This window comes from Planococcus beigongshangi (genome assembly GCF_016820495.1).
Classification (GTDB): domain Bacteria; phylum Bacillota; class Bacilli; order Bacillales_A; family Planococcaceae; genus Planococcus; species Planococcus beigongshangi.
Window position 1 is genome coordinate 1 of the sequence record NZ_JADHDU010000012.1, and the last position, 41,678, is coordinate 41,678.

General features: G+C 47.5%; 42 protein-coding genes and 1 tRNA gene. 41 read left to right on the plus strand and 2 right to left on the minus strand.

The window, feature by feature from the left end; translation table 11 throughout:
• Positions 1-164: 164 nt before the first annotated feature.
• The 9 genes from IQ294_RS15490 to rsmI all read left to right on the plus strand — a co-directional run bounded on the left by IQ294_RS15490 (position 165) and on the right by rsmI (position 6,829).
• Positions 165-1,604, plus strand: coding sequence for an aminotransferase class I/II-fold pyridoxal phosphate-dependent enzyme (locus IQ294_RS15490; RefSeq protein ID WP_203334956.1), 1,440 nt, complete (start codon positions 165-167; stop codon positions 1,602-1,604).
• Positions 1,597-2,241, plus strand: coding sequence for a dTMP kinase (gene tmk, locus IQ294_RS15495; RefSeq protein ID WP_203334957.1), 645 nt, complete (start codon positions 1,597-1,599; stop codon positions 2,239-2,241). The genes IQ294_RS15490 and tmk overlap by 8 nt, the downstream gene beginning before the upstream one ends.
• Before the next feature lie 56 nt (positions 2,242-2,297).
• Positions 2,298-2,627 (plus strand): cyclic di-AMP receptor DarA, encoded by a 330-nt coding sequence (gene darA / locus IQ294_RS15500; RefSeq protein ID WP_203334958.1) that lies wholly within the window; start codon positions 2,298-2,300, stop codon positions 2,625-2,627.
• A gap of 84 nt (positions 2,628-2,711) precedes the next feature.
• Positions 2,712-3,698: a DNA polymerase III subunit delta' gene (holB, locus tag IQ294_RS15505; protein ID WP_238942879.1), complete on the plus strand. Its 987-nt coding sequence runs from the start codon at positions 2,712-2,714 to the stop codon at positions 3,696-3,698.
• A gap of 3 nt (positions 3,699-3,701) precedes the next feature.
• Positions 3,702-4,514: a PSP1 domain-containing protein gene (locus IQ294_RS15510; RefSeq protein WP_203334960.1), complete on the plus strand. Its 813-nt coding sequence runs from the start codon at positions 3,702-3,704 to the stop codon at positions 4,512-4,514.
• Positions 4,515-4,524: 10 nt separating this feature from the next.
• Positions 4,525-4,887: a DNA replication initiation control protein YabA gene (yabA, locus tag IQ294_RS15515; RefSeq protein WP_203334961.1), complete on the plus strand. Its 363-nt coding sequence runs from the start codon at positions 4,525-4,527 to the stop codon at positions 4,885-4,887.
• A 73-nt stretch (positions 4,888-4,960) separates the two neighbouring features.
• On the plus strand, positions 4,961-5,698 hold the full coding sequence (locus IQ294_RS15520) for a tRNA1(Val) (adenine(37)-N6)-methyltransferase (RefSeq protein WP_432419968.1): 738 nt from the start codon (positions 4,961-4,963) through the stop codon (positions 5,696-5,698).
• Positions 5,685-5,951 (plus strand): GIY-YIG nuclease family protein, encoded by a 267-nt coding sequence (locus IQ294_RS15525; protein ID WP_203334963.1) that lies wholly within the window; start codon positions 5,685-5,687, stop codon positions 5,949-5,951. The genes IQ294_RS15520 and IQ294_RS15525 overlap by 14 nt, the downstream gene beginning before the upstream one ends.
• The gene (gene rsmI, locus IQ294_RS15530; RefSeq protein WP_203334964.1) at positions 5,951-6,829 is read left to right on the plus strand and encodes a 16S rRNA (cytidine(1402)-2'-O)-methyltransferase; all 879 of its coding nucleotides are present in this window, start codon (positions 5,951-5,953) and stop codon (positions 6,827-6,829) included. Before IQ294_RS15525 ends, rsmI begins: the two co-directional genes overlap by 1 nt.
• 39 nt (positions 6,830-6,868) lie before the next feature.
• Here the strand turns inward: rsmI and abrB are convergent, their stop codons facing one another.
• Entirely contained in the window at positions 6,869-7,147 is a 279-nt protein-coding gene (gene abrB, locus IQ294_RS15535; RefSeq protein ID WP_084242246.1) for a transition state genes transcriptional regulator AbrB, read from the minus strand.
• A gap of 329 nt (positions 7,148-7,476) precedes the next feature.
• On the opposite strand from abrB, the gene metG reads away from it, so the two are divergent.
• From metG to IQ294_RS15640, 21 genes are all read left to right on the plus strand, one after another.
• The gene (metG, locus tag IQ294_RS15540) at positions 7,477-9,432 is read left to right on the plus strand and encodes a methionine--tRNA ligase (protein ID WP_203334965.1); all 1,956 of its coding nucleotides are present in this window, start codon (positions 7,477-7,479) and stop codon (positions 9,430-9,432) included.
• A gap of 192 nt (positions 9,433-9,624) precedes the next feature.
• A complete protein-coding gene (locus IQ294_RS15545; RefSeq protein WP_203334966.1) occupies positions 9,625-10,401 on the plus strand; it encodes a TatD family hydrolase in 777 nt (258 codons plus the stop codon).
• Positions 10,402-10,478: 77 nt separating this feature from the next.
• Positions 10,479-11,762, plus strand: coding sequence for a G5 and 3D domain-containing protein (locus IQ294_RS15550; protein ID WP_238942877.1), 1,284 nt, complete (start codon positions 10,479-10,481; stop codon positions 11,760-11,762).
• A 592-nt stretch (positions 11,763-12,354) separates the two neighbouring features.
• Positions 12,355-12,912, plus strand: a complete 558-nt coding sequence (gene rnmV, locus IQ294_RS15555) for a ribonuclease M5 (RefSeq protein WP_203334967.1) — start codon at positions 12,355-12,357, stop codon at positions 12,910-12,912.
• Positions 12,913-13,791 carry a 16S rRNA (adenine(1518)-N(6)/adenine(1519)-N(6))-dimethyltransferase RsmA gene (rsmA, locus tag IQ294_RS15560; RefSeq protein WP_238942878.1) on the plus strand — a complete coding sequence of 293 codons (879 nt, stop codon included), beginning with the start codon at positions 12,913-12,915 and terminating at the stop codon, positions 13,789-13,791.
• A 151-nt stretch (positions 13,792-13,942) separates the two neighbouring features.
• Complete coding sequence (gene veg, locus IQ294_RS15565) at positions 13,943-14,206, plus strand: biofilm formation stimulator Veg (RefSeq protein WP_071152415.1); 264 nt, start codon at positions 13,943-13,945, stop codon at positions 14,204-14,206.
• Between the two features lie 174 nt (positions 14,207-14,380).
• Positions 14,381-15,244 (plus strand): 4-(cytidine 5'-diphospho)-2-C-methyl-D-erythritol kinase, encoded by an 864-nt coding sequence (gene ispE / locus IQ294_RS15570; RefSeq protein ID WP_203334968.1) that lies wholly within the window; start codon positions 14,381-14,383, stop codon positions 15,242-15,244.
• Positions 15,245-15,300: 56 nt separating this feature from the next.
• Positions 15,301-16,128 carry a pur operon repressor gene (gene purR, locus IQ294_RS15575; RefSeq protein WP_203334969.1) on the plus strand — a complete coding sequence of 276 codons (828 nt, stop codon included), beginning with the start codon at positions 15,301-15,303 and terminating at the stop codon, positions 16,126-16,128.
• A gap of 1 nt (position 16,129) precedes the next feature.
• On the plus strand, positions 16,130-16,504 hold the full coding sequence (locus IQ294_RS15580) for a RidA family protein (RefSeq protein ID WP_203334970.1): 375 nt from the start codon (positions 16,130-16,132) through the stop codon (positions 16,502-16,504).
• Between the two features lie 254 nt (positions 16,505-16,758).
• A complete protein-coding gene (gene spoVG, locus IQ294_RS15585) occupies positions 16,759-17,043 on the plus strand; it encodes a septation regulator SpoVG (protein ID WP_203334971.1) in 285 nt (94 codons plus the stop codon).
• 327 nt (positions 17,044-17,370) lie between these two features.
• Positions 17,371-18,744 (plus strand): bifunctional UDP-N-acetylglucosamine diphosphorylase/glucosamine-1-phosphate N-acetyltransferase GlmU, encoded by a 1,374-nt coding sequence (glmU, locus tag IQ294_RS15590; RefSeq protein ID WP_203334972.1) that lies wholly within the window; start codon positions 17,371-17,373, stop codon positions 18,742-18,744.
• A 13-nt stretch (positions 18,745-18,757) separates the two neighbouring features.
• Entirely contained in the window at positions 18,758-19,720 is a 963-nt protein-coding gene (locus tag IQ294_RS15595) for a ribose-phosphate diphosphokinase (protein WP_203334973.1), read from the plus strand.
• 94 nt (positions 19,721-19,814) lie between these two features.
• Entirely contained in the window at positions 19,815-20,456 is a 642-nt protein-coding gene (locus IQ294_RS15600) for a 50S ribosomal protein L25/general stress protein Ctc (protein ID WP_203334974.1), read from the plus strand.
• Positions 20,457-20,571: 115 nt separating this feature from the next.
• Positions 20,572-21,135: an aminoacyl-tRNA hydrolase gene (gene pth / locus IQ294_RS15605; protein ID WP_203334975.1), complete on the plus strand. Its 564-nt coding sequence runs from the start codon at positions 20,572-20,574 to the stop codon at positions 21,133-21,135.
• A gap of 63 nt (positions 21,136-21,198) precedes the next feature.
• A complete protein-coding gene (gene mfd, locus IQ294_RS15610; RefSeq protein WP_203334976.1) occupies positions 21,199-24,732 on the plus strand; it encodes a transcription-repair coupling factor in 3,534 nt (1,177 codons plus the stop codon).
• Between the two features lie 27 nt (positions 24,733-24,759).
• Positions 24,760-26,364: a putative polysaccharide biosynthesis protein gene (locus IQ294_RS15615; protein ID WP_349291378.1), complete on the plus strand. Its 1,605-nt coding sequence runs from the start codon at positions 24,760-24,762 to the stop codon at positions 26,362-26,364.
• The gene (gene yabN / locus IQ294_RS15620; protein ID WP_203334977.1) at positions 26,361-27,824 is read left to right on the plus strand and encodes a bifunctional methyltransferase/pyrophosphohydrolase YabN; all 1,464 of its coding nucleotides are present in this window, start codon (positions 26,361-26,363) and stop codon (positions 27,822-27,824) included. The genes IQ294_RS15615 and yabN overlap by 4 nt, the downstream gene beginning before the upstream one ends.
• Before the next feature lie 2 nt (positions 27,825-27,826).
• Positions 27,827-28,117: an RNA-binding S4 domain-containing protein gene (locus IQ294_RS15625; RefSeq protein ID WP_203334978.1), complete on the plus strand. Its 291-nt coding sequence runs from the start codon at positions 27,827-27,829 to the stop codon at positions 28,115-28,117.
• Between the two features lie 105 nt (positions 28,118-28,222).
• Positions 28,223-28,609, plus strand: coding sequence for an FtsB family cell division protein (locus IQ294_RS15630; RefSeq protein WP_203334979.1), 387 nt, complete (start codon positions 28,223-28,225; stop codon positions 28,607-28,609).
• Positions 28,610-28,749: 140 nt separating this feature from the next.
• The gene (locus tag IQ294_RS15635; RefSeq protein ID WP_203334980.1) at positions 28,750-29,178 is read left to right on the plus strand and encodes a S1 domain-containing RNA-binding protein; all 429 of its coding nucleotides are present in this window, start codon (positions 28,750-28,752) and stop codon (positions 29,176-29,178) included.
• Between the two features lie 122 nt (positions 29,179-29,300).
• On the plus strand, positions 29,301-29,771 hold the full coding sequence (locus tag IQ294_RS15640) for a DinB family protein (protein ID WP_203334981.1): 471 nt from the start codon (positions 29,301-29,303) through the stop codon (positions 29,769-29,771).
• Between the two features lie 49 nt (positions 29,772-29,820).
• On the opposite strand, the gene IQ294_RS15645 is transcribed toward IQ294_RS15640, so the two are convergent.
• Positions 29,821-29,894 (minus strand) — tRNA-Met (locus IQ294_RS15645).
• A gap of 239 nt (positions 29,895-30,133) precedes the next feature.
• Here IQ294_RS15645 and tilS point away from each other — a divergent pair.
• The 11 genes from tilS (at position 30,134) to lysS (ending at position 41,443) form a co-directional block, all read left to right on the plus strand.
• Entirely contained in the window at positions 30,134-31,534 is a 1,401-nt protein-coding gene (gene tilS / locus IQ294_RS15650) for a tRNA lysidine(34) synthetase TilS (RefSeq protein ID WP_349291379.1), read from the plus strand.
• Between the two features lie 23 nt (positions 31,535-31,557).
• Positions 31,558-32,109, plus strand: coding sequence for a hypoxanthine phosphoribosyltransferase (gene hpt, locus IQ294_RS15655; protein ID WP_203334983.1), 552 nt, complete (start codon positions 31,558-31,560; stop codon positions 32,107-32,109).
• Between the two features lie 120 nt (positions 32,110-32,229).
• Positions 32,230-34,245, plus strand: a complete 2,016-nt coding sequence (gene ftsH / locus IQ294_RS15660) for an ATP-dependent zinc metalloprotease FtsH (RefSeq protein WP_203334984.1) — start codon at positions 32,230-32,232, stop codon at positions 34,243-34,245.
• Between the two features lie 115 nt (positions 34,246-34,360).
• The gene (locus IQ294_RS15665; protein ID WP_203334985.1) at positions 34,361-35,128 is read left to right on the plus strand and encodes a type III pantothenate kinase; all 768 of its coding nucleotides are present in this window, start codon (positions 34,361-34,363) and stop codon (positions 35,126-35,128) included.
• Between the two features lie 18 nt (positions 35,129-35,146).
• Entirely contained in the window at positions 35,147-36,028 is an 882-nt protein-coding gene (gene hslO / locus IQ294_RS15670; protein WP_203334986.1) for an Hsp33 family molecular chaperone HslO, read from the plus strand.
• On the plus strand, positions 36,012-36,956 hold the full coding sequence (locus IQ294_RS15675) for a peptidylprolyl isomerase (protein ID WP_203334987.1): 945 nt from the start codon (positions 36,012-36,014) through the stop codon (positions 36,954-36,956). The genes hslO and IQ294_RS15675 overlap by 17 nt, the downstream gene beginning before the upstream one ends.
• Positions 36,957-37,056: 100 nt before the next feature.
• Entirely contained in the window at positions 37,057-37,989 is a 933-nt protein-coding gene (cysK, locus tag IQ294_RS15680; RefSeq protein ID WP_203334988.1) for a cysteine synthase A, read from the plus strand.
• A 137-nt stretch (positions 37,990-38,126) separates the two neighbouring features.
• Entirely contained in the window at positions 38,127-38,933 is an 807-nt protein-coding gene (gene folP, locus IQ294_RS15685; RefSeq protein ID WP_203334995.1) for a dihydropteroate synthase, read from the plus strand.
• Positions 38,933-39,298 carry a dihydroneopterin aldolase gene (gene folB, locus IQ294_RS15690; RefSeq protein WP_203334989.1) on the plus strand — a complete coding sequence of 122 codons (366 nt, stop codon included), beginning with the start codon at positions 38,933-38,935 and terminating at the stop codon, positions 39,296-39,298. The genes folP and folB overlap by 1 nt, the downstream gene beginning before the upstream one ends.
• Entirely contained in the window at positions 39,295-39,780 is a 486-nt protein-coding gene (folK, locus tag IQ294_RS15695) for a 2-amino-4-hydroxy-6-hydroxymethyldihydropteridine diphosphokinase (RefSeq protein WP_203334990.1), read from the plus strand. Before folB ends, folK begins: the two co-directional genes overlap by 4 nt.
• Positions 39,781-39,958: 178 nt before the next feature.
• Positions 39,959-41,443 carry a lysine--tRNA ligase gene (lysS, locus tag IQ294_RS15700; protein WP_203334991.1) on the plus strand — a complete coding sequence of 495 codons (1,485 nt, stop codon included), beginning with the start codon at positions 39,959-39,961 and terminating at the stop codon, positions 41,441-41,443.
• Positions 41,444-41,678 lie beyond the last annotated feature (235 nt).

The window sequence follows — 41,678 nt, forward strand, 5'->3', positions numbered from 1 at the left end:
AGTGGTGATGGCCTTTTTTGTCATTTCAATGATTTTATTGAAATGAAGGGTTTTAATAAGAGCAGAAGTTCCGAAGAAACGATTGATTTCAAAGACTGCTTTTTCACTTCGGTGCCGAAGTTCGTTATAATAGAAGGAATCAGAAATAGGTGAGGGTGAATAAGATGACGCACCGACGCCCTTTAGTGGAAGCGTTAAATGATTTTCAGCAGCAGCGGCCCGTTTCTTTCCATGTACCGGGCCATAAACACGGAGAGCTGTCAGGTCTGCAGGACGGCATTCGGTCTGCTTTGCGATATGATCAAACTGAATTAACCGGTTTGGATGATTTGCATTATCCGGAAGCTGCGATCAAGGAAGCCCAGGAATTATTGGCTCAGGCATACGGCGCTGATCAAAGCTTCTTTTTGGTGAACGGTACGACCAGTGGTAATTTGGCGATGATCCATGCCGTCTGCAGAGAAGGCGATCAAGTATTGGTCCAGCGAAATTCCCATAAGTCGATTTTTCATGCACTGGAATTAGCTAAGTTAAAATCGGTTTATCTGGCACCTGAATGGGGTGAAGCTTCTCAAAGTGCGGAAGGTGTTACGTTGGAAACTGTGCAGGAAGCCATTCGTCAATATCCGGAGGCAAAAGCACTGATTTTGACTTATCCCAATTATTACGGCATGGCTGGCACTGAGATAGAAGATATTATAAGTCTCTGCCATCAATTCGGTCTGCCGGTATTAGTGGATGAAGCCCACGGAGCCCATTTCCTTGCAGGCCCGCCTTTTCCGCAATCCGCCTTGGCATACGGGGCTGATGTAGTTGTGCAATCGGCACACAAGACGTTGCCGGCTATGACAATGGGTTCTTATCTTCATATACAGGGAAACCGGGTTGATTCGGAGAAAATCCGCAAATACCTGCGAATGTTCCAATCAAGCAGTCCGTCTTATTTGATCATGGCTTCATTGGATGATGCCCGGGCCTATATACAGACGTATACAGGTCCTGACAGGCAGATTTTTGAGGATAAGCGCCGATTTTTCATCGATAGTCTCGAAACGATTTCAGGACTGGACGTTTTTACAGCAGATGATCCACTGAAAATCATGCTGAGGGTACGCGGTTATAATGGTTTCAGGTTACAGAGAAAATTGGAAAATCTGAATCTGTATTCCGAAATGGCGGATATGCGCCAAGTGGTGCTGATATTACCGTTATTGAAGCAAAGTCATACATATCCGTTTGCGGAAATCAGAAGCCGTATCCGGGAAGCCGTTCAAAAACTGCGGAAAGAGCAAAGGGATGAGATTTATCCGATGCCGATGCAGCATCCGGCTGCAATCAGTGAACCGGAGATTTCATTTGAGGCGATCGATCTGGCTGATAAGGAATGGATTTCATATACGAAAGCGATGGGACGCCATTCCGCAGCGATGGTGACCCCGTATCCGCCGGGAGTGCCGCTTGTATTGCCGGGAGAACGCTGGACCCATTCAAAATTGGAGCAATTAATGGATCATCTGGCAGCCGGAGCGATGATTCAGGGAGAACATAATTTGGCTGAAAAACAACTTTCTGTCATTCAGCATGGAGGCAACAAAAATGAATAAACGAGGATATTTTATTACTGTTGAAGGGCCTGAAGGCGCTGGGAAGACGACTGCGATCGAACACTTAATGAAGGAACTCGAATCGCTTGGCATCGAAGCCGTGTTAACACGGGAACCAGGCGGCATTGAAATCGCTGAAAAGATCCGGGAAGTGATTCTGAATAAAAATCACACAGCAATGGATGGCCGGACGGAAGCACTTCTTTATGCTGCGGCCCGCCGCCAGCATCTGGCGGAAAAAGTACTGCCTGCTCTACGTGAAGGAAAAGTGGTGCTGTGCGATCGTTTTATCGACAGCTCACTTGCTTATCAGGGACACGCAAGAGGTCTTGGCATAGATGAAGTTCTATCCATCAATGAATTTGCCATCCAGGATACGTGGCCGGATTTGACCTTATTGTTCGATGTGGCGCCGGAAATCGGCCTGCAGCGGATTGCGGCAAACAGCGGGAGAGAGCAGAACAGGCTGGATATGGAGAAGTTGTCGTTCCATGAAAAGGTGTATGAGGGCTATCAGGAAGTGATGCGCAGATACCCTGACCGCATCGTAAAGATTGATGCCGCAAAAGAACCTGAAGAAATTGTGGCAGATGCATTGGCAGCGATAAAAAAAGGCTTGGAAAGTTATACAACGTAATTAATTGTTCGTGTTATACTTATAATAGAAGGAAAACAAAAAAGGAGTGAGTGCTGATGAAACTCGTCGTTGCAGTTGTACAGGATCAAGACAGTAACCGTTTATCCAATGCGTTGACAAAAAATGATTTCCGGGCTACCAAGCTTGCCAGTACAGGAGGGTTTTTGCGCTCAGGAAATACGACTTTTTTAATCGGGGTGGAAGATAACCTCGTTCCTAAATTAATGGATTTGATCCGAGAGAATTGCCGTTCCCGTGAACAGATGGTAGCACCTGTATCACCGATGGGCGGAAATGCGGATTCCTATATTCCGTACCCAGTGGAAGTTGAAGTAGGCGGAGCCACGATTTTTGTGCTGCCAATCGAGCAATTCCATCATTTCTAAGCAGCATAGTCCTACCAATACATGACCCCGTGCTCCTTTGGAACACGGGATTTTTTTAAAAGGCGGAAGGTGAAAGATGTGCAGATGACAATCGAAGAATTCGGGCAAATGCAGCCGGTGGTGATGAAAAGGCTGCAGGGGGCTTTTGAAAAAGAGCGTTTGGCACATGCCTACCTTTTTGAAGGACCTGCCGGTTCCGGTATAACAGAAGTGACGCATTTTTTTGTAAAGCTATTGCTATGTGAAAATCCGCAGCAAAATGTTCCATGTGGAACATGCAGAAGCTGCCAAATATATGATTCAGGGAATCATCCGAATATCGTTTTTATTGAACCGGATGGCCAAAACATTAAAATCGACCAGATTCGTGAACTGATCTACCGGATGAATAAAACAGGGCTGAACACAGGGCGTAAGATTTACGTCATCCAGGATGCTGATCGCATGAATAACGCTTCCGCCAATGCGTTGCTGAAATTCCTTGAAGAGCCGGAATTCAATGTCATCGCCATTCTACAGACAGAACGGTTGAATGCGATTATGAGTACGATCCGTTCACGCTGCCAGCTGGTGTCGTTTCAACCTTTGTCCCGACCGGTGCTGATGGAGAAACTGATTGCCCGCGGGATGACGGCATCTATGGCTGCGACTGTGAGCATGCTTACGCAAAGCGAAGAGGAGGCGTTCGCTTTAAGTGCAGATGAACAATTCCCGCAGGAAAGAAAAACAGTTTTGAAGATCGTGGAAGTGGTCAGCAACAATGTACACGAGGCTCTTTTAATGCTGCAGTCAGACTGGTTTCCGTTGTTTAAGGAAAAAGAAGATACCGAAAGAGGCCTGGACATGTTATTATTTGCTTATCGGGACATTGCCTCGGTAAAGGCAGGACTCGAGACAGCAAGAACGTATCCAGACATGGAAGAAACTTGGAAGCAGATGGCTCTTCAGCGTTCTTTTACTGTGTTGTCAACACAGCTGCAGGCCATTTTACAGGCCAAACAGCAATTGCCTCGCAATATGAACCGAACGCTGCTGATGGAGCAATTAATGCTGAATCTGCAGGAGGGGTAAAAATTGTATAATGTCATAGGTGTCCGCTTCAAAAAAGCGGGTAAAATATATTATTTCGATCCAGGCGAATTCGCCATCGAAAAAGATGATTATGTCATCGTAGAAACTGCACGCGGAGTAGAGTACGGGAAAGTGGTAGTGCCGGTCAAGACTGTCGGAGAAAATGATGTCGTGCTGCCACTGAAACAAGTTGTGCGTGTTGCCAGTGACCGTGACCGCGAACAAGTGGAAGAGAACCGTGAGGAAGCGCAGCGGGCGTTTGAAACAGGCACAGGCAAGATTGAAGAACATCGGTTGGATATGAAGCTGGTGGACGTTGAATATACATTCGACCGCAATAAAGTGATTTTTTATTTTACAGCGGAAGGGCGCGTCGATTTCCGGAACCTCGTTAAGGATCTGGCGTCAATATTCCGTACTCGCATTGAACTTCGCCAGATTGGTGTAAGAGATGAAGCGAAGATGCTGGGTGGTATCGGGCCATGCGGACGCATGCTCTGCTGTTCAACATTCCTTGGCGATTTTGAACCGGTTTCGATCAAGATGGCGAAAGATCAGAATCTGTCATTGAATCCTTCGAAAATTTCAGGATTATGCGGACGTTTGATGTGCTGCCTGAAATATGAGAACGATGAATACGAGCAGGCGAAAAAAGAAATGCCGGATGTCGGCATGCGCGTTGCGACTCCGGACGGTGAAGGACGCGTTGTCGGGATGAATATTCTGGAACGGGTGTTAAAAATCCGTCTTTCTGAGCAGGAACAGACACTTGAATATGCATTAAGTGAGATAATGGACCAAGGAACGAGAGCGTGAGGTGGTTGGTGTGAAAGATAAGAACTTTTTGGACACGGTCATGGATTTCGAGCAGCAACTCGAATCGATGCAGCAGCAATTCCGCGAATTGAAAGCAGTTGTAGCGCATACAATGGAAGAACATCATGCACTGCAGCTTGAAAATCATCATCTGCGTGCGCGGCTTGATGAGCTTCACGAATCGGTTCCGGAAGCGGCGGCAGCTGTCGACCCTGTAAAACTTGAAAGAGCGGTCATGGATATCGGTGAAGGTTATGATAATCTGGCCCGCCTTTATCATGAAGGCTACCATGTCTGCCATGTCCATTTCGGCAGTTCACGAAAAGGCGATGATTGCCTGTTCTGCCTATCGTTTTTAAACAAGCAGAATTGATGGTGAAATCCACAAAAGCTGCCGTCACTTTGCGTGACGGCAGCTTTTTGTTTTTATAAAGGAGTTGAAAGTGATGCTGTTGGATGATGAACGGCTGGATTATTTATTGGCGGAGGATTTGCGGATTATCCAAAGTCCTTCCGTGTTTTCGTTTTCGCTGGATGCGGTTTTATTGGCACGATTTGCCTATCTGCCCCTGAAGCGCGGTAAAATTGTGGATCTGTGCACCGGAAACGGCGCAATTCCGTTATTTTTAAGTGCACGGACCGAGTCAGAGATCATCGGCGTCGAACTGCAGGAGCGCCTTGTCCATATGGCTCGGCGCAGTGTGGCTTATAATGAGCTCGAAGCGCAGATCCGTATAATGGAGGGCGACGTAAAGTCGATTCCCGAAACGCTGGGATTTGAGAAATACGATGTAGTGACATGCAACCCGCCTTATTTTCCGGCGCATGAAATGAGCGATAAGAATATCAGTGAGCATATGGCGATTGCACGCCACGAGCTGCACCTGACTTTGGATGAAGCGGTGCGTTCTGCAAGCCAATTATTGAAACAGGGTGGTAAAGCGGCGTTTGTGCACCGCTCAGGACGGCTGATCGACCTGATCACTGCGATGCGCGCCAACCGGCTGGAGCCGAAACGCGTCCGCCTGGTCTATCCGAAAGCCGGCAAGGAAGCGAATACGCTTTTGATCGAAGGCACGAAAGACGGCAAGCCGGATCTGAAAATCCTGCCGCCGCTGATTGTCTACGGAGATGACGGTGAATATACGGAAGAAGTGCGGGAAATGCTCTATGGAGACAATTAGCCATTACTTCTATGTATTGGAATGCGCGGACAGCTCCTATTACGCCGGCTATACAAATGATCTGCAAAAAAGGCTGGATGCCCACAATTCCGGAAAAGGGGCTAAATATACACGGGCGAGAGGCCCCGTTCGGATGATCCATTTTGAAGAATTCGAAACGAAGCCCGAAGCGATGAAGGCGGAATATGCCTTCAAGCAATTAACGAAAGCGAAGAAAATCCGTTATATTGCTGAAGGGAAGGAGCAAAGCTGATGAAATCCCAGAAAAGTTTTCAACATGAGACGGCCACGTTATATTTGGTGGCCACGCCGATCGGCAACCTCGAGGACATGACGGTCCGTGCGCTGCGCATTTTAAAGGAAGCCGATGTTATCGCGGCGGAAGATACGAGGAATACGAAAAAATTGTGCAATTACTTTGATATCCAGACGAAACTCGTCAGTTACCATGAGCATAATCAGGAAAGCGGCGGTTACAAGATCCTTTCCTATATGGAAGAAGGCAAATCGGTGGCACTTGTCAGCGATGCGGGGATGCCGTGCATTTCCGATCCCGGTGAAGATATCGTGAAACGCGTCATTGAAGCCGGTTTTCCGGTCGTGCCGATTCCAGGCGCCAATGCAGCACTGAGCGCGTTGATCGCCTCAGGAATCGCGCCGCAGCCGTTTCAATTCTACGGTTTTCTGTCCCGCAGCAAAAAAGAGCGGCAGGCAGAACTGGAGCGCTTGAGCCAGAACCGCGAAACGCTGGTCTTTTACGAAGCACCCCACCGGTTGAAGGAATGCCTGAAGAGCATCCATAAGAGTTTTGGCGGCGAACGGAGGATTGTGCTGGCACGTGAAGTGACGAAAAAGTTTGAGGAATTTCTGAGAGGCACAGTGGAGCAGGCAGTGGAATGGGCGGACGCCAATGAAGCGCGGGGAGAGTTTTGTCTGGTCATCGAAGGCAATGCTGCACCGGATCCGGTTGATGCATCGACCTGGTGGGAACAATTATCCATTGCAGAACACGTGGCAGCGGTGATGGAACGCGACGGCCTTTCTTCAAAAGAAGCGATCAAGCAAGTGTCGATTGAACGAAGCCTGTCGAAACGTGAGGTTTACCAGGCTTACCATGAATTAGATCAATAAAAAAACCGGAACGCCTGCAGCGTCCGGTTTTTACTGGTCTTACTTCTTCAAATTGCCTTGAATTTCTTTCATCAGCATTTCTGCGCCTTCAGAACTCAAGACCAATTTACCGCCGACAAGTTTCATGTTGTCGTCTGATACTTCACCAGTTACGGCGCAAGTCATGTTCGGCATGTATTTTTTCAGAATGATCTTGTCGTCATCAACATAGATCTCCAATGCATCTTTTTCTGCAATGCCTAATGTGCGGCGCAATTCGATTGGAATAACGACACGGCCCAGTTCATCAACTTTACGTACAATACCTGTTGATTTCATCAAATTCGTCCCCCTTAAAGTTTATGGATGCTTTCGCCAAAATTCGACAATTACCACTTCCTGTCATAAAGCATACCAAGTCCCATCAAGAAGGTCAATAAAAACTATCTATTTTATAATGAAATTTCATAATTTCTGACATTTTTTTAAGATAATAAATCTGCAAACTTCATGAAGAAAGAAAATTTAAAGTATTGTAAATATTAGACAAAAATAAAAGAATAGTATTTTTACAGATAATCCCTTACGAAGCCACAGTTTGAAACATTGTACAAAATTGCGGACTTCGTTAAAATAAATCTTATACACATGAACTGGAGGAATTTTTCGTGACTGCAAACAAAGAAACATTCTATTTAACGACTCCGATTTATTATCCAAGCGGAAAATTCCACATCGGCACCGCTTATACTACGGTCGCTTCCGATGCGATGGCACGCTATAAGCGACTGCGCGGCTTTGATGTCCGTTTTTTGACGGGCATGGATGAGCACGGCCAAAAGATTGAAGAGAAGGCTCAGGAAGCCGGGCTTGCGCCGCAGGAATTTGTCGATGGAATGGCAGATGCTGCGAAAAGCGTCTGGCAGACGATGGATATCAGCTATGACGATTTTATCCGTACAACGGAAAATCGCCACAAAGAAGGCGTCGAAAAGATTTTCCAGAAATTCCTGGACAACGGGGATATCTATAAAGGCCATTACGAAGGCTGGTATTGCACGCCTTGTGAATCATTCTATACGGAAAGCCAGCTGGAAAACGGCAATTGCCCGGATTGCGGCAGACCTGTCCATAAAGTGAAGGAAGAATCGTATTTCTTCAATATGAAGAAATATGCAGCACGCCTTCTCGAGTATTACGAGAATAATGTTGAATTCATCGAGCCGGAATCCCGCAAAAACGAAATGATCAATAATTTCATCAAGCCGGGCCTCGAGGACCTTTCCGTTTCCCGTACATCATTCGACTGGGGAATTCCGGTTCCTGGAGATCCGAAACACGTCATCTATGTGTGGGTGGATGCCCTGTCGAATTACATCACGTCACTCGGCTATGGTTCCGATGACGAATCATTATTCAATAGATACTGGCCGGCGGATGTCCATGTAGTCGGTAAGGATATCGTCCGTTTCCATACGATCTACTGGCCGATTTTCCTGATGGCGCTTGATCTTCCGCTGCCGAAGAAAGTTTTCGCACACGGCTTCATCATGATGAAAGACGGCAAAATGTCAAAATCCAAAGGCAACGTCGTCTATCCGGAAATGCTGGTTGAACGGTATGGCTTGGACGCCACGCGTTATTTCCTGCTGCGTGAGCTGCCATTCGGTTCTGATGGCGTCTTTTCTCCGGAAGCGTTTATCGAACGCACGAATTACGATCTTGCCAATGACCTCGGGAATTTATTGAATCGGACGGTTTCCATGATCAATAAATACTTTGACGGCAACGTGCCGCAGATTGACGGTGAAAAAACGGAATTTGATGCAACCCTTCAGCAGGTTGCGAAACAGACAGTCGAAGTCTACGAGAAGCATATGGAGAAAATGCAGTTCAGCATGGTATTGAGTGAAGTGTGGACGCTGATTTCCAGAACGAATAAATACATCGATGAGACACAGCCTTGGGTGCTGGCAAAAGACGAAGCGCTGAAAGATCAGCTGGCGTCTGTCATGGCTCATCTGGCGGAAAGTCTGCGTATGACTGCGGTTATGCTGCAGCCGTTCCTGCCGAATGCACCGAAACAGATCATTGAGCAGCTCGGTCTGAGTGAAGAGTATCTGACTTGGGAAACACTTGATGGATTCGGCAAAATTCCAGCTGGCGCAACAGTAGCGGCAAAAGGCACGCCGATTTTCCCGCGTCTTGAAATCGAACCGGAAGTGGCCTATATCCGTGACCAGATGCGCGGAGGCGCGGCAGCACCCGAAGAGGAAATTGTGGAAGAAGTGCCGGACGTGCCGGAAATCACGATTGACGATTTCATGAAAGTGGATCTTCGTGCAGCGACAGTCATCGCCTGTGAGCCTGTTCCGAAAACATCCAAACTGCTGAAATTGCAGTTGGACTTGGGTTACGAACAGCGGCAGGTGGTATCAGGAATTGCCGAGCACTATAAACCGGAAGAATTGGTCGGCAAGAAAGTGGTCGTTGTGGCCAATCTGAAACCTGTCAAATTACGCGGTGAATTATCACAGGGCATGATTCTGGCAGGAGAAAAAGACGGTTACCTGACAATGGCCTCCATTGCGGAAAAATTGCCGAATGGCGCAAAAATTAAATAAAATTACGATTGAAGATGGTCCGCTTGACTGAGCGGACCATCTTTATTATGGTGATATTTGTGTGTTTTTAAGAAGGCTAACCGGTAAAAATGATACACAAATAAGATGTTTTGTTATACAAATGTAATATTGTTGTGAAGAAAGAAATCAAAATTACAGCTAGAATAAGTCTTAGCGTAAGGAGAGTGCTCTATGTTTATTGATACTCACGTACATTTAAATGCAGACCAATATGATGACGATCTTCAGGAAGTCATCGACCGCGCATTGGAAAACAATGTTACAAAAATGATTGTCATCGGATTCGATCGGAAAACGATTGAGCGCGCGATGGCCTTGATAGAACAATATGACTTCATTTATGCCGTCATCGGCTGGCATCCGGTTGATGCGGTGGATTGCACGGATGAAGATCTGGACTGGATCGAAGAGCTTTCCGCGCACCCGAAAGTGGTGGGCATCGGCGAAACAGGCTTGGATTACCACTGGGACAAATCGCCGAAAGGTGTGCAGCAGGAAGTTTTCCGCAAGCAGATACGCCTCGCGAAAAAGCTGGAACTTCCGATCATCATCCATAACCGTGATGCGACCGGGGACGTTTTGAACATCCTGAAAGAAGAAAACGCAGCCGAAGTCGGCGGTATCATGCATTGTTTCGGCGGCAGTGTCGAAACGGCACAGGAAAGCATCGATATGAACTTCATGATCTCACTTGGAGGTCCGGTGACGTTCAAAAATGCCAAGAAACCGAAAGAAGTGGCAGCGGAGATTCCGCTTGAACATCTGCTGATCGAGACGGATGCACCGTATCTTGCGCCTCACCCTTACCGCGGAAAACGCAATGAGCCTTCCTACGTTCCATTAGTAGCCGAAGAAATTGCCCGTCTGAAAGGGATCACGGTGGAAGAAGTGGCAAAAGCCACCACGCAGAATGCTGAAATGTTCTTCAAATTAAATGATAAAAACTGAATCGCTGTTAACCGTTTGATTTGACAGGTTCAAAATGAGTCTATATAATCACTCAGGTGAATGAGGAGGAGTTAAGTTTGACGAAAGAAGAAGAAGATAATAATTATTCAACGATAAAAACATCAAAGAGGAAATCGGTCATTATTACAATGGCGACGGTGCTTATGTTCGCAGCCGTTATGGTTTTCGCAATTTATGAAGGTACAAAAAACACAGTTACAATGGTTTCCAACGGTAATGAAGAAGAAGTGAAAACGCATGCTGAAACAGTAGGTGCATTTCTTGAAGAACAGGAAATCAGAGTAGGCCAGGATGACTATTTGAGCCATACAGCCGATGCTTCGATCGATAACGACATCGTCATCGAATGGACAGAAGCGGATCAATTTACAATCACAGTGGACGGCAAGCCGACATCGGCCTGGACCACTTTGAATACAGTGGAAGATATATTGGCAAAAGCAAATATCGAAATTACTGAGCACGATAAAGTAACCCCTGCCCTTGATGCGGAAGTGGATCCGGAAACAGCCATCTCTGTTGAAAAGGCATATGAAGTTACCGTTCATGATGGACTCGAAGAAAAGAAAGTATGGTCCACTTCGACTACGGTCGCTGACTTTTTGAAACAACATAAAATCACTTTGAACGATCTTGACCGTGTGGAAAAAAATATGGATGAACTAGTCCTTCCCGGATCTGAAGTTAAAGTTGTTCGTGTAGAAAAGGTCACCGATGTAGTGGAAGATTCAGTGAAATTTGCAAAAGAGACGAAAAAAGATTCCTCTCTATTGAAAGGATCTGAAAAAGTCGTACAAAACGGCGAAGAAGGTCTTGTAGAGAAAACTTATGAAGTCGTAAAAGAAAACGGCAAAGAAGTAAAACGTGAACTTAAAGGCGAGAAAATCATCAAAGAACCGAAAAAGCACGTAGTGGCAGTCGGAACAAAAACGGTCGTAGCCAGCATTTCCCGCGGCGCTGACAAAAAAGCGGCAGCTCCTGCTCCGAAACAGGCAGCTGCAGCAACGACTAAAACTGCAGCACCGGCACAAAGCAGCGAACCGGCAAGCGGCCGTGAATTCTATGTATCGGCAACAGCCTACACCGCTTCATGTGCTGGATGCTCGGGCATCACAGCAACTGGCATCAACCTGAAAGCGAATCCGCATCTGAAAGTGATCGCAGTTGATCCTTCCGTTATTCCGCTCGGCTCAAAAGTATGGGTTGAAGGATACGGCCATGCAATCGCTGGTGATACAGGCGGCGCGATCAAAGGCAACAAGATCGACATCTTTGTAGCAGACCGTTCGACAGCATTGGCATTCGGACGCAAACAGGTGAAAATCAAAGTATTGGATTAATAAATCGTAGGCAAAGCTTTCCCGGGGTACCGGGAAAGCTTTTTACATGTCCGGTTGAAACAGGGTACACTGAACATATTGATATTACTTCTATATAAATTGAACTAAAGAAATACCAGATATTTCGCTTCGGCGCTATGGGCAGTGCGAAGATTATGCTTCTTCGCTTAGGTCCACTTCTAGAGTTGGAGTGAAGCAACAAATACTCCCTGCAGTTTCAGCGCAGCGCCCAGCACCCACTCGGGCGGGGTTCCGAGTTCGCTTGTGGAAACTACCTCAGCTCGAGAAGGATTTCTTAGATATGGAGTAAAACAGCAAAGACTCCAGCGGCTTAGCGACACGACCGATACACCGCAGGGAAGGTCTGGCCGAACTTCATTCGGCCAAACCTTTGCGACGAAGCTAGCGCAGCGATGCAGGGACAGAGACAGGAGCATGGGTTCCGGAAAGCGAAGCTGTTTTGCGAAATATCGATTATTAAAGATTATTAAAGATTATTAAATATTATTAGTTCAACTTATATAGCACTGAAGCGGTATATAAAGCTATTCAACTCACTAAAACAAATAGTTTTGAAACGAGGAACAAATAGATGAAGATAAAAGAAGTGATTGTGGTGGAAGGCAAAGACGATACGGTCGCGATCAAACGCGCAGTCGAAGCCGACACCATCGAAACGAACGGCTCGGCGATTTCTGAGGAGACCTTACAGAAAATAGCGCATGCCGCAGCGAAACGCGGCGTCATCGTGTTTACCGATCCTGATTATCCAGGCAGGCGGATCCGTGCTATTATTGAGGAATATGTACCGACAGCGAAGCATGCATTTTTGGCGAAAGAAAAGACCATTGCGAAAAACGGCAAAGGCCTGGGAATTGAACATGCAAAAGATGAAGATATCCGGGAAGCGCTGGCTGCCGTCCATACATTGTGGAACAACGAAGAGCCTGCTGTGATCACAATGGAGGATCTGATCCTCGCACAGCTTGTGGCACATCCACAGGCCCGTCAGCGGCGTACAGAACTTGGCAACAGGCTGCAGATCGGTTATACAAATGGCAAACAGCTTGCCAAGCGGCTGCATATGTTCGGCATAACGAAACAGCAATTCATCGAAGCGGTGCAGGCGCTGAACCAGGAGGAACATTAAATGATAAAAGATATCGCAACACCCATACGCACACAGGAAATCATGGCGAAACATGGTTTGACCGTTAAAAAGAGCCTAGGGCAGAACTTCTTGATCGACCCGAATATTTTACGCAAAATCGTAGGCCAGGCAGATTTGACGAAACAATCCGCGGCTATCGAAATCGGGCCGGGGATCGGCGCTTTGACAGAGCATCTCGCACGTTCAGCCGGTAAAGTATTGGCATTTGAAATCGACCAGCGGCTATTGCCTGTTTTGGACGATACCCTGTCGCCGTACGATAATATCTCGATCATCCATTCAGATATTCTGAAAGCGGACGTGGCGGCTGCCATTGCGAAGGAACTGGAAGGCTACGACGATATCATGGTGGTCGCTAACTTGCCGTATTATGTGACGACTCCGATCATCATGAAGCTTCTGCTTGAGAAGCTGCCGATCCGGGGGCTCGTGGTCATGCTGCAAAAAGAAGTGGCAGAGCGGATTACGGCGAAACCCGGAACTAAAGCCTATGGTTCCTTGTCCATCGCCATCCAGTATTACACAGAAGCGGAAATGGCTTTGACGGTGCCGAAGAGCGTCTTTATGCCCCAGCCGAATGTCGACTCGGCGGTGATCCGCATGACGAAGCGCACGACGCCGCAAGTGGAAGTCATCGATGAGGACTTTTTCTTCAAAGTGACACGCGGTTCATTCGTGCAGCGCCGCAAGACGATCCTTAATAATCTCCAGGCGGCAATGCCGGACGGCAAAGAAAAGAAAGAGCTGATCCTGAAGGCGCTTGAAGACGCGGGAATCGATCCGACCAGACGCGGTGAAACGCTGAGCATCAAAGAATTCGGTGGGCTAGCGGACGAGCTTTACAAGCATTTCGGTTAATCTGTTGAAAAAACGGCACAACTAAAAATAAAAAAAGGTATTTCGAATAAATAAATATTGACACAGAGCGGATTCAGGGATAAAATTAAAAATTTATTTGACAATTTGGGCATTTTGTAGTAAAGTTTGTTTATAGTGAGGTGTAGACAAAATGCCCAAAACTTTGGCGGATATCAAGAAGTCGTTGGATTTGCATTTAGGGAAACGATTGCTGTTGAAAGCAAACGGAGGTCGCAAGAAAACGGTCGAACGTGCCGGAATCCTGCGCGAAACATATCACTCCGTGTTCGTAATTGAGTTAGATCAAGATGAACATGCATTTGAAAGAGTGTCCTACAGCTACGCGGACATCCTGACGGAAGCAGTGGAAATCACTGTATACGAAGGAACAGAAGACGCTTTAGTCGTTAAATAATTGAACTATATTCATATTTTTTTGAGACCCATGCGGTGCCGGTTCGGCGCTGTGTGGGTTTTTTGTTGGTGATTTCAGCTTAACGGGCGGCGTCGCTTTTCTTTGTCCAAAAACGCCTCATTTCATTCGCATGTGTTAAAATAGTCTTCATCAGAATATAAAGGAGACAGTGGAATGCTCTACGTAAAAGCGCCCGCCAAAATCAATTTAACACTGGATGTCTTACATAAAAGACCCGACAATTACCATGAAGTCGAAATGATCATGACCACTGTAGACCTTGCAGACCGTATCGGACTGAAGAAAACAGAACGCGGTATCCATATCGAATCAGCAGATCGGTTTGTGCCGAATGATTCCCGGAACCTCGCCTACCAGGCAGCAAAATTATTGAAAGATACGTATAACATCAAATCCGGTGTCATCATCAAGCTGGATAAACAGATTCCGGTGGCTGCCGGACTTGCCGGCGGATCAAGTGATGCAGCTGCAACGCTGAAAGGCTTGAACAAATTATGGAAGTTGAATCTGTCGCTGGATGAGCTTGCCGAACTCGGCACGAAAATCGGCTCGGATGTCGCTTTCTGCGTCTACGGCGGAACCGCACTGGCAAAAGGCCGCGGAGAAATCATTCAACAGCTGCCATCACCGCCAAACTGCTGGGTCATTCTGGCGAAGCCGACAATTGGCGTGTCCACCGCAGAAGTATACGGTGCATTTGACGTCAATCGGGCGGATCATCCGAATACGCAGGAAATGATCCGTGCCATTGAAAATAAAGATTATGACGCCGTCTGTGAGAACCTGGGCAATGCCCTGGAAAGTGTGACTTTGTCATTGTATCCGGAAGTGGCACAGATCAAAGATCAGATGAAGAAGTTCGGTGCGGATGCTGTTTTGATGAGCGGCAGCGGCCCGACTGTTTTCGGATTGGTACAGCAGGAAGCGCGTGTGGCGCGTATTTATAACGGATTACGCGGCTTCTGTGATGAAGTGTATGCGGTCCGATTGGTCGGCGAACGGGAGCCACTTGCTTAAAGACGGATAATTATGGTAAGTTTTCATTAAATCATTCGTGTTTAGGAGAGTGGAAAATGAAGTGGAAGCGCAGTGAACGTTTAGTGGACATGACACATTATTTATTGGATCATCCGCATAAATTGATTCCGTTGACGTATTTTGCTGATTTGTATGGATCGGCCAAATCATCGATCAGTGAAGATCTCGGAATCGTCAAAGAAACGTTTGAACAAAAAGGCATCGGTTTATTGGCTACGGTGCCTGGAGCGGCTGGTGGAGTGAAATATATCCCCAAAATGCAAAAATCGGAAATTCACGGCATCATGCAGGAGCTTATCAGCGAATTAAGCCATTCCGACCGGCTGCTGCCGGGTGGTTATCTCTATATGACGGATATTCTGGGCAATCCGGATATGATGAACCGGGTCGGAAAAGTCTTCGCTTCTGCTTTTGCCGATCAGAAAATCGATGTCATCATGACAGTGGCGACAAAAGGCATCCCGATTGCCCATGCCATTGCGCGTCACCTGAACGTACCGGTTGTCATCGTCCGCCGCGACAGCAAAGTGACAGAAGGATCAACCGTCAGCATCAATTATGTCTCCGGTTCATCGCGCCGCATCCAGACGATGGTGCTGTCGAAACGCAGCATGAAGAGCGGCCAGCGTGTGCTGATCACCGACGATTTCATGAAAGTCGGCGGCACCATGAACGGGATGAAGAATCTTCTTGAAGAATTCGAATGCACGCTTGCGGGCGTGGCGGTGCTGGTAGAAGCGGAACATAAAGATGAACAGCTGGTCGAGAAATACTTATCACTTGTCAAATTGCGCGAAGTCAGTGAAAAAGAACGTAAAATCGAATTGCAAGCAGGAAATTATTTTGCAGATGGAGGTTTTTGATATGAAATTTGTAGCAACTGATAAGGCAGCCGCAGCAATCGGACCGTATTCACAAGGTGTCGTAACCGGCAAGATGTTCTATAGTTCAGGACAGATTCCGTTGACGCCTGCGGGTGAAATTGCAGGACACTCAATCGGAGATCAGACCCATCAGGTTTTCGCCAATCTGAAAGCGGTGCTGGCTGAAGCGGGCTCGTCATTGGAACAAGTTGTGAAAACGACGGTGTTCATCAAGGACATGAATGATTTTGCGGAGCTGAATGAAATCTATGCTTCTTATTTCGGGGACCACAAACCGGCACGCTCGACTGTCGAAGTGGCACGTTTGCCGAAAGATGTAAAAGTGGAAATCGAAGTCATCGCCGAAGTTAATTGATGTGAGGAAAGCTGCCTGTAAAGGGCGGCTTTTTTTATTGTCCGGATTCCAGCTGCGCGGCAAAGAGCGCCACTCCGCCGATCCGTCTTCTGCCTGTCGAGGCTGAGCGGGCGCTGTCGCTTTTCTTATCATAAAAACAAAATATTCTAATAAATTTTGTAATTTTTGAAGGAGATTAGTCCTGAGTAGCGAATAACATAAAATAGCTCCAAAAATAAGCTCCAAAACTACATCTTAGGGGAGAGGTGATGAGAATGGAAGTAACTGATGTGAGGTTGAGACGTGTTCAAACGGAGGGCCGGATGAGAGCAATCGCTTCCATCACCCTGGACAACGAATTTGTTGTACATGATATTCGGGTGATCGATGGAAATGATGGGCTCTTTGTGGCAATGCCGAGCAAAAGAACACCGGATGGCGAATTTAGAGATATAGCGCATCCAATCAATTCAGGAACACGCAACAAACTTCAGGAAGCTGTACTGGCTGCCTATGAACAAAGTGAGAGTGATCCCGTTTTTGAAGAAGCGGGTGTATAAGCAGAAGAGACAAAAGAGCCTGACGCAGCATCCGGGCTCTTTTTTGATTTGAACAGAATTCGATAAATGCTGAACAGCCGTTTCCGCTTTTCGTTTTCGTCACCGTATTGTAATGCCCCCGAACCTTGAAAAATCAGGCTTTTTCCGATATAGTTAAGAAGGCTGAAACAGCTCAACAGTTCCTGGAGCCGATCCGGAAACAGGAAACTGAAGCTTATATAGAGAGAAAAGCAAATGCCGCAATGGCTTTTTTTTGCGCTCATACGCAGAAGCGTTGCGGTTAAGAATACATTTCACTAAAAAATTGACGGATGGAGGGATCGGTATATGACAAGTACATATGCGGTAATACTAGCGGCCGGACAAGGCACGCGCATGAAATCGAAATTGTATAAAGTGCTGCATCCTGTCTGCGGCATGCCGATGGTTGAGCATGTGACAAACAATGTCACACAGCTCGGCGTGGAGAAAATCGTGACGATTGTCGGACACGGAGCAGAAAAAGTAAGAGAGCAGCTTGGTGACAGCAGTGAATATGCGCTGCAGGAAGAGCAGCTCGGAACGGCGCATGCGGTTCAGCAGGCGTCCTCGCTGATTGAAGGCAAGCCGGGCACGACATTGGTGGTCTGCGGAGATACGCCGCTGATCCGTCCGGAGACGATGCAGGCGCTTCTTGACCACCATAAAGCGACGGCTGCGAAAGCGACAATCCTTACAGCTTTGGCTGACAACCCGACAGGCTACGGGCGCATCATCCGCGACGATAGCGGCCAGGTAGCCAAGATCGTCGAGCAAAAAGATGCATCGGCAGAAGAGCAGCAAGTCAAAGAGATCAACACAGGTACATATTGTTTTGACAATGAAGCCTTGTTTGACGCATTGAAGCTGGTATCGAATGACAACGTACAGGGTGAATATTATTTGCCGGATGTCATTGAAATCCTTCAGAAACAAAATGAAACCGTGGCAGCACACGCGACAGACAGCTTTGAAGAAACGCTTGGCGTCAATGACCGTGTAGCTTTGAGCCAGGCGGAAAGCATCATGCGTGCCCGCATCGCTGAAAAACATATGCGGAACGGCGTGTCGATCATCGATCCGTCATCCACATATATCAGCGCGGAAGCCCAAATCGGAGCAGATACAGTGCTGTATCCGAACGTCATGATCGAAGGTCCTGCAATAATCGGCGAAGATTGCTTTATTTCTTCGAACAGCCGCATTGTATCGAGCACGATCGGTGACCGCACGGAAATTCGTTCTTCCGAAGTCTACGATAGCGTGATCGGCACAGATACGAACATCGGGCCTTTCGCTCACGTCCGTCCGGACAGCAACCTCGGCGACAAAGTGAAAATCGGTAACTTCGTCGAAGTGAAAAAAGCGGTGCTTGGCAACGGCAGTAAAGTTTCGCACCTCAGCTATATCGGAGATGCGGAAGTGGGCTCAAACGTCAACATCGGCTGCGGCACGATTACGGTCAATTACGACGGTAAAAATAAACATCTTACGAAAATCGAAGATGACTCCTTTATCGGCTGCAACTCGAACCTCATTGCTCCGGTTACCATCGGCAAAGGGTCTTACGTAGCGGCAGGCTCGACAATTTCCAAGGATGTTCCTAATGACGCCCTCGCAATTGCGCGTGCGCGTCAGGAAAATAAAGATGGCTATGCGTCAAAACTAAACGTAAAAAAATAGGAGGTATACCTTAATGGGGTATCAAAATGCAGACAGCAAACTGAAAATCTTTTCATTGAATTCAAACAGGGAATTGGCAGAGGAAATTTCAACGCACGTTGGAATTCCACTCGGAAAGAGTTCAGTTACACACTTTAGCGATGGAGAGATCCAGATCAATATCGAAGAGAGTATTCGCGGATACGATGTTTTCATCGTTCAATCCACTTCTCAGCCAGTCAACGAGAACCTGATGGAATTGCTGATTATGATCGATGCGGTCAAACGCGCTTCAGCACGTACAGTCAATGTGGTCATCCCATATTATGGCTATGCCCGCCAGGACCGTAAAGCACGTTCGCGTGAACCGATCACGGCGAAACTGGTGGCGAATCTTTTGGAGACAGCTGGAGCTACTCGTGTAGTTGTACTGGATCTGCATGCACCTCAAATTCAAGGCTTCTTTGATATTTTGATCGACCATTTAGTGGCAGTACCATTACTGTCGGAATACTTCCTGAACGAAAGCGGCATCGACCTTGAAAATGTCATCGTCGTATCACCTGACCACGGCGGTGTGACACGCGCACGTAAAATGGCAGATCGCCTGAAAGCACCGATTGCCATCATCGATAAACGCCGTCCGCGCCCGAACGTTGCTGAAGTGATGAATATCGTCGGTAATGTAGAAGGCAAAACAGCCATCATCATCGATGACATCATTGATACAGCAGGCACGATTTCAATCGCTGCCAGTGCATTGATCGAAAGTGGGGCAAAAGAAGTGTACGCTTGCTGTACGCATCCGGTCCTGTCCGGGCCTGCCGTTCAGCGCATCAACGATTCCGTCATCAAGGAATTGATCATCACGAATTCCATCGCGTTGCCGGAAGAGAAAAAATCACCGAAGATCAAGCAATTATCTGTAGCGAAATTATTGGCGGAAACCATCGTTCGTGTGCACGAACAAAAATCAGTCAGCACGTTGTTTGATTGATTCTTTAATCCCCCGCCCTCTAAAGTTTAGGGTTTGACTGTAACGGGTATACACTGATTATGGACATTTACAAAACTTGGAGGATGAAATAACTATGGCTATTAAGATGAAAGCACTGAAAAGAGAAAGCGGAACACCGCATTCGGCATTGACAGAACTTCGCACGAAAGGTGACGTTCCAGGAGTCGTTTACGGCTACCAGGCTGAAACGACACCACTTACCGTATCGGAAAAAGATCTGATCAAAACTTTGCGTGAGTCAGGACGCAATGGTGTTATCAGCCTTGAACTGGATGGCACGAATTTGAATGTGGTTTTAAATGATTATCAAATGGATGCGTTAAAAGGCAATTTCAAGCACGTCGACTTTTTAGCGATCAACATGAGTGATGAGCTTGAAGTAGCGGCGACTGTCCACCTGATCGGTGAATCACCGGGTGAAAAAGAGGGCGGCGTTGTGAACCAGCCGAACCGTGAAGTGAACATCAAAGTCAAGCCTTCGGATATTCCGGATGCGCTTGAAGTGGATGTAAGCAAACTTGAAATCGGCGATACACTTACTGTAGGCGATATTCGCGGCACTGTTTCCTATGAGCTTCTTGATGAAGATGATTTCATCCTGGTATCTGTTACAGCACCACGTACACAGGAAGAAATGGATGAGCTTGAAGAAGTTCCTGAAACAGAAGGCGCTGAGCCGGAAGTTGTCGGTGGCGACGAAGCCGATAAAGAGTAATTCGTTCGAAATGACAATAAAAGAAACGGGGGCTGTCTGCAGACAGCCCCCATTTTTTCATTACCAGGCGCATATGGTAAAATAGAGAGCAGTGAACAGCAAAGGACGAGTTGCGATGAAATTGATAATAGGCCTGGGGAATCCAGGAAAAGCTTATGAACAAACACGGCACAACATCGGTTTTCATGTCATCGATCATTTGGCAGCAAAATGGAATGCGCCGCTTACACAGGCGAAATTCAAAGGGATGTATTCTGTCATCCACCGGCCGGAAGGCAAAGTGATGCTGTTGAAACCGTTGACGTATATGAATTTATCCGGCGAAAGTGTCAGTGCCATAATGGATTATTACGATATCGGGATAGAGGACATCACGGTGATCTACGATGACCTGGATCTTCCGACCGGACAATTGAGGCTGCGCCAAAAAGGCAGCGCCGGCGGGCACAATGGCATCAAATCATTGATCCAGCACTTAGGGACGCAAAATTTCAACCGGATTCGGATCGGCATCAGCCGCCCGCCTGCCGGGATGAAAGTTCCTGATTATGTATTGTCCCGATTTTCAAAAGAGGAAAGTGCAGATATGGCGGATGCAGTCCAAAAATCTGCAGATGCTTGCGAATTTTGGCTTTCTAAACCGTTTATCGAAGTAATGACTAAATTTAATGGAGCATAGATCTGCTTTGGCGCACAACGGCGTCCAGAGCTTTTTTCTGTTTCCCGGGAAGGAGGAATCTTCATGAATCATATATTGCAGGCGTTTTCAGAGGATTCACATGTTCAAAAGTTAATTGCCGATTTGAAGAAAGGGCAGGACCAACAGCTGGTTTCAGGTTTATCCGGCAGCGGACGCACTGTATTCTACCGCACCCTTTACGCACAGCTAGACGAACCGATGCTGATTGTCACGCCAAATTTACTGCATGCTCAGCGGGTTTACGATGATTTGGTGAAATTAATGGGGGAAGAGCTTGTTCATTTATATCCGGCTGAAGAATTGATTGCGGCGGATGTTTCGTTTTCAGGGCCTGAACTCCGTTCTCACCGGATTGATACCCTCGATCATATGGCAGGTACCGGCAAAGGCATCTATATCACACCTGTAGCAGGTATGCGGAAATTATTGCCTTCACGTGAACAATGGGAAGCATCGACTTTGCGAGTGAACGACGGAGATGAGCTGGATGCGGAGAAATGGCTGCTGAAATTAGTGGCGATGGGTTATTCGCGCACGACCATGGTGACGGCACCGGGGGAATTTGCCCTGCGTGGCGGCATCCTCGATATTTATCCATTGAATTTTGAACATCCGGTGCGCATTGAGTTATTTGATACTGAAGTCGATTCGATCAGGCTTTTCAATGCGGAAGATCAACGTTCGTTGAAGAAAATCACGTCACTGTGCATTCTGCCTGCCAACGAACTGGTTCTCGACCGGTCGCAGCGAGCGGTACTTGCAGACCGTATTGCAGACCAATTGGCCATTACACTAAAGAAAACAAAGGCTGACGATACGAAAGAGTTACTGCTTCAAACAATCCAGCACGATATCGATATCCTGCGCCAGGGCGATATGCCGGATCAGGCAGCAAAGTATGCTTCACTGGTTCCGACACAAACAGCTTCTTTGAGTGATTATTTCCCGGGAAATGGTTTTATTTTCTTTGATGAATTGGGCCGTATTCAGGAAATGACAGAAACATTGGAACGGGAGGAAGGCGAATGGATCGTTTCCTTGCTTGAAGAAGGGAAGTTTCTTCAGGGAGTCAGTCTGTCTTATACATTCCGGGAAGTGATCAGCCGGGCCACGCAGAAGACCACGTACCTTTCTTTATTTGTCCGGACTTTCCCAATGGTTTCCATTAAGAAGTCGGTTGCCTTCTCCAGTAAGCCGATGCAGTCTTTCCATGGTCAGATGAATTTATTGAAAGCGGAAATGGAACGCTGGGTGTTAGGGAAATTCCGTGTTTTCGTCATCGCGGACGGAGAAGAGCGCTTGCGGAAAGTACGATCGGTTCTGGAAGATTATGGTATAGAAGCGGAGATTCTAATGGACACAACTTCCGTGCAACCCGGTAAGGTCTATTTGGCGAACGGCGATCTCGGCAACGGTTTTGAAATGTCGCTGCAGCGTTTCGCAGTCATCACCGACTCCGAATTATTCAAACAGCAGCCGAAGAAAAAGACGCGGGCACAGAAACTGACGAATGCCGAGCGCATCAAGAGCTATTCAGAAATAAAACCGGGCGACTATATCGTCCATGTCCACCACGGGATCGGGCGTTATGTCGGCATTGAGACGCTTGAAGTAAAAGGCGTCCATAAAGATTACCTTCATATCGTCTATAAAGCGGACGATAAATTATTCGTGCCGGTCGATCAGATCGACCTGATCCAGAAATATATCGCATCGGAAGAAAAAGAACCGAAACTCCATAAAATGGGCGGCGCTGAGTGGAAGAAGACGCGGGCGAAAGTGTCGAAAGCGGTTCAGGACATTGCCGATGACCTGATCAAACTGTATGCCGAACGGGAAGCGCTGAAAGGCTATGCGTTTTCAAAAGAGCAGGATATGCAGCGGCAGTTTGAAGCGGAATTTCCGTACGATGAAACGGTGGATCAGCTTCGTTCCATCAATGAAGTGAAAAAAGATATGGAAAAAGAACGCCCGATGGACCGGCTGATCTGCGGCGATGTCGGCTACGGCAAAACGGAAGTCGCCATCCGTGCCGCTTTCAAAGCGGTACTTGACGGCAAACAGGTGGCATTCCTTGTGCCGACGACGATTCTTGCGCAGCAGCATTTCGAAACGATGAGTGAACGTTTCAAGGATTATCCGATCGAAGTCGGCCTCATGAGCCGTTTCCGTTCGAAAAAACAGCAGACGGAAACCGTCAAAGGCCTGAAAAACGGCTCGGTTGATGTGGTTGTCGGGACGCACCGCATCCTGTCGAAAGATATGCATTATAAAGATCTCGGTTTATTGATCATCGACGAAGAACAGCGTTTCGGGGTGACCCATAAAGAAAAGATCAAGCAGATGAAGACGAATGTCGACGTCCTGACGCTGACGGCGACGCCGATTCCGCGTACCCTTCATATGTCGATGATCGGCGTACGGGACCTGTCCGTCATCGAGACGCCGCCGGCAAACCGTTTCCCTGTGCAGAGTTATGTCATGGAACAGAACGGTGCGCTCGTGCGTGAAGCGATTGAGCGTGAAATGGCGCGCGGCGGCCAGGTGTTCTATCTCTATAATCGTGTACAGGACATGACGAGAAAAGTGGAAGAGCTTCAGCAATTGGTGCCGGAAGCACGCATCGGCTACGCACACGGACAAATGTCCGAAACGGAACTGGAATCGATCATCCTCAGTTTCCTGGACGGCGATTACGATGTGCTGGTGACGACCACCATTATTGAAACGGGCATCGACATCCCGAACGTCAACACGCTGATCGTCGAAAACGCCGATCGCATGGGCTTGTCCCAGCTGTATCAATTGCGGGGGCGCGTCGGGCGTTCCAGCCGCGTCGCATATGCCTATTTCATGTATCAGCGCGATAAAGTGCTGACGGATGTAGCGGAAAAACGCCTCATGGCCATCAAAGAATTCACGGAACTCGGATCCGGTTTTAAAATCGCCATGCGCGATTTGACCATCCGCGGCGCTGGAAATCTGCTCGGTTCCCAGCAGCACGGCTTTATTGACTCCGTCGGTTTCGATCTTTACTCGCAAATGCTGGAAGAAGCGATTGCAGAACGTCAGACCGGCGTCAAAAAAGAGCCGGTGCAGGAAATCGAAATTTCGCTCGATATCGATGCTTATATTCCGGATTCCTATATCAATGACGGTTACCAAAAGATTCAAATGTATAAACGCGTTAAGGGCATCGATGAAGTGGAAGAAGTGTCGGAGCTGCAGGATGAACTGATCGACCGTTTCGGCGATCTGCCGCTTGAAGCGGACCGTCTGCTCCGCATTGCGCTCATGAAAGTGTGGGGACGCCAGGTGGGTGTCGAATCGATCAAACAAAATGGCAAAATCATCACCATCCGGCTCAGCGAAAAAGGTACAGCCGCTGTCAATGGCGGCAAACTGGTCGAAGAATCTGCCGCCTTCGGACGCGCAGTCGGCTTCTCCATGTCCGGCCAGCAGCTCGTCATGACAATCGATGAAAATAAAACCGCTAAACACCATCCTTTCGATGTACTGGAAGGCATGATGAAATTATTGCCGGAATCGCTCCGGGAAACAGAAGCGGCAAATTAAAGAGATAGATGAAATGGGTGAATCCGGTTGAACACAGAAGGTGCGATGAAATCATTTATGAAAGGCGCTGTCCTTTTGACGCTCGCCGGGCTGATCGTAAAAATACTCAGTGCCGTTTACCGCGTGCCGTTCCAGAATATGGTCGGGGACCAGGGCTTTTATATTTACCAGCAGGTCTATCCGTTTATCGCGGTGTTCGGTGTCTGGACTTCCTATGGCTTTGCCGTTGCCGTCTCCAAAATGCTGGCGGATTCCCAAAAGGGGGAACATCGGGCGATTTTCCGGATCGCTTTCTGGACAATCGCCATCCTTTCGCTGCTTATTTTCGGCCTGCTTTTTGCCGGGGCGGATTTATTGGCAGCATGGATGGGGGATGCCCGGTTGAGTGCCTTGCTGAAAGTCGGTTCATTTGCGGTGCTGCTGATGGCGCCGCTCGCAGTGATGAAAGGATCTTTTCAGGCGGGCAGCTTCATGCAGCCGGTAGCCTATGCCCAGGTGATGGAGCAGGCGGTCCGGGTGACCATTATCTTAGTCGGCACCTGGATCGTGGTGACGCAAGGATTTTCATTGTATACGGCAGGCCAGACCGCCATGCTCGGGGCAGTCGCAGGCGAACTTGCTGCGGTCGGGCTGCTGATTTATTATGTCAATAAACATGTAAGCAATGTTCCGGAGCCGGTGGCGCTTCCTGTATGGCCGACTGTCAAAAAGATGCTGGCCATCAGTTTGAGCGTCAGCATGAGTTCGCTGATCCTGCTCATTTTCCAGATGGCTGATTCGTTTACGATTTTTCGTTTGTTGGAAGATAGCGGGATCGGCACAATGGAAGCCATGGAAAAAAAGGGCATCTATGACCGGGGCCAGCCTCTCGCGCAATTCGGCTTGCTTGTAGCGACTTCGCTCGCGCTGTCGATTGTGCCGCTGGTTGCGCAGATGCAGCGGAAAAGAAATGGCCGTTCAGCAGAACTGTATGCAAAACTCGCTTACCGGATTTCATTGCTGTTCGCTGTAGCCGCAGCCGCCGGATTGACGTTCGTCATGCCTTATGTCAATGAAATGCTGTTTCAGACACGGGATGAATCTGCAGCGCTGGTCGTTTTCAGCTGGCAGATTGTCTGGATGTCGCTGCTGCTCATTTTGACGGCGCTGCTTCACGGCATCGGTAAAGTGAAGGTGCCTGCGCTTCTGATGGCAGGCGGCCTCTTCGTGAAAATAATGGGCAACTGGCTGCTGATTCCGCTCTATGGTGTCATGGGCGCCGCGTTGGCAGGGAATCTGGGCCTTGCATTTATTGTTGGGGGCCTGCTTCTTTACTTCAAGAAAATCTGGCCTCTGCGATTTGCACCTGCTCAATTTTACGCCTGGCTGGCATTGGCATCGGCCTCGATGGGAGCAGTGGTGGTCATCTGGGCCGTCGCTGCGGACACCGTCGTATTCGCTGCATTGCCGGGCCGTTTCGGCTCAGCGCTGACAGCTTTGACAGCGGTGCCGCTCGGTGCGGCAGTATTTCTCGCACTTATTGCCAAAAGCCGCATCATTACAGAAAGACAATGGTATGTCATGCCGTTCGGCCGGAAAATGGCCAAACTGCAATTGATCCTCAATTCAAAGAAAAAAGGTGATGGACGATGAAGAAGATTCACATCATCGGTCTCGGTGCTGGAGATCTCGACCAGCTGCCGCTCGGTGTCTATAGAAAATTAAAAAATGCGGAGCGGCTATACGTCCGTACCGCTGACCACCCTGTTCTCGCTGAATTGGCGAAAGAAGGGCTTACTTATGAAAGTTTTGATGCTGTTTACGAAAAGCATGACGATTTCGCTCCCGTGTACCGCGAAATTGCAGATACGCTGATTCAATTGTCGGAAGAAGGCACCGTCACGTATGCGGTGCCGGGCCATCCCCTTGTAGCAGAGCAGACCGTCCAGCATTTGATCGAAGCTGAGAAATCCGGCCGCTGCAGTCTGATGATAGAAGGCGGCAGCAGTTTCCTGGATTCGATTTTCGGTGCTCTCCGCATTGATCCGATCGACGGTTTTCAATTGGTCGATGGGATGACAATGAAAAGCGATTATTTGAATATGACGCAGCATATCCTGATTGCCCAAATTTACGATACGTTCACCGCATCGGAAGCGAAATTGACATTGATGGAAAAATATCCGGATGATTATCCCGTCACGATTGTCACCGCAGCGGGCTCAGCTCAGGAGCAATTGCGGACTGTGCCGCTCCATGAACTGGACCGCGCGGCTGAAATCGACAACCTGACGACCGTGTATGTGCCACCGGCAATGGATGCGCAACAGCGCTTGAAGGAATGGCAGACATTCCGCGAAGTCATTGCGACGCTTCGCAGCCCGGACGGCTGCCCGTGGGACCGCGAACAGACGCATGAAAGCCTGATGCCATATCTATTGGAAGAAGCGCATGAATTGCTGCAGGCGATTGAGGAGCAGGATGACGAGGCCATTGCGGAAGAGCTGGGCGATGTTTTATTGCAAGTGTTTTTGCACACGCAAATCGGCCAGGACAATGGATATTTCCAACTTGAAGATGTGCTCGAATCGATCAGCGCGAAAATGATCCGGCGCCATCCGCACGTTTTCGGAGACGCGAAAGTCGAGGGTTCGGACGATGTGGTCAGCAATTGGCAAGCGATTAAAGCACAGGAAAAACCGGTGGGTAATTCGCTGCTGGACGGTCAGGACCGTTTCAGTTCGTCCTTGACGACCTCTTATAACTACCAGAAAAAAGCCGCAAAAGTCGGGTTCACATGGCATGATGCAGAAGGCGCCTGGCAGAAATTCGAAGAAGAACTGCAGGAATTCAAGGTTGAGCTGGCGAATGGTTCCAAAGAAGAGCAGCTCGATGAACTGGGCGATTTGCTGTTCACGCTTGTCAATATCGCCCGGTTCCATGATTTATCGCCGGAGCAGGCGATGGTCCAGGCAAACCGCAAATTCCGCGGCCGTTTCGGATTCGTAGAAAAGAAAGTGAAAGAAGGAACCGGCAGCTTCATCGATTATACACTGGACCAGCTGGATGGTTTTTGGAATGAAGCCAAGCGATTGGCAAGAAAGGGAGAGTAATTATGCGCCTCGATAAATTTTTGAAAGTTTCCCGGCTGATCAAACGCCGGACATTGGCAAAAGAAGTGGCCGACCAGGGCCGTATCACCGTAAATGGCAATAAAGCAAAAGCCAGTTCAGTCATCAAGGAAAATGATGAACTGCAGATCCGTTTCGGCCAGAAAGTGGTCACCGTACGGGTGGATATGCTGAAAGAAAACGCACGTAAAGAAGAGACGGCCAATATGTATACGATCTTGAAAGAGGAAAAGCTTGAAAAGATCGAACCTGAATTCATCGATGACGAAACGTAAGAGTTGCGTCATCAGGTTTATTTTTGAAGAATTGCAAAAACCTCTTATATAAGTAAGGGTTTTCAGGTATAATGGCATCAACGTAAGCGAAGGGGGAAACAAGTCATGAGTTTGAAGAGAGAAAAGTCCACCGCCGCTCCGGAAGTCGCTTCAATACAAAATGACTATGTCCGCTCGGTGGAACGCAAGGAAAAAAGACAGATGGCGCATAAAGTCCGCCTGTTCAGAAGGCTGGCTGTTTTCGGGCTCGTGGTGATGCTCGCAACCATCTGGATCGGGACAACGATTTATGCGCAGTCGCAGACATTGACTGAAAAAGAGCAATTGCGTGAAGAAGCGCAGCTTGCCCTGAAAGACGTCAAGAAAGAGCAAGTGAAATTACAGGAGCAGATTATTCTGCTGAATGATGATGAATACCTGGCGAAACTGGCGAAGAAGGAACTGTTCGTTTCGGAAAACGGGGAAATCATTTTTACCTTGCCTGAAAAGTGAAGAAAAAAAGGGTTAAAAAGAGTAGTCAGTTGACACTCTTTTTTTCATGGTTATAATTAAAAGTGTGACGGCAAACCGTTACCATAACTTAATGGCTTGATAACAGGCCATCTTAATTTTTAAGGAGGAGCATTTTTTTTATGTCGATTGAAGTAGGCAGCAAGTTAGAAGGTAAAGTTACAGGTATTACAAATTTTGGAGCGTTCGTTCAGCTTCCAACTGGTGCTACAGGCCTCGTGCATATTAGTGAAGTCGCCGACAACTATGTAAAAGACATCAACGATCATTTAAAAGTTGGGGAAATGGTTGAAGTGAAAGTGATGAATGTGGAAGCTGACGGCAAAATCGGCCTTTCCATTCGCAAAGCAAAACCACAGCCGGAAGGCGCACCACAACGTCCAGATCGCCCACAACGTCCACGTCCAAGCAATCGTTCGTTTGACCGCGCACCAAAAGAGAACTTTGAAACAAAAATGGCGAAGTTCCTGAAGGACAGCGAAGAAAACATGACGACTTTGAAGCGTGCTACAGAATCCAAGCGTGGCGGCCGAGGTGCAAAAAGAGGCTAACTTGCTAGCTGTTTTAATGGCATGGAAAAATGCTTCAGCTCAGCTGAAACATATTTGATAATGGAACGCTTCTCAACTCGGGAAGCGTTTTTTTATAATAAAATTCCTGCTGGAGAGTGATGATGAGGATGGAAAAAGAACAATTGCTGGAAGCTTTTACGGAATACGAAGTTTATTTGGCTTCATTGAATACGCGCATTGAAACTGATCAAGCGGCGCATGAACCGATAGCGGAAGGAAAATGGTCAGTTTCGGAAATCATCGCACATCTCGGGGCTTGGGACCGGTTCATGAGGGAGGAACGTCTTCCGTTCATGACAGAAGGCGCGGAAATCCCATCGATGCCGGATGTGGATGCGTTCAATCGGCAGGCTGTCGAGAATGTCAAAGATGGAGAATTTCCTCCGATCCTTGCGAACGCTCAAAAACAGCGTGCTTTATTGGCCAAAGCGATTGAAGAAATGGATGCGGGCGCTTATAAAGCTCCATTTACAGTCGAGAGACATCAGACAAATGCAGCCGAATATTTTGAAGGGCTCCTGTCGCACGACGCCCATCACCGCCGGCAGATTGATACTTTTTTAGAGAAATAAGGCATAAAAAATAAGCGTCCCCGCGAAAGGGACGCTTATTTCTATAAGATGGCGGCAGAGGGGATCGAACCCCCGACCTCACGGGTATGAACCGTACGCTCTAGCCAGCTGAGCTACGCCGCCTTGTTGAAACGGACATTTCATATCATACTATAGGATGTGAAAGAAAGTCAATTACCAATTTGAAAAAAATCGGCAACCTTTTTAGAAGAAAACCCGCCACGGTAATGGAGGAGGAACAAGNTGTTGAAACGGACATTTCATATCATACTATAGGATGTGAAAGAAAGTCAATTACCAATTTGAAAAAAATCGGCAACCTTTTTAGAAGAAAACCCGCCACGGTAATGGAGGAGGAACAAGTGAAGAATTTCCATGAACAGATAGCCGATTACCAAACCAGACATAAACTCCTGGAACCTGGAGACCGTGTGCTGATCGGCTGCTCGGGAGGGATCGATTCGATGGTGCTGCTGCATTACCTCAAATCCCAGGAAAAGGAATTGTCAATTACAGTGGAAGCGGTCCATGTCAATCATATGCTGCGGGGCGATGAATCGGCCGAGGACCGGCTTTTCACGGAACGCATGTGCAGCGAATGGGGCGTTACCTGCCACAGCCGCGATATTCCGATTCCCGCAATCCTTGAAGCCGGGGGCGGCAATAAACAGCAGATCTGCCGACAGGAAAGGTATCAATTTTTTGGAGAAATGATGTCAGCCACCGGGGCTTCGAAATTTGCGACTGCCCATCATGCTGATGATCAGCTCGAGACCATCCTGCTGTCGGGGCTGCGGGGCACGCTGCAATCCGGTTCATTCGGCATGCCGTCCAGCCGTCCTTTCGAAGGCGGCATGCTGATCCGGCCGCTTCTGGCGGTCACCAAGCAGGAGATTGCTGCGTATGCAGAGGCCAACCGCATCCCGTTCCGGGAAGACCCAAGCAATGCAGAGAATACCTATACACGGAACCGCATCCGTAAAAATGTCGTACCCGAATTAAAAAAAGAAAACGCTGACGTATCGAAACAGTTTGTGGAATTATCTGAAAGCCTGCAGGAAGATCAAAAATTTCTTATGGAGCTGGCACAGGAAAAATTGGATCACCTCATTTCTTCCGAGGGGCCCGAATTTTCATTGTCAGCCGAAAGCTTCAGATCCCATGCATCCGCTTTACAAAAAAGAATGGTTCTACTACTATTAAACTATCTATATGGCAGGGAGCAAGTAATTGTCACAAGACAGCTTGCCGAACAAATGCAGGAGATGATGCAAAGTTCATCGGGCACTGTTTTCCTGCATTTGCCGCAGCATTATAGAATGGTCCGGCAATATGATCGTGTGTTATTCAGCCGCCGCAATTTACTGGCCGCCCCTGAAGGATTCCCTTTGCAGATTTCGGAGGACTGGTCGGCGGCAGTGAATAATTTTCGTTACAGGCTGGTGCCGATCCATCAGTTCAAAGAACAGGAAGGTGCCAGTGCATGGTATTTTTCTGAATCAGCCGAACCCCTGCTGCAGATCCGCAGCAGGCTGCCGGGGGATCGGATTCACTTGCCCGGGATGATCGGTTCCAAAAAAGTGGCGCGGCTCATGATTGATGAAAAAGTGCCTGCGCCGCTCCGCAAAGATTGGCCCGTCATTACTGACGGCAAGGGGGAAATTTTGCTGGTGCCGGGTTTACGCCCGTCCCTGCATATCAGCCGCTCCCCCCGCCCGCAGGATAATTGGGTGCTGGCAGAACAAAATTGTGAAAATCGCTAAAGCGAAATATAGGAGGTCCACTTATGTTGCAGAAAGACATCGAAGAAATATTAATCTCTGAAGAACGGCTTCAGGAGAAAGCCCGTGAACTGGGAGAAATCCTGACGAACGACTATAAGGATAAGTATCCGTTGGCCATTGGCGTATTAAAAGGTGCGATGCCATTTATGGGAGACTTGATGAAACGCTTTGACGGCTATGTCGAAATGGATTTCATGGATGTTTCCAGCTACGGCAACGCCACTGTTTCTTCAGGGGAAGTTAAAATCATCAAAGACCTGAACGCCAGCGTAGAAGGACGCGACCTGTTAATCATCGAAGATATCATCGACAGCGGACTGACGCTCAGCTATCTGGTGGACCTCTTCAAATACCGCAAAGCGAATTCGATAAAAATTGTCACGCTCTTGGATAAGCCGAGCGGCCGGAAAGTGGATTTGAAAGCAGATTATATCGGCTTTGAAGTGCCGGATGCTTTCGTAGTCGGATACGGTCTTGACTTCGCGGAAAAATACCGTAATCTGCCGTACATCGGCGTTCTCAAGCCTGAAGTTTACAGCGACGACACAGAATAAGCATATATAATTCACGAATATTCGATTTAACTCGTTGGACGAGTGCTTATCGTTGTGTGCTTAAATGTTCCTATGTTAGTATTTAGTATAGTTTTGGGAAACTTTTTGAGGAGGCTTGGGATGAATCGGATATTTCGATACACCATATTTTATTTACTGATTTTCCTAGTTATTATCGGTATTCTGGGGACATTTAATAATAGTGGACAACCTACTGAAGATATAGGATATAACGAATTTTTACAGGCACTGGAATCCGGACAGATCAAAGAAGTGACCATTCAGCCGACGTCCATGGTTTATCAGGTGACTGGGTCATTGGATAATTACGATGAGGATCAATCGTTCGTAACGAACATTCCTCTGGAAAACGAAGCGTTGATGAACCAGATCGATGAAGTCGCAAGAGCTGATGGTGCTGAGATCAACTATCTCGAAGCGCCGCAGACGAGCGGTTGGGTTTCATTCTTCACTGGCATCATTCCCTTCATCATCATCTTCATCCTTTTCTTCTTCTTGCTGAATCAGTCACAAGGCGGCGGAGGCGGCCGTGTGATGAACTTCGGCAAAAGTAAAGCGAAGCTGTATGACGATCAGAAGCAGAAAGTGCGCTTTGATGATGTAGCTGGAGCGGATGAAGAGAAACAGGAACTTGTTGAAGTTGTTGATTTCCTGAAAGATCCGCGCAGATTCGCTGACATCGGTGCACGCATACCAAAAGGGATCTTGCTTGTCGGACCTCCGGGTACCGGTAAAACATTGCTTGCCCGTGCGGTTGCTGGAGAAGCGGGTACGCCGTTCTTCTCAATCAGTGGTTCAGATTTCGTGGAAATGTTCGTAGGGGTCGGGGCATCACGTGTCCGTGACCTGTTCGAAAACGCCAAGAAAAATGCACCATGTATCATTTTCATCGATGAAATCGATGCAGTTGGACGTCAGCGTGGCGCAGGCCTCGGCGGCGGACACGACGAACGTGAACAGACATTGAACCAATTATTGGTTGAAATGGACGGGTTCGGCGCCAACGAAGGTATCATCATTATTGCAGCGACAAACCGTCCGGATATCCTGGACCCGGCACTTCTGCGCCCTGGCCGTTTCGACCGTCAGATCACAGTTGGCCGCCCGGATGTAAAAGGACGCGAAGAAGTATTGAAAGTGCATGCACGCAATAAACCGCTTGACGAATCTGTGGATATGAAAGCTATCGCTCAGCGTACTCCAGGATTCTCGGGTGCAGATTTAGAGAACTTGCTGAACGAGGCGGCACTTGTTGCAGCCCGCCGCAATAAACTCAAAATTGATATGTCCGATATCGACGAAGCAACGGATCGTGTAATTGCCGGTCCTGCCAAAAAGAATCGTGTCATTTCGAAAAAAGAACGAAATATCGTCGCTTACCACGAATCAGGCCACACAGTCATCGGTCTGGTTCTGGATGATGCCGATATCGTTCATAAAGTAACAATCGTTCCTCGCGGACAAGCTGGCGGATATGCGGTCATGCTTCCAAGAGAAGACCGTTACTTTATGACGAAACCTGAATTGCTTGATAAGATTGCCGGATTGCTCGGCGGCCGTGTTGCCGAAGATTTGACTTTCGGGGAAGTTTCAACCGGCGCCCATAACGACTTCCAGCGTGCAACGGCTATCGCCCGCAGCATGGTGACGGAATATGGGATGAGCGATAAGATCGGACCGATCCAATTCGGTCAGGCACAAGGCGGAAATGTTTTCCTTGGCCGCGATTTCAACTCAGAGCAAAATTATTCAGACGCCATCGCTTTTGAAATCGATCAGGAAATCCAGCGCATCATCAAAGAGCAATACATCCGCACAAAAGAGATTCTTACCGAGAACAAGGATCTTCTCGAATTGCTTGCGCAGACATTGCTTGAAGTTGAAACACTGGATGCCGCTCAAATCCAGCATTTGAAAGAGCACGGCACACTGCCGGAGCGTTCATATGAAGCATTGAACGGCGATTTCGAAAATGAAAATAAAGAAGTCAATCTGGAAAAAGAACCGGAAACTCCTGATGTAACAGGAGCTCCGAATGACCCTTCAGCTGGAGACCTTCCGAGTGAAGACTCATCAACGGAAGTTAAAGGTCCTATCCAGGAAGATCGCAAATAATAGATTGAAAGCTGACTGCCCGGTTCCTAAAAGGAAAAGGCAGTCAGCTTTTTTTCTTTCACTTGAAACTATGGTATGATATTTTGGAAAATTGCAGATAAATGGGGAACGCAAAATGATTCTTGCAATGGATATCGGAAACAGCAATATTATGATGGGAATTTACAATCAGGGCGACTTGACCCATCATTGGCGGATGGAAACAGACCGTCATAAAACAGAAGACGAATATGGCATGCAGGTCAAAGCTTTTCTGGCTGACGCTGGATTACAGTTTTCTGAAGTCACGGGCATCATCATGTCGTCTGTCGTACCGCCAATCATGTTTGCACTTGAACGGATGGCGTTAAAGTATTTCGGATTGAAACCGCTCGTTGTCGGTCCAGGACTGAAAACTGGATTGAACATCAAATACGATAACCCGCGGGAAGTCGGCGCTGACCGGATCGTCAATGCCGTAGCAGCTATCCATGAATACGGCGGTCCGCTGATCATTGCCGATTTCGGCACGGCGACCACTTATTGTTACATCAATGAAGCACATCAGTATATGGGTGGTGCCATTGCTCCCGGCATTGGCATTTCCACAGAAGCGCTTTACAGCCGTGCCGCAAAATTGCCGCGCATTGAAATTGCCCGGCCGGACAGCATCATCGGCAAAAATACGGTTTCCGCTATGCAGGCTGGCATCGTCTACGGTTTTGTCGGACAGGCGGAAGGCATCATCACGCGGATGAAAATGGAAAGCAGGGAAGTGCCGACTGTCATCGCGACAGGCGGAATGGCATCTTTGATCGCAGCCGAATCAAAACTGATCGACAAAGTGGAGCCGTTTTTAACTTTAAAAGGTTTATATTTAATTTATAAACGCAATGAAGCTTAACAGGAAAGGGAGATTCGAATGGCAGATTATTTAGTGCGGGGGCTTGCTTTTGATGGCAGCATCCGTGTATTCGCGGTGGATAGTACCGAAACTGTGGGGGAAGCACAAAAGAGGCATAAGATGTGGCCGACCGCTACAGCTGCAGTTGGACGTTTGATGACTGGCGGCGTCATGCTCGGCGCAATGCTGAAAGGCGACGACAAAGTCGTATTGAAAATTGATGGCGGAGGTCCGCTTGGCCCGGTTCTTGTCGACAGCAATGCGAACGGCGGCGTGCGTGGCTACGCAAAAAATCCGCAAACGCATCTTGACCTTAATGCCAAAGGGAAATTGGATGTCGGCGGCGCAGTCGGCACAGATGGAATGCTTTCCGTCATCAAGGATCTCGGGATGCGTGATTTCTTCACCGGCCAGAGTCCAATTGTGTCTGGAGAAATTGCAGAAGATCTTACTTATTATTTTGCTGTTTCTGAACAGGTTCCGTCTTCAGTCGGACTCGGGGTATTGGTGGATACGGATAATTCGGTGCTCGCAGCTGGAGGTTTTATCGTACAGGTGATGCCGAACGCGGAAGAAGAAGCGATTTCAAAACTCGAAAATCGGTTAGCATCCATTGAGCCGGTTTCAAAAATGATTCAGCGCGGCTTAAGTCCGGAAGCGATCCTGAATGAAATCTTCGGTGGAGACAATGTTGAAATCCTGGATAGAATGCCGGTGAAATTTGAATGCAATTGTTCCAAGGAACGGTTTGCCGAAGGAATCATGGGACTCGGTGCCGAGGAAATCGGACAAATCATCGATGAAGAAGGCAAAGCCGAAACACAATGCCATTTCTGTCTTGAAACCTATAACTATTCAAAAGAAGAACTGGAAGCGATGATCGATGAGCTACAGGCGTGATGACAGGGATGTCCGCATAGCAACAAGTGATGCGGGCAGACCCAGAAGAAGATTGAAAACAAAACCATTGATGATTCTGCTGCTGATCCTGTTTGTGGGAAATCTGTTGTGGTTCATCGCTTGGCTCATTCCGAACAATCCGGAGGGCGATGAAGAAGTGGCTTCTGTAGACGGCCAGGAAATCACTCGCCAGGAATGGATGGCCGCAATGGAAGAGCAGCATGGACGTGAAACTTTGCTTGAACTCGTGAATTTGAAAGTCATGGAAACAGCTGCAAAAGAATACGGCATCAAAGTCAGCGATAAAGAAATCGATCTGGAGCTGGCGATGATGCGTTCGGCACGGGACGGCAGCGAGGTGATGCTTTATTCCTCGGATACTGAACATATGCGGGAAAAAGTGAAAGCACAGTTGATCCTCGAAAAGGTGCTGACCAAGGATATCGTGATTGAAGATGCAGCAATCGAAACTTTTTATCAGGAAAATCAGGCGCTTTACGACGTTCCGGATTCGTATAGGACCCGGATGATTGTGTTGGAGACGACACAGGAAGCGCAGGGGGTTATAGAAGAACTCGGAAACGGTTCGTCATTTGAGGCCCTGGCGCGGGAGCGGTCGGTGGATACCGCCACCGGCAGCCTGGGCGGTGACATTGGCTATATTGTACCGGGTCAATCCACAATCGATACGGCGATATCAAATGCCGTATCCGGAGTTGACGTGGAGGGCTGGTCCGAACCGCTGACATTGGCCGATGGCCGGGCGGCAGTAATCACAGTCACTGAAAAAGCGGAAGGCAATACGTTTACATATAAAGATGTGGAAGGCCATATCAGCCGTGAACTGGCGCTGGAACAATTGCCGCAATCGGTGACGCCTGAAGCTTTCTGGCAGGAATTCGATACCGAATGGTTTTATGGCGAATAAACCTGCAGGCCAATCCTGCCGTTTGACACTATGGGCAAAACATTGATACGATATATTAATGAAATGCCGATTAAACTACTAGGGATTAGGAGTGTTGAAAATGGCTCGTATTGCAAATGATATTACAGGTTTGATTGGACAGACACCTATCGTCAAACTAAACCGTTTAACTGGTCCGGAGGATGCAGAAGTATATCTGAAACTGGAGTATTTTAACCCGGGAAGCAGCGTAAAAGACCGGATTGCCTTGGCTATGATCGAGGCGGCTGAAAAGTCCGGCGATTTAAAAGAGGGTGATGTCATCATCGAACCGACGAGTGGCAACACAGGGATCGGTTTAGCGATGATTGCAGCTGCCAAAGGCTATAAAGCAGTATTGGTAATGCCCGATACGATGAGTATGGAACGCCGTAACCTCCTTCGTGCATATGGAGCTGAACTTATTTTGACTCCTGGAGCGGAAGGGATGAACGGCGCTATCAAGATGGCGGAAAAACAAGCAGCTGACAACAACTGGTTCATGCCGCAACAATTCAATAATGAAGCGAATCCGGAAGTGCATCGCCTGACGACCGGCCCTGAAATCGTTGAAGCGATGGGTGACCAATTGGATGCATTCGTGTCAGGTATCGGTACTGGCGGAACGATTACTGGTGCAGGCCAGGTTTTGAAAGAGAAATATCCGAACATCCTGATTGCTGCAGTTGAGCCGACTGATTCACCGGTGTTATCGGGCGGTAAACCCGGCCCGCATAAAATCCAGGGAATCGGTGCAGGATTCGTTCCGAATGTATTGGACACGGAAATCTACGATGAAGTGATCCAGGTTTCAAATGAACAATCCTACGATACTGCCAGAAAAGTTGCCCGTGAAGAAGGCATCTTGGGCGGTGTTTCTTCTGGAGCTGCCGTATACGCGGCGCTGGAGCTGGCGAAACGCCTTGGCAAAGGTAAAAAAGTGCTCACTGTTCTTCCTTCCAACGGAGAGCGTTACCTGAGCACACCGCTCTATCAATTTGAAGAGAATAACTGAGAACCATCTTAAGGGACATGCCGGCGCATGTCCCTTTTTTGTGTGAAAAAAGAACTTTTCGCGTTAAGATGTAGTTATGGATTATTTCCCGGGAAATATCAATTACTTTATTTAAATGGGCGGTGTTGATTTTGGACATGAAGCTGGATGAAAAAACATTGGTGATGGGTATTTTGAATGTCACCCCGGATTCGTTTTCTGATGGGGGCAAATACAACTTTGTGGAAAATGCTGTAAAACGTGCGGAAGTGATGACGGCACAAGGGGCAGATATTATCGATATAGGGGGAGAATCCACTCGTCCTGGCCATGAACAGGTCTCCATAAAAGAGGAAATCAGCCGCGTGGTGCCTGTTATCAAGGCGATAAAAGAACGGTTAGATGTCACCATTTCCATCGACACCTATAAATCTGCGGTCGCAGAATCGGCACTGGCTGCCGGTGCTGACATTATCAACGATATCTGGGGAGCGAAATACGATCCTGCCATAGCAGAAATGGCAGCAAAATATGAAGTCCCGATTATATTGATGCATAACCGCAACGATACGGCATATACTGATTTTTGGACTGACGTTAAACTGGATATGGAAGAAAGTGTTCGGATTGCCGTGGCTGCCGGTGTGAGAAAAGAAAAAATTTGGCTCGACCCTGGCATCGGATTTGGAAAGACCACGAGCCAGAATATCGAAATGATGCAATTATTGGATCAGTTTGCAGAACTCGGCTATCCGGTTTTATTGGGAACCTCCCGCAAGTCGATGATCGGAAAAGTGCTGGACCTTCCTGTTAGCGAACGGCTTGAAGGGTCGCTGGCTACAGCTTGTTACGGAGCGTTAAAAGGATGCGCCATTGTCCGCGTCCATGATGTGAAAGAAACAGTGCGGGCGTTAAGAATGATGGATATATTGAATGGCAAAGTGAAATATGAAGGGGTGGAATGATGGATTATATTCATTTGAACGAGATGGAATTCTATGGTTACCATGGCGTTTTTCCGGAAGAGACAAAGCTTGGCCAGCGTTTCAGGGTGACGGTTTCATTGGCTGTAGATTTGAAGAAAGCCGGTGACACAGATGCCTTGGAGCACACTGTCCATTATGGAGAGGTCTATAATACATGCAAATCGATTGTCGAAGGCGAGCCGAAAAAATTGCTCGAAGCTGTGGCGGAAAACCTGGCTGCCCGAATTCTGTCCGCTCATCCTTTAGTAAAAGGCATTCGAATCCACCTGATAAAACCCGATCCGCCGATTCCAGGCCATTATAAATCGGTGGCGGTGGAGATCACTAGAGGAGAGTTCATATGAATAGAAGCTTTATATCGCTGGGTTCAAATATGGGTGATCGCCTGGAGATGCTAAAGCAAGCGGTGCGCCTATTAACGGAGCATTCTTCTATTGAAGTTTCCAAAGTTTCTTCTATATATGAAACGGCTCCTGTCGGTTTCACCGAACAAGAGGCTTTTCTGAATATGGTTATTCTAGTTCATACCGATCTTTCTGCTCCGGCCCTGCTAGATGTTTGCCAGGAAATCGAAAGGAAGCTGGACCGGAAACGCGAAATAAGGTGGGGTCCTCGAACGATAGATTTGGATATTTTATTGTTTAATCAAGACAGAATGGATTCGGAAAGACTCACCATCCCACATCCGCGTATGCATGAGCGAGCATTCGTGTTGGTGCCTTTACTCGAAATTGATGGTGCGCAGGACTTTATTGAACCTCAAAGGGAAGGCATTGAAATATGGAGGACTTACAATAGCGTCGATTCATTTGTCTCTGAAGAATAGAAGCGTGATCAAAAGTCCTGATCCGATGGATATTTGCAGGTTATAGGACTTTCATTGAACAATTGATTTTCAGCTGTCATCTTTTTGACAGCGTTTTTTATGTAGCATGCAGAGAAATTGTGTACAATAGATAAATACACGAATGAGCGTGGTTTTAATAAATGAAGGAGTGTAGAGAATGTCAGAAGAGTTAAACGATCAATTATTGGTGAGACGCCAAAAAATGCAGAATTTCCGTGACCACGGAATGGATCCTTTCGGTAAACGATTTGAACGCACACATTTGTCAGAAGATGTTGTGCAGCAATATGAAGGCTTTTCAAAAGAAGAGTTGGAAGAAGCTGGCCATGAAGTAGTGATTGCTGGACGTATAATGACAAAGCGAGGCAAAGGTAAAGCTGGCTTTGCCCATCTTCAGGACCTGAAAGGGCAAATCCAGATTTATGTCCGTAAAGATGCTATCGGGGAAGAAGCATACAATTTCTACAATACAGCCGACCTCGGTGACATTATAGGTGTCAAAGGGACAGTTTTCAAAACGAATGTCGGTGAATTATCGGTAAAAGCAAAAGAGGTTGAGTTTTTAACAAAGGCTCTGCGCCCGTTACCTGAAAAGTTCCACGGACTAAAAGATATCGAACAACGCTATCGCCAACGTTATTTAGACCTTATTACAAGTGAAGAAAGCAAAGAGACTTTCATTCTTCGCAGCCGTATTATCCAAGCGATGCGCCGTTACTTGGATAACTTAGGATTCCTTGAAGTGGAGACGCCGATGCTGCATTCAATTGCTGGAGGAGCGGCGGCACGTCCATTTGAAACTCACCACAATGCTTTGGACATGGAGCTTTATATCCGAATCGCAATTGAGCTGCATTTAAAACGTCTCATTGTCGGCGGATTGGAAAAAGTGTATGAAATTGGCCGGGTATTCCGTAATGAGGGGATCTCGACTCGCCATAATCCTGAATTTACCATGCTGGAACTATATGAAGCCTATGCAGATTACAACGATATAATGGAGCTAACAGAAAACCTGGTCGCTCATGTAGCCCAAGAAGTATTGGGTAAAACCACTGTCAGCTATAATGGGGAAGAGATTAATCTGGCACCGGGCTGGAAACGTCTTCACATGGCGGACGCTGTAAAAGAATACGTCGGGGTGGATTTTTGGAAGGCAATGACTAAAGAAGAAGCTCAAGCCCTTGCTAAAGAACACAATATCGAGATAAAGGATACAATGGAAGTTGGCCATATCTTAAATGAATTCTTTGAGCAGAAAGTCGAAGAGCAACTGGTTCAGCCTACATTTATCTTTGGCCATCCAGTCGAAATATCTCCTCTTGCCAAGAAAAATCCGGAAGACGAACGTTTCACTGACAGATTTGAATTATTCATTGTCAGACGCGAGCATGCAAATGCCTTCACTGAATTGAACGATCCAATCGATCAAAGACAAAGATTCGAAGCTCAATTGATTGAAAAAGCTGAGGGCAATGATGAAGCACATGAAATGGATGAAGACTTTATAGAAGCGCTTGAATATGGAATGCCTCCAACTGGGGGTCTAGGAATAGGGATCGACAGATTGATTATGCTATTAACGGATTCTGCTTCGATTAGAGACGTTCTTTTATTCCCGCAAATGCGCCCACGGGAGTAACTTAATAAAGGGTAAAAAGAGCTCAGTATTAAACTGAGTTCTTTTTTAAAAATAATAGTTGTTTTCTAAAGTGTAAGGTGATATACTAATTCTTGTCGCGTTTTTGATTTGTTTAAAGGCTCGAAAAAATAATAAATTTAATCGTTGACATTCATTAAGGGAATTGGTAATATTGAAAAGTCGCTGTTTCACATAACAGCTTAAACATTTGAACCTTGAAAACTGAACAGCAAAA

Excerpts from the sequence above, each read along its gene's own strand:
- IQ294_RS15625 (WP_203334978.1), top strand. The coding sequence starts at position 27,827 with ATGCGCCTCGATAAATTTTTGAAAGTTTCCCGGCTGATCAAACGCCGG.
- darA (WP_203334958.1), top strand. The coding sequence starts at position 2,298 with ATGAAACTCGTCGTTGCAGTTGTACAGGATCAAGACAGTAACCGTTTA.
- folP (WP_203334995.1), top strand. The coding sequence starts at position 38,127 with ATGAAGCTGGATGAAAAAACATTGGTGATGGGTATTTTGAATGTCACC.
- IQ294_RS15600 (WP_203334974.1), top strand. The coding sequence starts at position 19,815 with ATGGCTATTAAGATGAAAGCACTGAAAAGAGAAAGCGGAACACCGCAT.
- hslO (WP_203334986.1), top strand. The coding sequence starts at position 35,147 with ATGGCAGATTATTTAGTGCGGGGGCTTGCTTTTGATGGCAGCATCCGT.
- IQ294_RS15630 (WP_203334979.1), top strand. The coding sequence starts at position 28,223 with ATGAGTTTGAAGAGAGAAAAGTCCACCGCCGCTCCGGAAGTCGCTTCA.
- IQ294_RS15635 (WP_203334980.1), top strand. The coding sequence starts at position 28,750 with ATGTCGATTGAAGTAGGCAGCAAGTTAGAAGGTAAAGTTACAGGTATT.
- yabN (WP_203334977.1), top strand. The coding sequence starts at position 26,361 with ATGAAGAAGATTCACATCATCGGTCTCGGTGCTGGAGATCTCGACCAG.
- holB (WP_238942879.1), top strand. The coding sequence starts at position 2,712 with ATGACAATCGAAGAATTCGGGCAAATGCAGCCGGTGGTGATGAAAAGG.
- IQ294_RS15665 (WP_203334985.1), top strand. The coding sequence starts at position 34,361 with ATGATTCTTGCAATGGATATCGGAAACAGCAATATTATGATGGGAATT.
- abrB (WP_084242246.1), bottom strand. The coding sequence starts at position 7,147 with ATGAAATCAACAGGTATTGTACGTAAAGTTGATGAACTGGGCCGTGTC.
- IQ294_RS15545 (WP_203334966.1), top strand. The coding sequence starts at position 9,625 with ATGTTTATTGATACTCACGTACATTTAAATGCAGACCAATATGATGAC.
- ispE (WP_203334968.1), top strand. The coding sequence starts at position 14,381 with ATGCTCTACGTAAAAGCGCCCGCCAAAATCAATTTAACACTGGATGTC.
- IQ294_RS15580 (WP_203334970.1), top strand. The coding sequence starts at position 16,130 with ATGAAATTTGTAGCAACTGATAAGGCAGCCGCAGCAATCGGACCGTAT.
- rsmA (WP_238942878.1), top strand. The coding sequence starts at position 12,913 with ATGATAAAAGATATCGCAACACCCATACGCACACAGGAAATCATGGCG.
- IQ294_RS15490 (WP_203334956.1), top strand. The coding sequence starts at position 165 with ATGACGCACCGACGCCCTTTAGTGGAAGCGTTAAATGATTTTCAGCAG.
- folB (WP_203334989.1), top strand. The coding sequence starts at position 38,933 with ATGGATTATATTCATTTGAACGAGATGGAATTCTATGGTTACCATGGC.
- cysK (WP_203334988.1), top strand. The coding sequence starts at position 37,057 with ATGGCTCGTATTGCAAATGATATTACAGGTTTGATTGGACAGACACCT.
- spoVG (WP_203334971.1), top strand. The coding sequence starts at position 16,759 with ATGGAAGTAACTGATGTGAGGTTGAGACGTGTTCAAACGGAGGGCCGG.
- ftsH (WP_203334984.1), top strand. The coding sequence starts at position 32,230 with ATGAATCGGATATTTCGATACACCATATTTTATTTACTGATTTTCCTA.
- hpt (WP_203334983.1), top strand. The coding sequence starts at position 31,558 with ATGTTGCAGAAAGACATCGAAGAAATATTAATCTCTGAAGAACGGCTT.
- IQ294_RS15525 (WP_203334963.1), top strand. The coding sequence starts at position 5,685 with ATGGAGACAATTAGCCATTACTTCTATGTATTGGAATGCGCGGACAGC.
- glmU (WP_203334972.1), top strand. The coding sequence starts at position 17,371 with ATGACAAGTACATATGCGGTAATACTAGCGGCCGGACAAGGCACGCGC.
- purR (WP_203334969.1), top strand. The coding sequence starts at position 15,301 with ATGAAGTGGAAGCGCAGTGAACGTTTAGTGGACATGACACATTATTTA.
- IQ294_RS15640 (WP_203334981.1), top strand. The coding sequence starts at position 29,301 with ATGAGGATGGAAAAAGAACAATTGCTGGAAGCTTTTACGGAATACGAA.
- mfd (WP_203334976.1), top strand. The coding sequence starts at position 21,199 with ATGAATCATATATTGCAGGCGTTTTCAGAGGATTCACATGTTCAAAAG.
- veg (WP_071152415.1), top strand. The coding sequence starts at position 13,943 with ATGCCCAAAACTTTGGCGGATATCAAGAAGTCGTTGGATTTGCATTTA.
- tmk (WP_203334957.1), top strand. The coding sequence starts at position 1,597 with ATGAATAAACGAGGATATTTTATTACTGTTGAAGGGCCTGAAGGCGCT.
- folK (WP_203334990.1), top strand. The coding sequence starts at position 39,295 with ATGAATAGAAGCTTTATATCGCTGGGTTCAAATATGGGTGATCGCCTG.
- IQ294_RS15520 (WP_432419968.1), top strand. The coding sequence starts at position 4,961 with ATGCTGTTGGATGATGAACGGCTGGATTATTTATTGGCGGAGGATTTG.
- IQ294_RS15595 (WP_203334973.1), top strand. The coding sequence starts at position 18,758 with ATGGGGTATCAAAATGCAGACAGCAAACTGAAAATCTTTTCATTGAAT.
- lysS (WP_203334991.1), top strand. The coding sequence starts at position 39,959 with ATGTCAGAAGAGTTAAACGATCAATTATTGGTGAGACGCCAAAAAATG.
- pth (WP_203334975.1), top strand. The coding sequence starts at position 20,572 with ATGAAATTGATAATAGGCCTGGGGAATCCAGGAAAAGCTTATGAACAA.
- rnmV (WP_203334967.1), top strand. The coding sequence starts at position 12,355 with ATGAAGATAAAAGAAGTGATTGTGGTGGAAGGCAAAGACGATACGGTC.
- rsmI (WP_203334964.1), top strand. The coding sequence starts at position 5,951 with ATGAAATCCCAGAAAAGTTTTCAACATGAGACGGCCACGTTATATTTG.
- IQ294_RS15675 (WP_203334987.1), top strand. The coding sequence starts at position 36,012 with ATGAGCTACAGGCGTGATGACAGGGATGTCCGCATAGCAACAAGTGAT.